General features: G+C 58.1%; 46 protein-coding genes and 1 pseudogene (1 of these 47 running past the window's edge). 16 read left to right on the top strand and 31 right to left on the bottom strand.

What is annotated here, in order from left to right:
• Both hslO and pckA read left to right on the top strand, forming a co-directional pair.
• Positions 1–9, top strand: partial view of an Hsp33 family molecular chaperone HslO gene (gene hslO / locus M2416_RS23540; protein ID WP_076946149.1) — the end only. The gene continues 870 nt to the left of window position 1, outside the view; 9 of the gene's 879 nt are visible here — the last part of the coding sequence; the start codon falls outside the window, past its left edge; it ends in the stop codon at positions 7–9.
• A gap of 359 nt (positions 10–368) precedes the next feature.
• Positions 369–1991, top strand: coding sequence for a phosphoenolpyruvate carboxykinase (ATP) (pckA, locus tag M2416_RS23535; RefSeq protein WP_041143013.1), 1623 nt, complete (start codon positions 369–371; stop codon positions 1989–1991).
• 107 nt (positions 1992–2098) lie between these two features.
• Here pckA and envZ read toward each other — a convergent pair whose 3' ends face one another.
• Positions 2099–3460, bottom strand: a complete 1362-nt coding sequence (gene envZ / locus M2416_RS23530) for a two-component system sensor histidine kinase EnvZ (protein ID WP_041143014.1) — start codon at positions 3458–3460, stop codon at positions 2099–2101.
• A complete protein-coding gene (gene ompR / locus M2416_RS23525) occupies positions 3457–4176 on the bottom strand; it encodes an osmolarity response regulator transcription factor OmpR (protein WP_001157751.1) in 720 nt (239 codons plus the stop codon). The genes envZ and ompR overlap by 4 nt, the downstream gene beginning before the upstream one ends.
• Positions 4177–4423: 247 nt before the next feature.
• On the opposite strand from ompR, the gene greB reads away from it, so the two are divergent.
• The 5 genes from greB (at position 4424) to feoC (ending at position 10602) form a co-directional block, all read left to right on the top strand.
• The gene (greB, locus tag M2416_RS23520) at positions 4424–4897 is read left to right on the top strand and encodes a transcription elongation factor GreB (RefSeq protein ID WP_259227158.1); all 474 of its coding nucleotides are present in this window, start codon (positions 4424–4426) and stop codon (positions 4895–4897) included.
• Positions 4898–5048: 151 nt separating this feature from the next.
• Positions 5049–7376 carry a Tex family protein gene (locus M2416_RS23515; RefSeq protein ID WP_076946150.1) on the top strand — a complete coding sequence of 776 codons (2328 nt, stop codon included), beginning with the start codon at positions 5049–5051 and terminating at the stop codon, positions 7374–7376.
• A 404-nt stretch (positions 7377–7780) separates the two neighbouring features.
• Positions 7781–8008, top strand: coding sequence for a ferrous iron transporter A (feoA, locus tag M2416_RS23510; protein WP_004868486.1), 228 nt, complete (start codon positions 7781–7783; stop codon positions 8006–8008).
• A 29-nt stretch (positions 8009–8037) separates the two neighbouring features.
• Positions 8038–10356 (top strand): Fe(2+) transporter permease subunit FeoB, encoded by a 2319-nt coding sequence (gene feoB / locus M2416_RS23505; RefSeq protein WP_259227154.1) that lies wholly within the window; start codon positions 8038–8040, stop codon positions 10354–10356.
• A gap of 9 nt (positions 10357–10365) precedes the next feature.
• On the top strand, positions 10366–10602 hold the full coding sequence (gene feoC, locus M2416_RS23500; RefSeq protein ID WP_259227153.1) for a [Fe-S]-dependent transcriptional repressor FeoC: 237 nt from the start codon (positions 10366–10368) through the stop codon (positions 10600–10602).
• Between the two features lie 54 nt (positions 10603–10656).
• Here the strand turns inward: feoC and M2416_RS23495 are convergent, their stop codons facing one another.
• Together M2416_RS23495 and bioH are read right to left on the bottom strand one after the other, a co-directional pair.
• Positions 10657–10926, bottom strand: a complete 270-nt coding sequence (locus tag M2416_RS23495; protein WP_041143019.1) for a YdgH/BhsA/McbA-like domain containing protein — start codon at positions 10924–10926, stop codon at positions 10657–10659.
• A gap of 110 nt (positions 10927–11036) precedes the next feature.
• Positions 11037–11819, bottom strand: a complete 783-nt coding sequence (gene bioH / locus M2416_RS23490) for a pimeloyl-ACP methyl ester esterase BioH (protein WP_076946152.1) — start codon at positions 11817–11819, stop codon at positions 11037–11039.
• A gap of 39 nt (positions 11820–11858) precedes the next feature.
• Here bioH and gntX point away from each other — a divergent pair, with 39 nt between their 5' ends.
• From gntX to gntT, 3 genes are all read left to right on the top strand, one after another.
• Positions 11859–12533, top strand: coding sequence for a DNA utilization protein GntX (gntX, locus tag M2416_RS23485; protein ID WP_259227149.1), 675 nt, complete (start codon positions 11859–11861; stop codon positions 12531–12533).
• 58 nt (positions 12534–12591) lie between these two features.
• A complete protein-coding gene (gene nfuA, locus M2416_RS23480; protein WP_045854024.1) occupies positions 12592–13167 on the top strand; it encodes a Fe-S biogenesis protein NfuA in 576 nt (191 codons plus the stop codon).
• 349 nt (positions 13168–13516) lie between these two features.
• The gene (gene gntT / locus M2416_RS23475) at positions 13517–14833 is read left to right on the top strand and encodes a gluconate transporter (protein ID WP_259227146.1); all 1317 of its coding nucleotides are present in this window, start codon (positions 13517–13519) and stop codon (positions 14831–14833) included.
• A 116-nt stretch (positions 14834–14949) separates the two neighbouring features.
• Here the strand turns inward: gntT and malQ are convergent, their stop codons facing one another.
• Positions 14950–17040: a 4-alpha-glucanotransferase gene (gene malQ, locus M2416_RS23470; RefSeq protein ID WP_259227145.1), complete on the bottom strand. Its 2091-nt coding sequence runs from the start codon at positions 17038–17040 to the stop codon at positions 14950–14952.
• Between the two features lie 10 nt (positions 17041–17050).
• On the bottom strand, positions 17051–19441 hold the full coding sequence (gene malP, locus M2416_RS23465; protein ID WP_259227143.1) for a maltodextrin phosphorylase: 2391 nt from the start codon (positions 19439–19441) through the stop codon (positions 17051–17053).
• Positions 19442–20063: 622 nt separating this feature from the next.
• Between malP and malT the strand changes: the two genes are divergently transcribed.
• A complete protein-coding gene (gene malT / locus M2416_RS23460; RefSeq protein ID WP_045854020.1) occupies positions 20064–22769 on the top strand; it encodes an HTH-type transcriptional regulator MalT in 2706 nt (901 codons plus the stop codon).
• 6 nt (positions 22770–22775) lie between these two features.
• Here the strand turns inward: malT and M2416_RS23455 are convergent, their stop codons facing one another.
• From M2416_RS23455 to glpE, 3 genes are all read right to left on the bottom strand, one after another.
• Positions 22776–23534 carry a DeoR/GlpR family transcriptional regulator gene (locus M2416_RS23455; RefSeq protein WP_041143027.1) on the bottom strand — a complete coding sequence of 253 codons (759 nt, stop codon included), beginning with the start codon at positions 23532–23534 and terminating at the stop codon, positions 22776–22778.
• A gap of 51 nt (positions 23535–23585) precedes the next feature.
• Positions 23586–24416 (bottom strand): rhomboid family intramembrane serine protease GlpG, encoded by an 831-nt coding sequence (glpG, locus tag M2416_RS23450; RefSeq protein WP_076946157.1) that lies wholly within the window; start codon positions 24414–24416, stop codon positions 23586–23588.
• Positions 24417–24555: 139 nt separating this feature from the next.
• On the bottom strand, positions 24556–24885 hold the full coding sequence (gene glpE / locus M2416_RS23445; RefSeq protein WP_041143029.1) for a thiosulfate sulfurtransferase GlpE: 330 nt from the start codon (positions 24883–24885) through the stop codon (positions 24556–24558).
• A 214-nt stretch (positions 24886–25099) separates the two neighbouring features.
• Here glpE and glpD point away from each other — a divergent pair, with 214 nt between their 5' ends.
• Entirely contained in the window at positions 25100–26608 is a 1509-nt protein-coding gene (gene glpD, locus M2416_RS23440) for a glycerol-3-phosphate dehydrogenase (RefSeq protein ID WP_259227138.1), read from the top strand.
• Between the two features lie 117 nt (positions 26609–26725).
• On the opposite strand, the gene glgP is transcribed toward glpD, so the two are convergent.
• The 11 genes from glgP to M2416_RS23385 form a co-directional block, all read right to left on the bottom strand.
• On the bottom strand, positions 26726–29173 hold the full coding sequence (gene glgP / locus M2416_RS23435) for a glycogen phosphorylase (protein WP_041143031.1): 2448 nt from the start codon (positions 29171–29173) through the stop codon (positions 26726–26728).
• A gap of 17 nt (positions 29174–29190) precedes the next feature.
• Positions 29191–30624, bottom strand: a complete 1434-nt coding sequence (gene glgA, locus M2416_RS23430) for a glycogen synthase GlgA (protein WP_041143032.1) — start codon at positions 30622–30624, stop codon at positions 29191–29193.
• Positions 30624–31919, bottom strand: coding sequence for a glucose-1-phosphate adenylyltransferase (gene glgC / locus M2416_RS23425; protein ID WP_041143033.1), 1296 nt, complete (start codon positions 31917–31919; stop codon positions 30624–30626). The genes glgA and glgC overlap by 1 nt, the downstream gene beginning before the upstream one ends.
• 80 nt (positions 31920–31999) lie before the next feature.
• Entirely contained in the window at positions 32000–33976 is a 1977-nt protein-coding gene (gene glgX / locus M2416_RS23420) for a glycogen debranching protein GlgX (protein ID WP_259227132.1), read from the bottom strand.
• The gene (glgB, locus tag M2416_RS23415) at positions 33973–36159 is read right to left on the bottom strand and encodes a 1,4-alpha-glucan branching enzyme (protein WP_259227130.1); all 2187 of its coding nucleotides are present in this window, start codon (positions 36157–36159) and stop codon (positions 33973–33975) included. Before glgB ends, glgX begins: the two co-directional genes overlap by 4 nt.
• Positions 36160–36400: 241 nt before the next feature.
• Positions 36401–37507 carry an aspartate-semialdehyde dehydrogenase gene (gene asd / locus M2416_RS23410; protein WP_041143036.1) on the bottom strand — a complete coding sequence of 369 codons (1107 nt, stop codon included), beginning with the start codon at positions 37505–37507 and terminating at the stop codon, positions 36401–36403.
• A gap of 471 nt (positions 37508–37978) precedes the next feature.
• Positions 37979–39319 carry a gluconate transporter gene (gene gntU, locus M2416_RS23405; protein ID WP_041143037.1) on the bottom strand — a complete coding sequence of 447 codons (1341 nt, stop codon included), beginning with the start codon at positions 39317–39319 and terminating at the stop codon, positions 37979–37981.
• Entirely contained in the window at positions 39319–39849 is a 531-nt protein-coding gene (gene gntK, locus M2416_RS23400) for a gluconokinase (protein ID WP_004868532.1), read from the bottom strand. The genes gntU and gntK overlap by 1 nt, the downstream gene beginning before the upstream one ends.
• A 186-nt stretch (positions 39850–40035) precedes the next feature.
• Entirely contained in the window at positions 40036–41031 is a 996-nt protein-coding gene (gntR, locus tag M2416_RS23395) for a gluconate operon transcriptional repressor GntR (RefSeq protein WP_041143038.1), read from the bottom strand.
• Between the two features lie 194 nt (positions 41032–41225).
• Positions 41226–41921, bottom strand: a complete 696-nt coding sequence (yhhW, locus tag M2416_RS23390) for a quercetin 2,3-dioxygenase (RefSeq protein ID WP_041143039.1) — start codon at positions 41919–41921, stop codon at positions 41226–41228.
• 121 nt (positions 41922–42042) lie between these two features.
• Positions 42043–43080 carry an oxidoreductase gene (locus M2416_RS23385; protein ID WP_259227118.1) on the bottom strand — a complete coding sequence of 346 codons (1038 nt, stop codon included), beginning with the start codon at positions 43078–43080 and terminating at the stop codon, positions 42043–42045.
• Positions 43081–43438: 358 nt separating this feature from the next.
• Between M2416_RS23385 and yhhY the strand changes: the two genes are divergently transcribed.
• The gene (gene yhhY / locus M2416_RS23380) at positions 43439–43918 is read left to right on the top strand and encodes an N-acetyltransferase (protein ID WP_259227269.1); all 480 of its coding nucleotides are present in this window, start codon (positions 43439–43441) and stop codon (positions 43916–43918) included.
• Positions 43919–43962: 44 nt separating this feature from the next.
• Here yhhY and ggt read toward each other — a convergent pair.
• Positions 43963–45494, bottom strand: a pseudogene (ggt, locus tag M2416_RS23375) (gamma-glutamyltransferase).
• Positions 45495–45762: 268 nt separating this feature from the next.
• Here ggt and M2416_RS23370 point away from each other — a divergent pair.
• Positions 45763–46086 (top strand): DUF2756 family protein, encoded by a 324-nt coding sequence (locus tag M2416_RS23370; RefSeq protein ID WP_259227117.1) that lies wholly within the window; start codon positions 45763–45765, stop codon positions 46084–46086.
• A gap of 18 nt (positions 46087–46104) precedes the next feature.
• Here the strand turns inward: M2416_RS23370 and ugpQ are convergent, their stop codons facing one another.
• The 4 genes from ugpQ to ugpA all read right to left on the bottom strand — a co-directional run bounded on the left by ugpQ (position 46105) and on the right by ugpA (position 49911).
• Positions 46105–46845, bottom strand: coding sequence for a glycerophosphodiester phosphodiesterase (gene ugpQ / locus M2416_RS23365; protein WP_076946164.1), 741 nt, complete (start codon positions 46843–46845; stop codon positions 46105–46107).
• Entirely contained in the window at positions 46842–47912 is a 1071-nt protein-coding gene (locus tag M2416_RS23360) for a sn-glycerol-3-phosphate import ATP-binding protein UgpC (RefSeq protein WP_076946165.1), read from the bottom strand. Before M2416_RS23360 ends, ugpQ begins: the two co-directional genes overlap by 4 nt.
• A 269-nt stretch (positions 47913–48181) precedes the next feature.
• The gene (gene ugpE / locus M2416_RS23355) at positions 48182–49027 is read right to left on the bottom strand and encodes a sn-glycerol-3-phosphate ABC transporter permease UgpE (protein ID WP_259227115.1); all 846 of its coding nucleotides are present in this window, start codon (positions 49025–49027) and stop codon (positions 48182–48184) included.
• The gene (gene ugpA, locus M2416_RS23350; protein WP_076946328.1) at positions 49024–49911 is read right to left on the bottom strand and encodes a sn-glycerol-3-phosphate ABC transporter permease UgpA; all 888 of its coding nucleotides are present in this window, start codon (positions 49909–49911) and stop codon (positions 49024–49026) included. Before ugpA ends, ugpE begins: the two co-directional genes overlap by 4 nt.
• Here ugpA and M2416_RS23345 point away from each other — a divergent pair.
• Positions 49910–50110 carry a hypothetical protein gene (locus M2416_RS23345; protein WP_259227113.1) on the top strand — a complete coding sequence of 67 codons (201 nt, stop codon included), beginning with the start codon at positions 49910–49912 and terminating at the stop codon, positions 50108–50110. The two genes, ugpA and M2416_RS23345, sit on opposite strands and share 2 nt — an antisense overlap.
• Here M2416_RS23345 and ugpB read toward each other — a convergent pair.
• The 6 genes from ugpB to livK form a co-directional block, all read right to left on the bottom strand.
• Positions 50051–51367: a sn-glycerol-3-phosphate ABC transporter substrate-binding protein UgpB gene (gene ugpB, locus M2416_RS23340; protein WP_041143047.1), complete on the bottom strand. Its 1317-nt coding sequence runs from the start codon at positions 51365–51367 to the stop codon at positions 50051–50053. The two genes, M2416_RS23345 and ugpB, sit on opposite strands and share 60 nt — an antisense overlap.
• Before the next feature lie 265 nt (positions 51368–51632).
• Positions 51633–52346, bottom strand: a complete 714-nt coding sequence (gene livF, locus M2416_RS23335; RefSeq protein ID WP_004868545.1) for a high-affinity branched-chain amino acid ABC transporter ATP-binding protein LivF — start codon at positions 52344–52346, stop codon at positions 51633–51635.
• Positions 52347–52348: 2 nt separating this feature from the next.
• Complete coding sequence (livG, locus tag M2416_RS23330) at positions 52349–53116, bottom strand: high-affinity branched-chain amino acid ABC transporter ATP-binding protein LivG (protein ID WP_045854001.1); 768 nt, start codon at positions 53114–53116, stop codon at positions 52349–52351.
• A complete protein-coding gene (gene livM / locus M2416_RS23325) occupies positions 53113–54390 on the bottom strand; it encodes a branched chain amino acid ABC transporter permease LivM (protein WP_076946166.1) in 1278 nt (425 codons plus the stop codon). The genes livG and livM overlap by 4 nt, the downstream gene beginning before the upstream one ends.
• Positions 54387–55313 carry a high-affinity branched-chain amino acid ABC transporter permease LivH gene (gene livH, locus M2416_RS23320; protein ID WP_041143050.1) on the bottom strand — a complete coding sequence of 309 codons (927 nt, stop codon included), beginning with the start codon at positions 55311–55313 and terminating at the stop codon, positions 54387–54389. Before livH ends, livM begins: the two co-directional genes overlap by 4 nt.
• A 154-nt stretch (positions 55314–55467) precedes the next feature.
• On the bottom strand, positions 55468–56577 hold the full coding sequence (gene livK / locus M2416_RS23315) for a high-affinity branched-chain amino acid ABC transporter substrate-binding protein LivK (RefSeq protein ID WP_259227105.1): 1110 nt from the start codon (positions 56575–56577) through the stop codon (positions 55468–55470).
• Positions 56578–56998: 421 nt separating this feature from the next.
• Between livK and panM the strand changes: the two genes are divergently transcribed.
• A complete protein-coding gene (gene panM, locus M2416_RS23310; RefSeq protein WP_076946167.1) occupies positions 56999–57382 on the top strand; it encodes an aspartate 1-decarboxylase autocleavage activator PanM in 384 nt (127 codons plus the stop codon).
• The last annotated feature ends 289 nt before the right edge of the window (positions 57383–57671 follow it).

The following is a 57671-nucleotide window of genomic DNA, read 5'->3' as shown; positions in this document are numbered from 1 at the left end:
CTTCACTAATCGTCCCCTCCGCCAGGCGCTTCGCCGGGGGTTTTCTCCCCCGCCGCTCCTGGCGTCAATTTTTTTACGCGCGAGATGAATCGATTCCCACTGAAAGGGTTACGTAATTTTCTTTCAGGAAAGCGATTACATTCACAGTTCGGCAGTTTTTTTAATTACTTTTTAACCATTAAGAAACATCTATCCCCACCAATAGCCAATTTCCTGAGATAATCCACCCGTTTCGTGACAGGAGTCACCGTGTTTTCCGTCAGCAAGGCGTTTGTCGAGATACGTAAATCTATGAGCCTGGTCGCGGTCTATACCCCTCAATAACCCCTACAATTTAAAGCAGTATATATTGGCTAAGGAGCAGTGACATGCGCGTTAATAATGGTTTAACCCCGCAGGATCTCAAGGCTTATGGTATCAACGACGTCCAGGATATCGTCCACAATCCCGACTACGACACATTGTATAAGGAGGAGCTCGACCCCAATCTGGAAGGGTATGAGCGTGGCGTATTAACCAATCTTGGTGCTATCGCTGTCGATACCGGTATTTTCACCGGCCGTTCGCCGAAAGATAAATATATCGTTCGTGACGATACGACCCGTGACACCGTCTGGTGGTCTGATAAGGGTAAGGGCAAGAATGACAACAAGCCGCTCTCACAGGAGACCTGGCAGCACCTGAAGGGACTGGTTACCCATCAACTCTCCGGCAAGCGTCTGTTTATCGTTGACGCCTTCTGCGGCGCCAATGCCGACACCCGCCTGAGCGTACGCTTTATTACCGAGGTGGCCTGGCAGGCGCACTTCGTCAAAAACATGTTTATCCGCCCGACGGATGAAGAGCTGGCGGTATTTGAGCCGGATTTCATCGTGATGAACGGCGCGAAATGCACCAACCCGCAGTGGCAGGAGCAGGGGCTGAACTCAGAGAACTTTGTCGCCTTCAACCTGACCGAGCGGATCCAGCTGATTGGCGGGACCTGGTACGGCGGCGAAATGAAAAAAGGGATGTTCTCGATCATGAACTACCTGCTGCCGCTGCAGGGCATCGCGTCTATGCACTGCTCGGCTAACGTCGGTGAGAAAGGCGATGTCGCCGTCTTCTTCGGCCTCTCCGGCACCGGTAAAACCACCCTTTCCACCGATCCAAAGCGTCGCCTGATTGGCGATGACGAACACGGCTGGGACGACGACGGGGTGTTTAACTTCGAAGGCGGCTGCTACGCGAAGACCATTAAGCTTTCCGAAGCCGCCGAGCCTGATATCTACCACGCCATTCGCCGCGACGCGCTGCTGGAAAACGTCGTCGTTCGCCCGGACGGCACCATTGATTTTGATGACGGCTCAAAGACCGAGAACACCCGCGTCTCCTACCCGATCAATCATATCGAAAATATTGTTAAGCCGGTCTCTAAAGCGGGCCATGCCACCAAGGTTATCTTCCTGACGGCCGATGCCTTTGGCGTACTGCCGCCGGTATCGCGCCTGACCGCCGATCAGACGCAGTACCACTTCCTCTCCGGCTTTACCGCCAAGCTCGCGGGCACCGAGCGCGGCGTGACGGAACCGACGCCGACCTTCTCCGCCTGCTTCGGTGCTGCCTTCCTGTCTCTGCACCCGACGCAGTACGCGGAGGTGCTGGTCAAGCGTATGCAGGCATCCGGCGCGCAGGCTTATCTGGTGAACACCGGCTGGAACGGCACCGGCAAGCGTATTTCGATTAAAGATACCCGCGCGATCATCGATGCGATCCTTAACGGCTCGCTGGATGACGCGGAAACCTTTACGCTGCCGATGTTCGACCTGCAGATCCCAACCGAGCTGCCGGGCGTGGATACCCATATCCTCGATCCGCGCAATACCTACGGTTCGCCGGAGCAGTGGCAGGAAAAGGCCGAGCAGCTGGCGAAGCTGTTTGTGGAAAACTTCGAGAAGTATACCGATACGCCGGCGGGCGCGGCGCTGGTTGCCGCAGGACCGAAGCGTTAAGCGTGAACGCGCGTTAAGAAAAAGCCGGGCTTTGCCCGGCTTTTTTATGCCTCACTTTATGCCTCGTTGCCCGGCTTCGCGGGCTGACAGCCAGGCGCAACGCGCTATCAGCTCTCTTTGTTCTGTCTCGCCGGCGCGAGGGCGCGATGGACGGGAATCGGCAGCCATGCCCGAATCAACAGCCCACCCCGCTCGCTGGAACCTATCTCCAGCCGACCGTTATGGTTATCGATAATACGCTGCACGATGGCCAGCCCCAGGCCGGTGCCGCTGGTACTGCGGGCGCTATCGCCGCGCACAAACGGTTGGAACAGGTGCTCGCGCTGCTCCGGCTTGATGCCAGGGCCATCGTCCTCGACCTGGAACCACGCGCTGCTTGCTTCACTGCCGCTGCTAACCTTAATCCAGCCGTTACCGTAGCGCGCGGCGTTCACCACCATATTGGCCAGCGCGCGCTTGATGGACAGAGGATGGATGCGCAGCGGGATCTCTCCGGCCTGCAGGTCGGTGGCAATTTCGCGCTCATAGCCGCTTTCCGCCGCGATAACCTCACCCAGCACCGAGTTCAGGTCCGCCAGCTCCATCGGCATCTCCTGACCTGTACGGAGATAGTCAATAAACTGCTCGATGATGGCGTTACACTCTTCGATATCTTTATTGATCGACTCGGCGAGGTAGCCGTCTTCTGCCGCCATCATCTCCGTCGCCAGGCGAATGCGCGTCAGCGGCGTGCGCAGATCGTGGCTCACGCCGGCCATCAGCAGCGTGCGGTCGTCAGCCAGCTGCTTCACGCCCGCGGCCATATGGTTGAATGCGCGGGTCACCGAGCGAACCTCGGACGCCCCGTACTCCCGCAGCGGCGGCGGAATAATGCCCCGCCCAACCTGCAGCGCCGCATGTTCAAGGTCAACCAGCGGTCGGTTCTGAATACGAATAAAGAGCCAGGCCCCGCCAATCGCCAGCAGCATAATCGCCAGGGTATAGCGGAACAGCGGCGAGAAATCACCCTGATGGATTTCCGTCAGCGGGACGCGCACCCAGATATTCGGAGAGAGCCAGGTTTTCAGCCACACCACCGGCGAGCTTTTGTTGACCTCAACCCGCACTTCGGTTGGCCCGCCGAGCTGGTGCGCCATCTGCTGGCTTAAAAACTCATAGTGCTGCGCCCAGCGCAGACCCGCATCTTCCGCCGCTTCGTTGGAGTAGAGCGAAATGCCCAGCTCCCGATAAATCTCACGACGAAAGGCCGGAGGCACCACCAGCTGGGTGCCATCCTCGAGCTGCAGCTTATCGGTCATCAGCATACGGACTTCGTAGGCCAGAACCTTATTAAACTGCTGCAGACTCGGCAGGATCGCGAAATTCAGCACCACCAGATAGGTCGTCACCAGGCTGACGAACAGCAGGGTGACGATCAGCAGCAGGGTGCGAGCAAACGAACTTCGCGGCGAAAAGCGCACGCGTTTCATGCCTTGGAGCCGTCCGGTACGAAGACGTAGCCAAGGCCCCACACGGTCTGGATATAGCGCGGATGCGCCGGGTCCTCTTCCACCATGCGGCGCAGGCGGGAGATCTGCACATCGATGGAGCGCTCCATCGCCGAGTATTCGCGGCCGCGGGCAAGGTTCATCAGCTTATCGCGGGAGAGCGGCTCGCGCGGGTGGCTCACCAGCGCCTTCAGCACCGCAAACTCACCGCTGGTCAGCGGCATAGGCTCATCTTCACGGAACATCTCGCGGGTCCCGAGGTTAAGCTTGAACTTACCAAACGCGATAACCGCCTCTTCCTGCGAAGGAGCGCCCGGCAGCTCATTCGCCTGACGGCGCAGCACCGCGCGGATACGCGCCAGCAGCTCGCGCGGGTTGAAGGGTTTGGGAATGTAGTCGTCAGCGCCGATCTCGAGGCCCACGATACGGTCAACTTCTTCCCCTTTCGCCGTCACCATAATGATCGGCATCGGGTTGCTCTGGCTACGCAGGCGACGGCAGATGGAGAGGCCATCTTCGCCAGGCAGCATTAAATCCAGCACCATCAGGTGGAAGGACTCGCGGGTCAACAGGCGATCCATCTGTTCAGCGTTGGCTACGCTTCGAACCTGGAAGCCCTGCTCGGTCAGATAACGCTCGAGCAGCGCGCGCAGGCGCATGTCGTCATCGACAACCAGAATCTTATAATTCTCTTGCATTGTTTATACTCCCAAAGGTTCACTGCAATTGTCAGTGCGTATTCTCAAAAAAGCCCGTGCCGGCCACCAGCTAAATCTGGTATATATTCCAGGCTAAATTGTTACAAAGCATATTTAACAGCAGCTTAAGTATACATTTAATCATAAGACACATTATTTATCCTGTCGGTATTATTACGCGCTACGAATTGTGCGCAGCCGCACAGAACCCTGCGCAATACCAGACAGTCAGAAGGTAGAACGATTAATGAAAACGCCGCTGATCACCCGTGAAGGGTATGAAAAACTTAAAAAAGAGATGGACTACCTGTGGCGCGAAGAGCGTCCTGAAGTCACTAAAAAAGTCACATGGGCGGCAAGCCTCGGCGACCGCAGTGAAAACGCCGACTATCAGTATAATAAAAAACGCCTGCGCGAAATTGACCGCCGGGTACGCTATTTGAGCAAATGTCTTGAGCATCTGAAGATCGTTGATTACTCCCCGCAGCAGGAGGGCAAGGTGTTCTTCGGCGCGTGGGTCGAGATTGAAAACGACAGCGGCGACCGCAAGCGCTTTCGCATCGTCGGCTACGATGAAATCTTCGGCCGCAAAGACTATATCTCGATCGACTCGCCCATGGCCCGCGCCCTGCTGAAAAAAGAGGTCGGCGACCTGGCTATCGTCCATACGCCCGCCGGCGAAGCGAGCTGGTACGTTAACGACATTGAATACGTCAAATAGGTCCTTGTGCCATCAGGCGATTCTATTTGCCGCTTTGCTCGCGGATCTCTGCCCGGAAGATTCCGAGAGACCTCCGCCGCGACTGGCATTTTGCGGTGCCAGTCCGTATAACTATCCCCTGATTTTTTGATCCAGTAGATGAAGCCAAGCCATGATGAATGATTCGCTCTGCCGCATTATTGCGGGTGAACTTCAGGCCAGGACTGAACAGGTAGAAGCTGCCGTTCGCCTGCTTGATGAAGGGAACACCGTGCCGTTTATTGCACGTTATCGTAAAGAAGTCACCGGCGGTCTGGATGACACGCAGCTGCGTAATCTGGAAACCCGCCTCGGCTATCTGCGCGAACTGGAAGACCGCCGCCAGTCGATCCTCAAATCGATCGGCGAGCAGGGTAAACTGACCGATGCGCTGGAAAAAGCCATCACCACCACCCTGAGCAAAACCGAGCTCGAAGATCTCTACCTGCCGTATAAGCCAAAGCGCCGTACCCGCGGGCAAATCGCGATCGAAGCCGGGCTCGAGCCGCTGGCGGATCTGCTGTGGAACGACCCGTCCCACGATCCGGAAGCCGAAGCCGCCAAATTTATCAATGCTGACGGCGGCGTAGCGGATACCAAGGCCGCCCTCGACGGCGCGCGCTATATCCTGATGGAGCGCTTCGCTGAAGATGCCGGACTGCTGGCAAAAGTGCGCGACTATCTGTGGAAGAACGCGCATCTGGTCGCGACCGTGGTCAGTGGGAAAGAAGAGGAAGGCGCGAAGTTCCGCGACTACTTCGATCATCATGAACCGATTTCAACCGTGCCTTCTCACCGCGCGCTGGCGATGTTCCGCGGCCGCAACGAAGGCATTCTGCAGCTGGCTCTGAATCCCGACCCGCAGTTCGACGAGCCGCCGAAAGAGAGCCACTGCGAGCAGATTATTATCAGCCATCTCGGCCTGCGCCTGAACGGCGCTCCGGCGGATAGCTGGCGTAAAGGGGTGGTGAGCTGGACCTGGCGCATCAAGGTCCTGATGCATCTCGAAACCGAGCTGATGGGCACCGTACGCGAACGTGCGGAAGATGAAGCCATTAACGTCTTTGCCCGCAACCTGCACGACCTGCTGATGGCGGCGCCTGCGGGTCTGCGCGCAACGATGGGCCTCGATCCGGGCCTGCGTACCGGCGTGAAGGTGGCGGTCGTTGACGGGACCGGCAAGCTGGTCGCCACCGACACCATTTATCCGCATACCGGCCAGGCGGCTAAAGCCGCGGTGGCGGTCGCCGGGCTGTGTCAAAAGCACAACGTTGAGCTGGTCGCTATCGGTAACGGCACCGCATCGCGCGAAACCGAACGCTTCTTCCTCGACGTGCAGCAGCAGTTCCCGAAGGTCACCGCGCAGAAGGTGATCGTCAGCGAAGCGGGGGCGTCGGTTTATTCGGCCTCCGAGCTGGCGGCGCTGGAGTTCCCGGACCTTGACGTTTCCCTGCGCGGCGCCGTCTCTATCGCCCGCCGCCTGCAGGATCCGCTGGCCGAGCTGGTGAAGATCGATCCAAAGTCTATCGGCGTCGGCCAGTACCAGCACGATGTCAGCCAGTCCCAGCTGGCGCGCAAGCTGGATGCGGTGGTTGAGGACTGCGTAAACGCCGTCGGCGTTGACCTGAATACCGCCTCCGTGCCGCTGCTCACCCGCGTCGCCGGGCTGACCCGCATGATGGCGCAGAATATCGTCGCCTGGCGCGATGAAAACGGTCAGTTCCAGAACCGCCAGCAGCTGCTGAAGGTGAGCCGCCTCGGTCCAAAAGCCTTTGAGCAGTGCGCGGGGTTCCTGCGCATCAACCACGGCGATAACCCGCTGGATGCCTCCACCGTTCACCCGGAAGCCTATCCGATCGTTGAGCGGATTCTGGCCGCCACTCAGCAGGCGCTACAAGAGCTGATGGGTAACAGCAGCGAGCTGCGCAACCTCAAGGCCAGCGAGTTCACCGATGAGAAATTCGGCGTGCCGACGGTGACCGACATCATCAAAGAGCTGGAAAAACCGGGCCGCGATCCGCGTCCGGAATTCAAAACCGCGAAGTTCGCTGATGGCGTAGAAACCATGAACGATCTGCTGCCGGGCATGGTGCTGGAAGGGGCGGTCACCAACGTCACCAACTTTGGCGCGTTTGTCGATATCGGCGTTCACCAGGATGGCCTGGTGCACATCTCATCGCTATCGAACAAGTTCGTGGAAGACCCGCATACCGTGGTCAAAGCGGGCGATATCGTCCAGGTTAAGGTGATGGAAGTTGACCTGCAGCGTAAGCGTATCGCCCTGACGATGCGCCTGGATGAGCAGCCAGGCGAGAGCAACTCGCGCCGCAGCGGCGGCGAGCGCCCGCAGGGCAATCGTCCGCCGGCAAAAGCGGCGAAGCCGCGCGGCCGTGAAGCCCAGTCGAACGGCAATAGCGCGATGATGGACGCGCTGGCAGCGGCAATGGGTAAAAAACGCTAGCCCCTCTTTGCCCCCCGCTTCGGGGGGCAATCTCCTGCCGATAAAGCAGCAATATTGCGCAAACGGCGCGCGATAAATTCCAGTAAGCTGTTAATAAATGCAGACAGAAATTCTATTTATTAAAGTTTCAATTCGTTAACTAATGAAACCTTAATTAAACATTAATTGAAATAAGTAATATTTAACTTATTTATTGCTACCGCACAGACCTTGAGTCATATCAAAAAAACAGCAAGTTTCCGCCAAAAGTCTATTATTTCGCCCGTTATGTATTGATGATAAAAACTATTCTCATTATCATTATTTGCAGTATCTATTCTTCTTCGTTGGCTATGCTCCCCGGTGCCGCCCAGCCGCTGCGCACGGTAAACTCTCGTTCAGTTAGCGATATACAAGTAGGCCCTATGCAATTCACTCCTGATAGCGCTTGGAAAATTACCGGTTTCTCTCGCGATATAAGCCCGGCTTATCGGCAGAAACTGTTATCCCTTGGCATGTTGCCTGGCTCATCTTTTAACGTGGTACGCGTGGCGCCGCTTGGCGATCCTGTGCATATCGAAACCCGGCGCGTAAGCCTGGTTTTACGTAAAAAAGATCTCGACCTAATAGAACTGGAAGCGGTTGCACAATAACGCCCGGCCCGGCAATAAGAGTCTGAAATATGAAAAAATTAACCATTGGTTTAATTGGTAATCCTAACTCCGGCAAGACCACGTTATTTAATCAGCTCACCGGCGCCCGCCAGCGCGTGGGGAACTGGGCTGGCGTTACCGTTGAGCGTAAAGAGGGAGCCTTTACCACGACGGATAATCAGGTCACCCTGGTTGATCTGCCCGGTACCTATTCGCTGACCACCATCTCCTCACAAACCTCGCTGGATGAGCAGATTGCCTGTCACTATATTCTCAGCGGCGACGCCGACCTGCTGATTAACGTCGTGGATGCATCAAACCTTGAGCGCAACCTCTACCTGACGCTCCAGCTGCTGGAGCTGGGGATCCCCTGCGTCGTTGCCCTGAACATGCTGGATATTGCCGAGAAGCAGAAAATCCGCATCGACGTCGACGCCCTCTCAGCGCGCCTTGGCTGCCCGGTTATCCCGCTGGTGTCGACCCGCGGCCGCGGTATCGAAGCCCTGAAGATGGCTATCGATCGTCATCAGGAAAACAGGGCGATTGAGCTGGTGCACTATCCGCAGCCGCTGCTGCGCGAGGCGGAAAAACTGGCGCAGGCCATGTCCAGAGAGATTCCGCAGCGCCAGCGCTGCTGGCTCGGCCTGCAGATGCTGGAAGGCGATATCTACAGCCGCGCCTATGCCGGCAACGCCGCCGATAGGCTCGATGCCGCCCTTGCGAACCTGGGCAAAGAGATTGACGATCCGGCGCTGCATATTGCCGATGCCCGCTATCAGAGCATTGCCGCCATCTGCGATGCCGTCAGCAACACGCTGACCGCCGAGCCGAGCCGATTCACCGCCGCAATGGATAAAATTATCCTCAACCGGGTGCTTGGCTTGCCCATTTTTCTGTTCGTCATGTATCTGATGTTTTTACTGGCCATCAACATCGGCGGCGCGCTGCAGCCAATATTCGATGCCGGATCGGTGGCCATCTTTATCCACGGCATTCAGTGGCTGGGCTATACCCTGCATCTCCCGGAGTGGCTGACCGTGTTCCTCGCCCAGGGGATCGGCGGCGGTATTAACACCGTGCTGCCGCTGGTGCCGCAGATCGGCATGATGTACCTGTTCCTCTCCTTCCTCGAAGACTCCGGCTATATGGCGCGCGCGGCGTTCGTGATGGACCGCCTGATGCAGGCGCTAGGCCTGCCGGGGAAATCCTTCGTGCCGCTGATTGTCGGCTTCGGCTGCAACGTGCCGTCGGTGATGGGCGCACGTACGCTGGATGCGCCGCGCGAGCGCCTGATGACTATCATGATGGCGCCGTTTATGTCCTGCGGCGCGCGGCTGGCTATCTTTGCCGTGTTCGCCGCGGCCTTCTTCGGGCAAAACGGCGCGCTGGCGGTCTTCTCGCTGTACCTGCTCGGCATCGTGATGGCAATCCTCACCGGCCTGATGCTCAAGCACACCATTATGCGCGGCGAAGCCTCGCCGTTTGTGATGGAGCTGCCGGTATATCACGTGCCGCATATCAAAAGCCTGGTCATCCAGACCTGGCAGCGCCTGAAAGGCTTCGTGCTGCGGGCGGGTAAAGTCATCGTGATCGTCAGCATCTTCCTCAGCGCGCTGAACAGCTTCTCGCTCAACGGCAAGCTGGTGGATAACATTAACGACTCGGCGCTGGCGTCGGTCAGCCGGGTCATCACCCCGCTGTTTAAGCCGATTGGCGTTCATGAAGACAACTGGCAGGCAACCGTCGGGCTGTTCACCGGTGCGATGGCCAAAGAGGTGGTGGTCGGCACGCTAAATACGCTCTATACCGCGGAAAACATTCAAAACGAAGCGTTTAATCCGCAGACCTTTAGCCTCGGCGATGAGCTGCTGGCGGCCGCGGATGAAACCTGGCAGAGCCTGAAAGACACCTTCAGCCTCAGCGTGCTGGCGAACCCGATTGAGGCCAGCAAGGGCGATGGCGAAATGGCCACCGGCGCCATGGGCGTGATGAGCAGCAAATTCGGCAATGCCGCCGCGGCGTACAGCTATCTGATTTTCGTCCTGCTCTATATTCCGTGTATTTCGGTGATGGGCGCCGTCGCCCGCGAATCGAGCCGCGGCTGGATGTCGTTCTCCATCCTGTGGGGGCTGAATATCGCATACTCGCTCTCCACGCTCTACTATCAAACCGTGAGCTTTAGCCAGCACCCGCGCTACAGCCTGGTGTGCATCCTTGCCGTCGTGCTGTTCAACGTCGTGCTCTTTGGCCTGCTCCGTCGCGCGCGCAGTCGGGTCGAGATCTCGCTGCTGGCGACGCGCAAAACGCCGTCGTCGTGCTGCCAGAGCCCGGCCGGCGATTGCCACTAAGGAGTGATGATGGCGTCGTTGATTGAAGTACGCGATATGCTGGCACTGCAGGGGCGAATGGAGGCCGCGCAGCTCAGCGCTCGCCTGCACGCGCCGCAGCCGCTGATTGACGCAATGTTGAGCCGGCTCGAAGCCATGGGTAAGGTTCAGCGGGTAGCCCAGGACCCTGAGGGCTGCCTCTCCGGCAGTTGCAAAAGCTGTCCGGAAGGAAAGGCCTGCTTATCGGACTGGTGGTCGCTGCGTTGATGGGTTGAGAAGCGGGCCGAAAGACCCGCTTAGCGAATGACTTGTCGACGCAGGTTATTTGTAGACGTCTGCGTTAGCGTGAACCGTTTTTTCGTTTTTGTTACCGGCAATCACCACGAAGTATTTACCGCCGAGCTCATCCGCCTTTTTCGACAGATCGCGCTTGGCATCCATCGGCGAGGTCGTTTTAGAGGTGGTGATGCTGCCGACCTTGGTCAGATTCATCGTCGCGACCTCGTCTTTCTGAATTTCTTTCGCTGCGAACGCGCCAAATGACAGACTTCCAATCACCAGAGATGTCAAAATACCCGTAATAAGTTTCATAGCCTCTATTCTCCATTAGGTTGTTTTTTTAGGCCGCCGAGATGAAATGAAATAATCATCTGCCGCAACAATCTAAGTATTGCTATGCCCCGGATTTTTACCACGTTCTGTTAAAAATAATTCCTCAGCCGGTTTTTCAACGCCAGCAGCGGCTGGCAGAAGTCGTGCGGATGCGAGATAAACGGCGCATGGGCCGCCTTGTCGAAGACGATGGATTCACTCTGTTCCCACATTGCATCAAGAAGAGGGACGATTTTGCGCGGCACCAGGCCGTCCAGGCGACCGTACAGCCGCAGGAACGGCATCGGCAGCGCCGCCAGCGGCTGGCGCAAATCGGCGGTTTTCAGGATTTCGAGCCCGCCGTTCAGAGCCGCTATCGACGGCATCGGGAGCGACAGAACGGTGCTTTTCAGCGCCCGGGCATCCTGGCGCGCGCTGTCGGTTCCCATCGTTTGCAGGGCCAGAAAACGCTCGACGGTGCGCTGAAAGTCATCGCTGAGCTGCTGCTGAAAACCGCTCAGCACTTCCGGCTTAATGCCCGGCCAGCCGTCGTGCGCGCTGAAGCTCGGAGAAGAGGCGACGGTAACCAGCGCCAGCACGCGCTGAGGATGCTGTAAGGCTATCTGGCTTGCCACCAGGCCCCCCAGGCTCCAGCCCAACCAGATGGCCTGCTCAGGGGCTTTTTTCAGCACCTGCTGCGCCATCTCCTCCAGCGACAGCGCGCCGAAACCGCTGCTGCGACCATAGCCCGGCAGGTCAACCACGTGCAGCGTGAAGTGCGAAGCCAGCTGCGGCGTAATGCAATCCCACACCCCGGCATTCAGCCCCCATCCGTGCAGCAGCACAAGATGACACTTCCCTTCGCCCACGGTTTGCCACCAGATGTCGTTCATCAGCTATTGTTCTCTTTTCACCAGATATCAGGGGGAAATATGCTAACAGCACACGGCTTATGCTGGCTATGCCAAATGCCGCTGGCCATTGCCAGCTGGGGATTCTGCTCCCACTGCAGCGCATCGCTGGCCACCCGTCAGCCCCGATGCCCACGCTGCGGCCTGCCCGCCGGCATCGGCAGCGTCCCCTGCGGTCGCTGCATCCAGGATCCCCCGCCGTGGCAGCGGCTGGTGGCCGTCAGCGACTACCTTCCGCCGCTCAGCGGCCTGATCCATCAGCTGAAATTTACCCGCCGCCCGGAGCTGGCCCCGGCGCTGGCTCGCCTGCTGCTGCTGCGTATCCGCCAGAGCGAAGGCCTGCCCCCGGCGGACAGGATTGTCGGCGTCCCGCTGTGGCAGCGGCGGCAATGGCGGCGAGGTTTTAACCAGAGCGATCTGCTATGTCGTCCTCTGGCCCGCTGGACGCGCGCCGCCTGGCGCAGCGACGCGCTGCGGCGCAGCCGCCCTACCGCAACTCAGCATCAGCTCACCGCGAGGTTACGCAAACGGAACCTGAAAAATGCGTTTCAGCTTGAATTGTCGGTTCGGGGTCACCATATCGCCATTGTGGATGATGTCGTCACAACCGGAAGCACCGTCGCCGAGATATCCCGCCTGCTTTTGCGAAACGGCGCCGCGACGGTTCAGGTATGGTGTATATGCCGTACCTTGTAGACCCCTGCTGATGGGCGTATAATAACCCAGTAAAATAGTCAACTATTAGGCCAACGCTATGATCCGTATTTCCGATGCTGCACAAGCGCACTTTGCCAAACTGCTGGTAAATCAGGAAGAAGGGACACAAATTCGCGTATTTGTGATTAATCCCGGCACCCCAAACGCTGAGTGCGGCGTATCCTACTGCCCACCGGATGCGGTGGAAGACACCGACACGACGCTGAAGTTTGAGCAGCTGACCGCGTACGTCGACGAACTCAGCGCGCCGTACCTGGAAGATGCCGAAATCGACTTCGTGACCGATCAGCTTGGCTCCCAGCTGACGCTGAAAGCGCCAAACGCCAAGATGCGTAAAGTCTCCGACGACGCGCCGCTGATGGAGCGCGTTGAATATATGCTGCAATCGCAGATCAACCCGCAGCTGGCCGGCCACGGTGGTCGCGTGACGCTGATGGAAATCACCGAAGACAACCTGGCGATCCTGCAGTTCGGCGGCGGCTGTAACGGCTGCTCGATGGTCGACGTGACCCTGAAAGAAGGGATCGAGAAGCAGCTGCTGAACGAATTCCCGGACCTGAAAGGCGTGCGCGATCTGACCGAGCACCAGCGCGGCGAGCACTCCTACTACTAAGCCGTCCGCTATACCGCACTCCCAGCCCGGCCGTATTTTGCTGCCGGGCCGCTCCCTCCTGACGCAACCCCTCCCGCCTTATCGTTAGTCGTACGTGCAAAAAACCCGGGAAAGAGTATGACTTAAGTCTCATATTTAAAATATTCACCGCCAGGGTGATTCTCAACCTTCATATGTTACCCGTATCATCTCTCTCAGGTTCCGCTGCTATAAAAATAGCCAGCTATCCTTTCTGATAAGAAGTGATAGTCGATTTTATGGCGCCATACAGTTTGTGTCCCCGCCCGGAGCAAACGGAACAAGATTGAAATTTTACGTTACCCATAACAAATGAAAGGCCAGGTAAATTATGCCATTAGTCATCGTTGCTATCGGGGTCGCCCTGTTATTACTGCTGATGATCCGCTTCAAAATGAACGGCTTCATTGCTTTGATTCTGGTGGCGCTCGCCGTCGGACTTATGCAGGGCATGCCTCTGGATAAAGTCATCGTATCCATCAAAAACGGCGTCGGGGGCACCCTCGGCAGCCTCGCGCTGATCATGGGCTTTGGCGCAATGCTCGGCAAGCTGCTGGCAGACTGCGGCGGCGCGCAGCGAATTGCCACCACGCTTATCGCTAAATTTGGCAAAAAGCACATTCAGTGGGCGGTCGTTCTGACCGGCTTCACCGTCGGCTTCGCGCTGTTCTATGAAGTGGGCTTCGTCCTTATGCTGCCGCTGGTGTTCACCATCGCCGCATCTGCCCGCATCCCGCTGCTGTACGTTGGCGTGCCGATGGCGGCCGCGCTCTCCGTGACCCACGGCTTCCTGCCACCGCACCCGGGCCCGACGGCGATCGCCACTATCTTCCACGCCGATATGGGTAAAACCCTGCTGTACGGTACGCTGCTGGCAATCCCGACCGTGATCCTTGCCGGTCCGGTCTTCGCCCGCTTCCTGAAAAACATCGATAAGCCGATTCCGGAAGGCCTGCACAACCCGAAGACCTTCACTGAAGAAGAGATGCCGGGCTTTGGCGTCAGCGTCTGGACCTCTCTGGTGCCGGTGGTGCTGATGGCGATGCGTGCCGTTGCCGAAATGCTGCTGCCGAAAGGCCACGCGTTCCTCAGATACGCCGAATTCTTTGGTGACCCGGTGATGGCAACGCTGATCGCCGTTCTGATTGCCCTGTTTACCTTTGGCCTCAACCGCGGCCGCTCGATGGAACAGATCAACGAAACGCTGACCTCGTCGATTAAAATCATCGCCATGATGCTGCTGATTATCGGCGGCGGCGGCGCCTTTAAGCAGGTTCTGGTTGATAGCGGCATGGATAAGTACATCGCCTCGATGATGCATGGTTCCAACATGTCTCCGCTGTTTATGGCGTGGTCCATTGCGGCGGTTCTGCGTATTGCGCTGGGTTCGGCGACCGTTGCGGCAATTACCGCGGGCGGTATTGCGGCTCCGCTGATCGCCACCACCGGCGTCAGCCCTGAGCTGATGGTTATCGCCGTCGGCTCCGGCAGCGTGATTTTCTCTCACGTCAACGACCCGGGATTCTGGCTGTTCAAGGAGTATTTCAACCTGACCATCGGTGAGACCATTAGATCGTGGTCGATGCTGGAAACGATTATCTCGGTCTGCGGCCTGGTAGGTTGTCTGCTGCTGGGAATGGTCGTGTAAGGGTCGATTAAGCATAAAAAAAGGCCGGGTATGCGTGATGCTACCCGGCCTTTTTATTTATCGTTTTGGCCGCCTCCCCGGCGACGAATGACCGCCGCCGGGGAAGCGCTAGCTCATTACGGTTTCTTCTTTGCTACCGCCCTGCGGCGCTTGTCTAAATCCTTGAGCAGCTTGTTGACCTGCGCATCGGCAAACATCTGCTCGAGCGAAGTCGACAGCTTACGCCGCCAGTTCGGATACTCGGTGCTGGTACCCGGAATGTTAACCGGCGCGGCCATCTCCAGCCAGTCCTCCGGCTGCAGGCCCAGCAGCGCGCTGTTGCTGTCGGCGATGTAGCGCTGCATTCCGCGATTGAGGGTTGAGGTCATCGTCATCAGCGACGCGTTATGCCCGGCGCGCTTAGGCAGACAGCCGTACTTATGCAGCGCATCCAGCAGCCCCTGCTTCGCCAGCTCCCGGTCCTGATATAGCCCGCGCAGCACCACTTCATCCGGATAGAGCCCGAGAGATTTGCCGAGCGTCAGGTCTCCGCTTTCCCAGTAGCCGCGCAGCGTTGGCAGGTCATGCGTTGTTGCCACAGCCATTGATTGTTCCGGATACGTCTGCGGCGCACGGAACGTTTTCTCATTGTCATTTTCAAAATAGAGCACTTTGTAGGAGTAGACGCCGCTCTTACGCAGCTTGCTGACAATTTCCACCGGCACGGTGCCCAGATCTTCACCGATCACCATGCAGCTATGGCGCTTACTCTCCAGCGCCAGAATAGAGAGCAGATCGTCTACCGGATACTGAACGTAGGCCCCGTGATCGGCGGTTTCGCCGTACGGGATCCACCACAGGCGCAGCACCGACATCACGTGGTCGATGCGCAGCGCGCCGCAGTTTTGCATATTGGCGCGCAGCAATTCGATAAACGGCTCATAGGCGCGGGCGACGATGATGTGCGGATCCATCGGCGGCAGGCCCCAGTTTTGCCCGAGCGGGCCCAGAATATCCGGCGGAGCCCCTACCGAGGCTTTCAGGCAGTAAAGCTCGCGATCGCACCAGGTCTCAGACCCGCCTTCCGCTACGCCAACCGCCAGATCGCGATAGAGGCCAATCGGCATCGCATCGCGCTGGCTGGTGTGCCAGCAGGTGGCAAACTGCGAACAGGCCAGCCACTGCAGCCAGAGGTAAAAATCCACCTCATCAGCGTGTTCAGAACAGAATGCTTTCACCTCCGGGCTGGAGATATCCTGGTACGCCTTTGGCCAGGCTGGCCAGCCCCAGCGCAGCGGATCCTGCTGGACCTGCCGCGCGTGCAGCGCATCAAACGCCGCCTGCCAGTAGAGGCTTTCCCCTTCGCGCTGAACGAACTGGCGAAACTCCGTCATCGCCTCATCGCTGCGGACAGAGAAGCCTTTCCAGGCCATGCGCAGCGCGGTCATTTTCAACGCCGTGACGGCGGTGTAGTCAACATCATCCGTCTGCCGCGCCGCCTGTAAGGCCTGCTGGGTCGCCGGCAGCTGCCACCACGCCTGCGCCTCTTTGCTCAAACGGAAATCTTCGACCGCGTTAACGTCGATATAGATAACGTTCAGCCAGCGGCGCGAAGAGGGGCTGTACGGGCTGGCGCTTTCCGGGTTGGCCGGATAGAGCGCATGAATCGGGTTGAGGCCAATAAACGCCCCGCCTCGCTGAGCGATTTCCGGCAGCATCGCGCGCAGGTCGCCGAAGTCGCCAATCCCCCAGTTTTTTTCCGAACGCAGCGTATACAGCTGCACGCAGGCGCCCCACAGCTTCTGCCCCTCTTTCAGGGCCTGCGGCTCGTAGCAGCGCACCGGGGCGACAATCGCCCGACAGTGCCAGCGGTCACCGTCCCGGGTGAGCGTCAGGGTGTGATAGCCTTCCGGCAGTTTGGTCGGCAGCGACAGCGTGTCGCCACCTTTTACCTGCCCCTGATACTGCTTCCCTTCTTCGGTGGTCAGGATCCAGTGAAACTCACCGTGCCCGGCCACCGGCAGCGACATTTTTTTGCCGTGGGTGAAAACCTGTACATTCGGCAGCGGATTAACCGCCGCCTTCGCGACGGTGGTCGTACGATGCATCGCATCAAGCAGACGCTGCTTGGTCACCGCGGCTATCGACTGCGGCTTGCCGTGCGCGTTGATGTAGCTCGGGCTGATCCCCGCCGCTAACGCGGCGTTATCAAGGCGTTTCGTCTCCATAGGCCTGTCCTTAGCGTTTTGCCTGCCAGATACGTTGCTGATAATCGCGAATTGAGCGATCGGAGCTGAACATGCCGCAGCGGGCGGTATTCAGGATCGTTGCCCGGGTCCAGGCCTCCTGGTCACGGTACAGCTCATCCACCTGCTTCTGCGCGGCCACATAGGTCGCGAAGTCAGCCAGCACCAGGTACGGGTCGCCGCCTTTGAGCAGGCTATGCAGCATCTGGTCAAACGCGTGCTTATCACCGTCGCTGTACTTACCGCTTTCCAGCTCTTTCAGCACCGCGTCCAGCAGCTTGTCTTTCTTACGCCATTTCAGCGGATCGTAGCCCTTGGCCTTCAGCGCCTTAACTTCTTCCACGGTATTACCGAAGATAAAGATGTTCTCCTCGCCCACCTGCTCGGCGATTTCAACGTTCGCACCGTCCAGCGTGCCGACGGTCAGCGCGCCGTTCAGCGCCAGCTTCATGTTGCCGGTACCGGAGGCTTCTTTACCCGCCGTCGAGATCTGTTCAGAGATATCCGCCGCCGGGATCAGCATCTCCGCGGCCGACACGCAGTAGTCCGGCAGGAAGACCACCTTCAGCTTATCGCCAACCAGCGGATCGTTGTTGACGGCCTGCGCCACCTTGTTGATAGCGAAAATGATATTCTTCGCCAGGTAGTAGCCCGGTGCCGCCTTCGCGCCGAACAGGAACACGCGCGGTACGCGGTCGGCCTGCGGGTTTTCGCGAATCTCTTTATACTGCGCCAGGATATTCAGCAGGTTGAGGTGCTGACGTTTGTACTCATGCAGGCGCTTAATCTGGATATCAAAAATCGCCTGCGGGTTAATTTCGATCCCGGTACGCGCCTTCACAAACTCGGCGAGGCGAACCTTGTTGGCCTGCTTAATCTCGCGATAGCTCTGGCGGAACGCCGCATCATCAGCGTACTTTTCCAGGTTAATCAGCTGGTCGAGATCGTTCGCCCACTCTTTTTTCAGCGATTTATCGAGCAGCGCGGCCAGGGCCGGGTTGCACTGTTTGATCCAGCGGCGCGGCGTGATGCCGTTGGTCACGTTGTGGAACTTGTTCGGCCACAGCTGGTGATATTCCGGGAACAGATCCTTCACCACCAGCTCGGAGTGCAGCGCGGCCACGCCGTTTACCGCAAAACCGCTGACCACACACATGTTCGCCATGCGAACCTGCTTGTCATGCACCACCGCCAGCCTGGCCCATACCTGCTCGTCGCCGGGCCAGGTTTTCTCCACCAGCGTCTTAAAGCGGGCGTTAATCTCTTTGATAATCTGCATATGGCGCGGCAGCAGCGCTTTGACCAGCTTCTCGTCCCAGCACTCCAGCGCTTCAGGCATCAGCGTGTGGTTGGTGTAGGCGAAAGTTTTACTGGTGATTGCCCACGCGTCGTCCCAGCTCAGCTGGTGCTCGTCGATCAGCACCCGCAGCAGTTCAGGGATCGCAATCGTCGGGTGGGTGTCGTTCAGCTGGATCACTTCATAATCCGCCAGCTCGGCCAGCTTACGGCCCGCCAGGTGATGGCGACGCAGAATATCGGCAACCGAGCAGGCGCACTGGAAGTACTGCTGCATCAGGCGCAGCTTTTTCCCGGCCTGGTGGTTGTCGTTCGGATAGAGCACCTTGGTCAGCTTTTCCGCGTCGATGCCCTGCTGCTCGGCGCGCAGGAAATCGCCGTCGTTAAATTTGGTCAGGTTGAACGGATGCGCGTGCTTAGCCTGCCACAGGCGCAGCGGCTGCGCGACGTTGTTGCGATAGCCCAGCACCGGCAGATCCCAGGCTTCACCGGTAATCACGAACGCCGGCTCCCAAAGTCCGTTTTTCGAGACCTTGCCGCCTAGCCCGACCTGCACGTCGAGCTGCTCGTTGTGGCGGAACCACGGATAGCTGCTGCGTCCCCAGTCATCCGGCGCTTCCGCCTGCTGGCCGTCGTCGAAAGACTGACGGAACAGGCCGTACTGATAGTTCAGGCCATAGCCGGTTGCCGACTGGCCAACGGTGGCCATCGAATCCAGGAAGCACGCCGCCAGGCGACCCAGACCGCCGTTACCCAGGCCCGGATCGATCTCCTCTTCCAGCAGGTCAGTCAGGTGAACGTCATGCGCCTTCAGCTCATCGCTCACCCCTTGATACCAGCCAAGGTTAAGCAGGTTGTTGCCGGTCAGACGGCCGATTAAAAACTCCATCGAAATGTAGTTAACGTGGCGCTGACCTTCCGCAGGCCTGGCCGCCGGTTGAGCAGCCAGCAGCTCGGCTAACGCGCCGCTCACGGCACGCCACCACTGACGCTGGGTCATCTCAGAAGCGGACTGTAGGCCAAAATGCTGCCACTGACGCGTCAGTGCAGCCTGAAACCGATCTTTGTTAAAAGAAGTCTGTGACATAAGAAATCCGGGTCCTTTACTAAAACGTTAGCGTTAGTGTGCCGACCTCCCGGGGTAACGTCCTCATCCCGGCAGGGATTAGGCAGGGAGGAGTAGCAGGGATGAGCGAAAAGTGTGATCGCGGCCACTATAACGTTAGCCTCCCACCAAAAAGATGCTGCAAAATTCACCGCTTCGAAACAATATATCGTTCAATTACCGCGCTAACAGATTTGTTACAGGCCAATACCGCACGGATGAATAAAAAAAGGCCCTGGTAATTATCTGTAAATAACAATTAGGCCTACAGCAAAATAAACATGTTTGATGATGTAAATACGTCAAAGAGATTACTTATCAGAATTAACTGACATTAACTTAATAAAAACAAACAACTACAAAAAATGGGAATACAAGTGATTTCCTGGCAGACGGAAGTGAGGCAAACCCAGACGTCATGCCCACTGGTACCGGTTTTAGGATGATGATGCTCTAATTGAGAATTTGTGACATAGAGCAAATTCAAGAGCATAAAATTCGGACATAACTTGCAATAACTTTCATTATCGCCGACCTTATTAGGTATTAATTACGAAGCGCAAAAAAAATCGCACCCCTCTCTTGCACAGCGAAATGTTGAACTATGTTGATTCCGTCTAAATTAAGTCGCCCAGTCCGCCTTGAACACACCGTGGTTCGCGAACGATTGCTGGCGAAACTTTCCGGCGCGAACAATTATCGTCTCGCGCTGGTCACCAGCCCCGCCGGGTACGGCAAGACCACGCTAATTTCTCAGTGGGCGGCAGGAAAAAATGAGCTCGGGTGGTTCTCGCTGGATGAAGGCGATAACCAGCAGGAGCGCTTTGCCAGCTATCTGATCGCCTCTATTCAACAGGCGACCGGGGGCCACTGCGTGGCCAGCGAAACGATGGTGCAAAAGCGCCAGTATGCCAGCCTGCCCTCGCTGTTTGCCCAGCTGTTCATCGAGCTTGCCGAGTGGCAGCGCCCGCTATTCCTGGTCATCGACGATTATCATCTGATTAATAACCCGGTGATCCACGACGCCATGCGCTTCTTCCTGCGCCATCAGCCGGAAAACCTGACGCTGGTCGTCCTGTCGCGTAACCTGCCGCAGCTGGGCATTGCCAACCTGCGCGTGCGCGATCAGCTGCTGGAGATTGGCAGCCAGCAGCTGGCCTTTACCCATCAGGAAGCAAAACAATTTTTCGACTGTCGCCTCGCCTCACCGATTGAGGCCGAAGATAGCAGCAGACTGTGTGACGATGTCGCCGGCTGGGCAACGGCCCTCCAGCTCATCGCCCTCTCCGCGCGCCAGAATAACTCCTCCGCCCAGCACTCCGCCCGCCGCCTCGCCGGCATTAACGCCAGCCACCTTTCCGACTACCTCGTCGATGAGGTGCTGGACAACGTCGACGCGCGCACCCGTAACGTGCTGCTAAAAAGCTCGCTGCTGCGCTCGATGAACGATGCGCTCATCGTTCGCGTTACCGGCGAAGAGAACGGCCAGATGCAGCTGGAAGAGATCGAACGCCAGGGGCTGTTCATGCAGCGCATGGACGATTCCGGCGAGTGGTTCCGCTACCATCCGCTGTTCGGCAACTTCCTGCGCCAGCGCTGTCAGTGGGAGCTGGCGACCGAGCTGCCTGAAATTCACCGCTGTGCGGCAGAAGGCTGGATGGCGCAAGGCTTCCCCAGCGAAGCGATTCACCATGCGCTGGCGGCTGGCGATGCCAAAATGCTGCGCGACATTTTACTGAATCACGCCTGGGGCATGTTCAACCACAGCGAGCTGGGGCTGCTCGAGCAGTCGCTAGCGGCGCTGCCGTGGTCAAACCTGCTGGAAAACCCGCGGCTGATCCTGCTGCAGGCCTGGCTGATGCAGAGCCAGCACCGCTATAGCGAAGTGAACACCCTGCTGGCCCGCGCCGAGCAGGAGATGGACGCGGAGATGGATATCGCCATGCACGGCGACTTTAACGCCCTGCGCGCGCAGGTCGCCATTAACGCCGGCGATCAGGAAGAAGCCGAACGCCTGGCGATGGTGGCCTTAGAAGAGCTGCCGTTGGCAAGCTACTACAGCCGCATCGTCGCCACCTCGGTGCACGGCGAAGTGCTGCACTGCAAGGGCCAGCTGAGCAAATCGCTGGCGGTGATGCAGCAGACCGAGCAGATGGCGCGTCGCCACGATATCTGGCACTACGCCCTGTGGAGCATGATCCAGCAAAGCGAGATCCTCTTTGCCCAGGGCTTCCTGCAGGCGGCGTGGGAAATTCAGGAGAAGGCCTTCCAGCTCATCCGCGACCAGCATCTCGAACAGCTGCCGATGCACGAATTCCTGCTGCGCATTCGCGCGCAGCTGCTGTGGGCCTGGGCGCGGCTGGATGAAGCCGAGGCCTCTGCGCGCGGCGGGATGGACGTCCTTTCAACCTATCAACCGCAGCAGCAGTTGCAGTGCCTGGCGCTAATGGTGCAGTGCTCGCTGGCGCGCGGCGATCTGGACAACGCCCGCAGCCACCTGAACCGGCTGGAAAACCTGCTCGGCAACGGCCACTATCACAGCGACTGGGTGTCAAATGCCGACAAGGTGCGGGTGATCTACTGGCAGATGATCGGCGATAAAGCCGCGGCGGCCAACTGGCTGCGCCAGACGCCGAAGCCCGAGTTTGCCAATAACCACTTCCTGCAGAGCCAGTGGCGCAACATCGCCAGAGCGCAAATCCTGCTCGGTGATTTCGATTCCGCCGAAATGGTGCTGGAAGAGCTCAATGAAAACGCGCGTTCGCTGCGCCTGATGAGCGATATTAACCGCAACCTGCTGCTGCTCAACCAGCTCTACTGGCAGGCGGGACGTAAGAGCGAGGCGCAGAAGGTCCTGCTGGAAGCGCTCACCCTCGCCAACCGTACCGGATTTATCAATCACTTTGTTATTGAAGGCGAGGCCATGGCCCAGCAGCTGCGTCAGCTTATTCAGCTCAATACGCTGCCGGAGCTGGAGCAGCATCGCGCTCAGCGCATTCTGCGCGATATCAACCAGCACCATCGCCACAAGTTTGCCCACTTCGATGAGGGCTTTGTCGAACGGCTGCTCAACCACCCGGAAGTGCCGGAGCTTATCCGCACCAGTCCGCTGACCCAGCGCGAATGGCAGGTGCTCGGCCTGATCTATTCCGGCTACAGCAACGAGCAGATCGCCGGCGAGCTTGACGTCGCGGCAACGACCATTAAAACGCACATTCGCAATCTGTATCAGAAGCTCGGAGTCGCGCACCGCCAGGATGCCGTTCAGCACGCCCAGCGGTTGCTTAAAATGATGGGATACGGCGTCTGACGCCGTTTAGCACAGCTCCAGCTGCAGGTTATTGTCCTTAATAACCTTCAGCACGCCCGCCGGCGGCATCACGTCGGTGTAAACCGCATCAACCATGCTGATGCTGCCCATGTTCACCATCGCGTTACGGCCGAATTTCGAATGGTCCACCACCAGCATCACGTGCCGCGAGTTTTCAATAATCGCGCGCTTGGTGCGGACCTCATGATAGTCAAACTCCAGCAGCGAGCCGTCGCTATCGACGCCGCTGATGCCGAGAATGCCAAAATCAAGGCGGAACTGGGAGATAAAATCCAGCGTCGCTTCGCCGATAATGCCGCCGTCGCGGCTGCGCAGCTCGCCGCCCGCCAGAATGATGCGGAAGTCATCCTTCACCATCAGCGTGTTCGCAACGTTGAGATTGTTGGTGACGATGCGCAGATCGTTGTGCTCCAGCAGCGCGTGCGCCACCGCTTCCGGCGTCGTACCGATATCAATAAACAGCGTCGCCCCGTCGGGGATCTGGCTGGCAACCTTGCGGGCAATACGCTCTTTTTCCTGGGTCTGGGTCGCCTTCCTGTCGTGCCAGGAGGTGTTAACCGAGCTGGAAGGCAGCGCGGCGCCGCCGTGGTGGCGCAGGATCATTTTTTGTTCGGCGAGATCGTTCAGGTCACGACGAATGGTCTGCGGGCTGACGGAAAATTGCTCGACCAGCTCCTCCGTACTGACATATCCCTGTTTTTTTACCAGCTCGATAATAGCGTCATGACGTTGTGTTTGTTTCATGCAATATCCCTGGGAAAATTTGACTCGCTTATCATGGATGACGGGGAGTCTCTATGTTCGTTTTCGCACATGCTGAGTATCTACAAACGCCATCGCCAGTCCGGTCACCAGGCCGGCTACGTGCGCGCCGTTCGCAATCGACATGCCAAAAACATCAAACCATCCAGCAATTAACCATACTAAGGAGAAGAGTATCAAGCCGCGCTGTAAATAAACGCCGCTCTGCGGATCGCGCTCTCCCCGCAGCCAGACGTAGCCCATCAGCGCATACACTACGCCGGATAAGCCACCAAACCAGGGGCCGCTAAACTGATGTTGAACAAACCCGCTCAGCAGCGCGCTAATGACGGTGATAACCACCAGCTTGCCGCTGCCAATCCGTTTCTCAACCGCACCGCCGAGGTACCACCACCATAGCAGGTTAAACAGGATGTGCATCAGCGAGAAGTGCATCAACGCATGGCTAAAGTAGCGCCAGACCTCAAACTTCAGCGAGGGGTCGTACGGCCAGGCCAGCAGCAGCATAACCGGCTGGTCGCCAAGGACATTTTGCAGCACAAAGACCAGCACGCAGAGCGTCAGAACCACCCACGTAACGGGCCCGGCGTTGTGGCGCAGGGTCGCGAAGAAGGGGAAGCGCTGGTAGTGCAGCCCGCTGTTAGTTTGCCCCGATTGCCAGCTTGCCGCGAGGTAGCGCGGGTCGGCGGGGTTTTCGAGAAAGCGAGTCAGTTCAGCCTGAACCCGCGCGGCCTGGCTCTCGTCCGCCAGCCAGACGTCGCTCTGGCTGTGCTGCTGAATAGTAAGGATAACGCCCTGGGTCGCCATATAGTCGACAAACGCCTGGGCCACGCGCGGGTTGGCAAAAGAGGTAATCATTAACATGCAGCGGATCGCTTATTCCACACAAAGGGGGACAGTATATACGCAAAATCATTCAAGGTGCGTGGCGACGGCAGCCGCGGGCGAGCACAGGCGCCCGGCACGGAGGCCGTTTGAACCCTAAAACGTATACGGTTACGGGTCAGAGCGTCCCGTGAGCCACTTCCGCCGGGAAGTGACGATGCCAGGCATCAAACCCGCCGTCCACGCTGTAGACCTTGTCATAGCCCTGCTGCAGCAGATACTGCGCGGCGCCCTTACTGCTATTGCCGTGGTAGCACATCACCATCACCGCCGTCTCAAAGTCGTTATCACGCATAAACGCGCCCAGCGTATCGTTGGTCAGATGAAACGCACCCGGAGTGTGGCCCATCGCATAGCTTTGCGGGTCGCGGATGTCCACCAGTACCGCCATGGCCTGCTGCAGCTTCTGATGCGCCTCTTCTACGTTGATACATTCAAAGTGATCCATGTGCTCTTGTCTCTTTATTGCGGGGTGATATAGCGGGCTGATTGCCGGCCATGATTCTACTGCCTAGTTTACCGTCAGACGGGAAATAAACGCCAATATGTTACATGCATCACTCTGAAATGTTTTTTTGATGTTACCAATAGCGCGTTTGTTTGCTATATTGAGCGATATCGAACATTTGTGAGCTTAAACGAAAGTGCAAGAGGTAGCGAACGTGGAAACCAAAGATCTGATTGTGATAGGCGGAGGCATCAACGGTGCCGGTATCGCGGCAGACGCCGCCGGGCGTGGTTTATCCGTACTGATGCTGGAAGCGCGCGATCTCGCCTGCGCCACCTCCAGCGCCAGCTCAAAGCTGATTCACGGCGGGCTGCGCTACCTTGAACACTACGAATTCCGTCTGGTCAGCGAAGCGCTGGCCGAACGTGAAGTACTGCTAAAAATGGCGCCGCATCTCGCATTCCCGATGCGCTTCCGCCTGCCGCACCGTCCGCATCTGCGCCCGGCGTGGATGATCCGTATTGGTCTGTTTATGTACGATCACCTGGGAAAACGCACCAGCTTACCCAGCTCAACCGGTTTGCGATTTGGCGCAGAGTCGGTACTTAAACCTGAAATCGTGCGCGGTTTCGAATATTCCGACTGCTGGGTAGACGATGCGCGGCTGGTGCTGGCGAACGCGCAGATGGTGGTGCGCAAAGGCGGCGAGGTTCGTACCCGCACCCGGGCCATCTCCGCCCGGCGTGAAAACGGTCTGTGGATTGTCGAGGCGGAAGATATCGACAGCGGCGAGAAGTTTACCTGGCAGGCGCGGGGCCTGGTGAACGCCACCGGCCCGTGGGTCAAACACTTCTTTGATGAAGGGATGCACCTGCGCTCCCCTTACGGCATCCGCCTGATTAAGGGCAGCCACATCGTGGTACCGCGCGTACATACCCAGAAGCAGGCCTATATTCTGCAAAACGAAGACAAGCGAATTGTGTTCGTGATCCCGTGGATGGACGAGTTCTCGATAATCGGCACCACCGACGTGGAGTACAACGGCGATCCGCAGAAAGTGGCGATCGATGAGAAAGAGATTAGCTACCTGCTCAACGCCTACAACGCGCACTTTAAAAAGACGCTGTCCCGCGACGATATCGTCTGGACCTATTCCGGCGTCCGCCCACTGTGCGACGATGAATCTGATTCACCGCAGGCGATTACCCGCGACTATACGCTCGATATTCATGACGAAAACGGCCAGGCGCCGCTGCTGTCGGTCTTTGGCGGCAAGCTCACGACCTACCGCAAGCTGGCAGAGCACGCGCTGGAAAAGCTGACGCCGTACTATAAAGGCATCGGCCCGGCGTGGACCAAAACCGCCGTTCTGCCCGGGGGCGAGATCGACGGCGATCGCGACGATTACGCCGCCAAACTGCGCCGCCGCTTCGCATTTATCAGCGAATCAATGGCGCGTCACTACGCCCGCACCTACGGCAGCAACAGCGAGTGGGTGCTCGGCGAGGCGACATCGCTTGCCGATCTGGGCGAAGATTTTGGCCACGAGTTCTATGAAGCCGAGCTGAAATACCTCGTGGAGCATGAGTGGGTTCGCAGACTCGATGACGCCATCTGGCGTCGTACCAAACAGGGCATGTGGCTCAGCGCCGGGCAGCAGGCGCGCATTAGCGAATGGCTGGCGCAGCACGTGGGAAAGTCTGAGCTCTCTCTGGCCTCGTAGGCGCCCCGGCGGGGTCTCTCGCCGGTCGCTAAGCGCACTGGAAGGCGCGGCCTGAGGGGTTCAAAAAAGACAAAAAAACGGGGCCTGATGGCCCCGTTTTTTACGGCATCGCGGCGGTTACAGCCGCACCGGATCGATATGCCAGATATGGTCGGCATACTCTTTAATCGTCCGGTCAGAAGAGAAGTAGCCCATATTGGCGATGTTGAGCATCGCTTTGTTGGCCCACTCTTCCGGGTGACGGTAGAGCTCGTCCACCTTATCCTGACAATCGACGTAGCTACGATAATCTGCCAGCACCTGATAGTGGTCGCCAAAGTTAATCAGCGAATCCAGCAGGTCGCGATAGCGGCCGGGCTCCGACGGACTGAACAGGCCGGTCCCGATCTGGGTCAGCGTCTGATGCAGCTCCGGGTCCTGCTCGTAGTAGTCGCGCGGTTTATAGCCGCTGCGGCGCAGCGCCTCAACCTCCTCCGCAGTATTACCGAAGATGAAAATATTCTCCTCGCCCACGTGCTCAAGCATTTCAACGTTAGCCCCGTCGAGGGTACCAATGGTCAGCGCGCCGTTAAGCGCAAACTTCATGTTACTGGTCCCGGATGCTTCCGTTCCCGCCAGCGAGATCTGCTCGGAGAGATCAGCCGCCGGAATAATCAGCTGGGCCAGGCTCACGCTGTAGTTAGGGATAAACACGATCTTCAGCTTATCGCCGATCTGCGGATCGTTATTGACCACCGCCGCCACGTCGTTAATGAGATGAATAATGTGCTTGGCCATGTAGTAGGCCGAAGCGGCTTTCCCGGCGAAGATATTGACCCGCGGCACCCACTCGGCGTCGGGATCGGCCTTGATGCGGTTATAGCGCGCAATCACGTGCAGCACGTTCATCAGCTGACGCTTGTACTCGTGGATGCGCTTGATCTGCACATCAAACAGCGCCTTCGGATTAACCACCACGTTAAGCTGCTGGCCGATATAGTTTGCCAGCCGCTGCTTGTTCTCCAGCTTCGCCTGGCGCACCGCCTGGTTCACCGTCGGATAATCAATATGCTGCTCCAGCTCCTTGAGCTGGCTGAGATCGGTGCGCCAGGTGCGGCCAATATTTTCATCCAGCACCTTCGACAGAGGCGGATTCGCCAGCGCCAGCCAGCGGCGCGGGGTCACGCCGTTGGTCACGTTGGTGAAGCGCATCGGGAAAATCCGCGCAAACTCGGCGAACAGCGACTCCACCATCAGCCTCGAGTGCAGCTCGGAAACGCCGTTCACCTTATGGCTAATGACCACCGCCAGCCAGGCCATCCGCACCCGGCGGCCATTGGACTCATCGATAATCGAGGTCCGGCTCAACAGCGCGGTATCGTTGGGATACTGCTCCTGCAGCGTCTTGAGGAAGTAGTCGTTAATCTCAAAGATAATCTGCAGATGGCGCGGCAGAATTTTACCCAGCATATCAACAGGCCAGGTCTCCAGCGCTTCGCTCATCAGGGTATGGTTGGTGTAGGAGAAGACCTGGCAGGTCACCTCGAACGCCTCATCCCAGCTAAACTTATGCTCGTCAATCAGCAGACGCATCAGCTCAGGGATCGACAGCACCGGGTGGGTGTCGTTGAGGTGGATAGCGATTTTGTCGGCCAGGTTGGCGTAGGTTTTATGCAGCTGATAGTGGCGGCTAAGGATATCCTGCACCGTCGCGGAGACGAGGAAATACTCCTGGCGCAGGCGCAGCTCGCGCCCGGAATAGGTGGAGTCATCCGGATAGAGCACGCGGGATACGTTTTCGGAGTGGTTTTTATCTTCTACCGCCGCGAAGTAGTCGCCCTGGTTGAATTTACCGAGGTTGATTTCGCTGCTGGCCTGAGCGCTCCACAGCCGCAGGGTATTGGTGGCATCGGTATCGAAGCCCGGGATAATCTGATCGTAGGCCTCCGCAAGGATCTCTTCGGTTTCCACCCAGCGGGAGTTTTTCCCCTCCTGCTGAATTCGGCCGCCAAAGCGCACTTTGTAGCGCGTGTTATGGCGCTCAAACTCCCACGGGTTGCCGTATTCCAGCCAGTAGTCCGGCGACTCCTTCTGCCGACCGTCGACGATATTCTGCTTAAACATCCCGTAGTCATAGCGGATGCCGTAGCCGCGACCCGGCAGGCCGAGGGCCGCCAGAGAGTCGAGGAAGCAGGCCGCCAGGCGTCCGAGCCCGCCATTGCCCAGCCCCGGGTCATTCTCCTCGTCGATCAGCTCTTCAAGGTTGAGCCCCATCTCTTCCAGCGCGTTGTTGACATCTTCATAGATACCCAGCGACAGCAGCGCGTTAGAGAGAGTGCGGCCAATCAGAAACTCCATCGACAGGTAGTAAACCTGACGAACTTCCTGCGAAAGCTGGGCGCGGTTAGAGCGCAGCCAGCGCTCCACCATTCGGTCACGCACGGCGAACAGCGTGGCGTTAAGCCATTCATGTTTGTTGGCGATCGCCGGATCTTTGCCGATGATGAACATCAGCTTATAGGCGATAGAGTGCTTCAGTGCCTCAACGCTCAGCGTGGGTGATGCGTAGCTAAAGGGTACATTCATCGCAATGACTCCTGTGGTTACATCAAGCGTTGATAAAGTTCGCGATAAGAGTTCGCTGCGACCTGCCAGCTAAAATCCATATTCATCGCCTGGCGCTGCACGTAACGCCAGAGCGAAGGGCGCGACCACAGAACGAATGCGCGCCGAATTGCTCGCAGAAGCGACAAGGCATTGCTGTCTTCAAAGACAAACCCGCTGGCCAGGCCATCGGCCAGGTTTTCCAGGGAGCTGTCGGTGACGGTATCCGCCAGGCCGCCGGTACGCCGTACCAGCGGCAGGGTGCCGTACTTGAGGCCATACAGCTGCGTCAGCCCGCACGGTTCAAAGCGGCTGGGAACCAGGATGACGTCGGCGCCGCCCATAATGCGGTGTGAGAAGGCTTCATGATAGCCAATCTGCACGCCCACTTTGCCGGGATGCTCGGCCGCTGCGGCCAGGAAGCCCTCCTGCAGCACCGGATCGCCGGCGCCCAGCAGCGCCAGCTGCCCGCCCTGCTCCAGCAGGCCCGGCAGCGCTTCAAGCACCAGGTCCAGCCCCTTCTGGCTGGTCAGGCGGCTGACCACGGCAAACAGCGGCGCCTTGTCGTCCACCTTCAGCCCCATCGCAATTTGCAGCTGGCGCTTGTTCTCCGCTTTATCTTCGAGACTATCGCGGTCGTAGCGCGCGGCCAGCAGCAGGTCGTTTTGCGGATTCCAGATGTTTGAATCCACGCCGTTAAGGATGCCCGACAGGCGCCCCTCGTGCTGCCGCTGGCGCAGCAGCCCCTCCATGCCGTAAGCAAACTGCGGTTCGGTTATCTCACGGGCGTAGGTTGGGCTGACCGCCGTAATATGGTCGGCATAATAGAGGCCCGCTTTCAGGAACGAGAGCTGGCCGTTGAACTCAAGGCCGTGCATGTTATAGAACGACCAAGGCAGCTCGATCTCGTTCATATGCCAGGAGTAGAACATCCCCTGATAGGCCAGGTTGTGCACCGTGAAAACCGATTTCGCCGGGTGGCCGCGCGCCGCCAGATAGGCCGGCGTCAGGCCCGCATGCCAGTCGTGGGCGTGCACAACGTCAGGGCGCCAGAAGGGATCCAGCCCACAGGCCATTTCGCTGCCTACCCAGCCAAGCAGCGCAAAGCGCAGCACGTTATCGGTGTAGGCATGCTGGTTGGTATCGTGGTAAGGGCTCCCCGGGCGATCGTAAAGATGTGGTGCATCAATCAGATAGATGCCCACGCCGTTAAAATGGCCAAACAGCAGCGTGATGCGGCCGGCAAAGGTGTCTCTGCGCGTCACCACCTGCGCATCGGTTATCCCGCGACGAATATCAGGAAACGCGGGCAGCAGCACGCGCGTATCGATACCTTCTGCAATTTGTGCCGCAGGCAGCGCGCCGATGACATCCGCCAGACCGCCGGTTTTTAACAGCGGGAACATCTCTGAACATACGTGTAAGACCTGCATTATCGCTCCTGTGAGTGCCCCAACTTCCGCAGCATATCCCGGGTGACCAGCACAATACCTTCCTCTGAGCGGTAGAACCGACGCGCATCTTCTTCCGCGTGTTCACCAATCACCATGCCTTCCGGAATCACGCAGGCGCGGTCGATCACGCAGCGGCGCAGGCGGCACGAGCGTCCGACCCAAACTTCTGGCAATAAGACTGCCGAATCAATGTTACAGAATGAGTTCACCCGCACGCGCGGGAACAGCACCGACTGCACCACCACCGAACCGGAGATAATGCAGCCGCCGGAGACCAGCGAGTTCAGCGTCATGCCGTGGCTACCGGAGCGATCCTGAACGAATTTAGCCGGCGGCAGCGACTCCATGTGGGTGCGAATCGGCCAGTTCTGATCGTACATATCCAGCTCCGGCGTCACCGATGCCAGGTCGAGGTTGGCTTTCCAGTAAGCCTCGAGCGTCCCCACGTCGCGCCAGTAGGGTTCGGCCTCGGGATCCGACTGAACGCAGGAGAGTGGGAAAGGATGTGCATAAGCCATGCCAGCTTCGGTTATCTTCGGAATGATATCTTTGCCGAAGTCGTGGCTGGAGTTTTCATCGTTATCATCTTCCGCCAGCAGCTCATAAAGATAATCGGCATCAAAGACATAGATACCCATGCTGGCCAGTGATTTGCTGGCATCGCTCGGCATGGCGGGCGGCACGGCAGGCTTTTCGACAAACTCAATGATCTTGTCGCTCTCATCAACCGCCATCACGCCGAAAGCGGATGCCTCTTCGATGGGCACCGGCATACAGGCCACGGTGCAGCGCGCCCCTTTTTCGACGTGATCGATAAGCATGCGCGAGTAGTCCTGCTTATAGATATGATCGCCGGCGAGGATCACCACGTACTCCGCCTTGTAGCGGCGAATAATATCGAGGTTCTGGGTCACCGCATCCGCGGTACCGCGATACCAGTTTTCACCATGCACGCGCTGCTGCGCCGGAAGCAAATCGACGAACTCGTTCATCTCTTCGCTAAAGAACGACCAGCCGCGCTGGATATGCTGTACCAGCGTGTGCGATTGATACTGGGTGATAACGCCAATGCGGCGAATACCTGAGTTAATGCAGTTAGATAATGCGAAATCGATAATGCGAAACTTACCGCCAAAATGGACGGCCGGTTTTGCGCGCTTAATCGTTAAATCTTTCAGTCGGGTACCGCGACCACCCGCAAGAATCAACGCAACGGTTTTGATGGGCAGCTGACGCGCCAGCATCAACGGATCGTTCTTTTCTAGCCTAACCATGATTAACTCCTTTTTACATCCCAGCCTTCCTGCCCTTCCCGCCGCGTTGCCGCCGCGAAACTTACCGGAAGCCTCAGGGCTTACGACCTTTGAAATACGCACACTCCGTGCGCGGGCCCATGCCAGACATCCATGATGACCGGATTGTTCTCTCCGGCGAACGGAAGAACGGCGTGCCATTCCCCCGCGGGTAATTCCATATTTGTGACTTCTGGGGTGGCGTTCAGCGTTATCAGCCAGCGTTCGGATAGCTGGATCTGCAAACGCATCACGCCGTGCTGCCACTCATCAGCGCTCAGCGGCTGAGCGTGTTGATTTAGCCAGCGAACGCTGCCGTCTCCCTCCTGCCACCAGCGGTTGCCGGTTAAGGCGGGGATACGGCGGCGTAGATGAATAAGCGCTGCGGTGAACGCGGTCAGCCCGCGATTCGCCTTGCCCCAGTCGAGCCAGGTCAGCGCGTTATCCTGACAGTACGCATTATTGTTGCCATGCTGGCTATGGCCGTGTTCATCACCCGCCAGCAGCATCGGCGTTCCCTGCGACAGCAGGAGCGTCACCAGCAGGGCGTGAACGCTGTCCCGGCGCCTTTCAATCACGTCGAGCGTAGCCTCTAAACCCTCTATACCATGATTGCTGCTGTAGTTATTGTTAGTCCCATCGCGATTCTCTTCACCGTTCGCCTCATTATGTTTCTGATTGAAACAGACGCAGTCGCGCAGGGTGAAGCCATCATGGGCGGTAATCAGATTTACCGCCGCCGCCGGCTGCCGCCCGCTGCGTTGAAAGAGATCGCTGGAAGCGGCAAAGCGCTGGGCGAACTCCCCCAACGAGGCGTTTTGCTGCAGCCAGAAACGGCGCGAAACATCGCGGAAGTGGTCGTTCCACTCGGCAAACAGCGGCGGGAAATTGCCCACCTGATAGCCGCCGGCGCCGATATCCCAGGGCTCAGCAATCAGCTTCACCTCCGCCAGCTGCGGATCGCGGCGGATCGCCTCAAACAGCGGCGCATCCTGACGAAACTCCGGCGTCCGTCCCATAACCGAGGCCAGATCGAAGCGGAAGCCGTCAACGTGACACTCATCCACCCAGAAACGCAGGCACTGGCGGGCGTACTCCATCACCCCAGGATGACTGAGGTTGATGGTGTTCCCGCAGCCGGTCCAGTTGTGGTAGTCGCCGTCTTCTCTTATCCAATAATAGCTACGGTTATCGATTCCGCGCAGGGAGAAGGTCGGCCCTTCAAGATCGATTTCAGCGCTGTGGTTCAGCACCACGTCGAGGATCACCTCGATACCTGCGGCGTGAAGCGCCTTCACCGCGTCGCGAAATTCGTCGAGCGCGCGCTCGGGCTCGCTGGCGTAGCGCGGGTCGAGGGCGAAAATCGCCAGCGGGTTGTAGCCCCAGTAGTTGCTCAACCCCATCCGCTGCAGGCGCGGTTCGCTGGCAAACTGCGCCACCGGCATCAGCTCCAGCGCGGTAATACCCAGCGTGTTGAAATAGTCGATCATCACCGGATGACCCAGCGCCCGGTAGGTGCCGCGAATCTCCTCCGGCAGTCCGGGATGCAGGTACGTCAGCCCTTTGACGTGGGCTTCATAAATGACCGTCTGACCCCAGGGCGTGCGCGGCGGCTTGTCGCCCAGCCAGTCGTAATGCAGGTCAACGACCCGCGACTTCGGCGCGATTGCCGCGCTATCGCGGTTATCGGGCTGCCGGTCGCCGCCGTGAAGACGCTCATCGTCAGGCAGCGCGCCATCCACCCGGTGGCAGCAGGGATCGAGCAGCAGCTTCGCCGGGTTAAAGCGATGCCCCTGCTCGGGCTCCCACGGGCCGTGGACGCGATAGCAGTAGCGCAAACCTGGGCCAACGCCGGCCAGCCAGCCGTGCCAGACGTCGCCGCTGCGCGCGGGTAGATCAACACGTCGTTCGTTCCCCTGCTCATCGAACAGGCATAGCTCTACCCGCTCGGCATGGGCGGAAAAGAGGGTAAAGTTCACCCCCTTTCCGTCATAGCTGGCGCCCAGCGGAGCGGGCTTTCCTGGCGAGAGCGTCGTCATTCCGCCTCCCGCACCAGCCAGACGGTTGCCAGCGGTGGCAGGGTAATCGACAGCGAGTTCTCGCGGCCGTGGCTGGCGATAGCCTCGCTTGCCACAATTCCGCAGTTACCGGTATTGCTGCCGTGGTAGTGCATCGAGTCGGTATTCAGCTCTTCGCGCCAGCGACCCGGCTGGTTAATCCCGAAGCGATAGCCGTGACGCGGTACCGGCGTGAAGTTGCTGGCAACGATGATCTCATTCCCCGCCTTATCGCGACGGACGAAGACAAACACCGAACGCTCGTGATCGTCCACGACCAGCCATTCGAAGCCGTAGCGGTCAAAATCAAGCTCGTGCAGCGCCTTGTGACGACGATAGGTATGGTTCAGGTCGCGAACCAGACGCTGGACGCCGTGGTGCCAGTTGTCGCCGCCTTCCAGCAGATGCCAGTCGAGGCTGGCGTCGTGGTTCCACTCCCGCCCCTGGGCAAACTCGTTGCCCATAAACAGCAGCTTTTTACCGGGGAAGGCAAACAGCCAGCCGTAGTAGGCGCGCAGGTTGGCAAACTTCTGCCACGCATCGCCGGGCATGCGGTCGAGAATCGACTTTTTGCCGTGGACCACTTCATCGTGGGAGAGCGGCAGAACGAAGTTCTCGGTGTAGTTGTAGAGCATGCCGAAGGTCATCTTGTCATGATGATGACGGCGGTGAACCGGATCGAGCTTCATGTAGTCGAGGGTGTCGTGCATCCAGCCGAGGTTCCATTTGAACCAGAAGCCGAGCCCGCCCGTCGAGGAGGGACGCGAAACGCCGGCAAAGTCGGTGGACTCTTCGGCCATGGTGACCGCGCCAGGGGTCTGTTCGCCGAGCACGCGGTTGGTATTACGCAGGAACTCAATCGCTTCCAGGTTTTCCCGTCCGCCGAACTCATTCGGCACCCATTCGCCCTCTTTACGGCTGTAGTCGCGGTAGATCATCGAGGCCACCGCATCGACGCGCAGGGCGTCAATGCCGAAACGCTCAATCCAGTACAGCGCGTTGCCCACGAGGAAGTTGCTGACCTCGCGGCGGCCGTAGTTGTAGATCAGGGTATTCCAGTCCTGGTGATAGCCTTCGCGCGGGTCGCTGTGTTCGTACAGCGAGGTCCCGTCAAACGCCGCGAGGGCAAAATCATCGGAGGGGAAATGCCCCGGCACCCAGTCGAGGATCACGTTGAGGCCCGCGGCGTGGGCGGCGTGAATGAAGTAGCGGAAGTCTTCGCGGGTACCAAAGCGTCGGGTCGGCGCGTACAGCCCGGTGGGCTGATAGCCCCAGCTGCCGTCAAACGGGTGCTCGTTAACCGGCAGCAGCTCCAGATGGGTAAAGCCCATCCATTTGGCATAAGGCACTAGCTGGTCCGCCAGCTCGCGATAGCTCAGCCAGAAGTTGTTATCGGTATGGCGACGCCAGGAGCCCAGGTGAACCTCATAAATCGAAATCGGCGCATCGAACTGGTTCGCCTGCTTGCGCTCCGGCGGCTGGGCAATTTTATCCGGCAGGCCGCAGATCAGCGAGGCGGTATCCGGGCGCATCTGCGCTTCAAAGGCGTAAGGGTCGGACTTCACCCGCAGGTGGCCGTGCGCGTCGATCATCTCAAATTTATACAGCTGGCCGTTCTGCGCGCCGGGGACAAACAGCTCCCAAATCCCCGACTCTTTACGCAGGCGCATCGGGTGGCGGCGGCCGTCCCAGTAGTTGAACTGGCCGACCACGGAAACCCGGCGGGCGTTTGGCGCCCACACCGAGAAGCGCGTGCCGGTAATGCCGTCCATCGTATCGGCATGGGCACCGAGCGTTTCATACGGCCGCAGATGGGTACCTTCGGAGAGCAGCCAGACGTCCAGATCCTGCAGCAGCGGGCCAAAGCGGTAAGGGTCATCAATCAGATTGAGCTGACCATGCCAGGTGACGGCCAGCTGATAGCGAAAAGCATTTTTTCGACGCGGCAGAGTGCCGCAAAAGAAACCGCGCGAGTCGAGGCACTCAAGCTTGCCGACTTTGCGTCCGGTTTTCGGTTCAATCACCCACACATCGGTGGCATCGGGTAACAACGCGCGTACTTCCAGCCCGGCATCGGTGGCGTGCATGCCCAGCACGGAAAAAGGGTCCGCAAAATGACCGGCAATTAGCGCGTTAATCACGTCTCTATCAATATGATTAGACATGGTTTCATCCTGTTGTAAGTGCCGCCCTTTCCTGTATCTGGCGACTTTTTTTGACCTGAACGGTGCAGCACACTGTGCATCCTTCTGCTCCGTCCCACCTTCAGGTAAGGAAACGTCGTTCCTTACTAAAGCATAGCCAAGGCTTTCTTACCCCCGTTGAGAAAAATCAAACATCCGCGTTTACTCCTTGTATTACGCAAAAAAAGGGGGTGTCAGACACCCCCTTTTATTCATCCTGTGATTACGCCAGCTGCCGCAGCATCCGGCGCAGCGGCTCGGCTGCGCCCCACAGCAGCTGGTCGCCGACGGTGAAGGCCGAGAGATACTCCGGCCCCATATTCAGCTTACGCAGGCGACCAACCGGCGTCGTCAGGGTGCCGGTGACGGCAGCCGGAGTCAGCTCGCGCATGGTAATATCACGATCGTTAGGGACCACTTTCGCCCACGGGTTGTGCGCCGCCAGCAGCTCCTCAACGGTCGGGATAGAAACGTCTTTTTTCAGCTTGATGGTGAACGCCTGGCTGTGGCAGCGCAGCGCGCCAACGCGCACGCACAGGCCGTCAACCGGAATGGCCGCTGAGGTGGCGAGAATTTTGTTGGTCTCCGCCTGGCCCTTCCACTCTTCACGGCTCTGGCCGTTATCCAGCTGCTTGTCGATCCACGGGATCAGGCTACCGGCCAGCGGTACGCCAAAGTTATCTACCGCCAGATCGCCGCTGCGGGTGAGCGAGGTGACCTTGCGCTCAATCTCCAGAATAGCGGAAGCCGGATTGGCCAGCTCCGTCGCAACGTGGCCGTGCAGCTGGCCCATCTGGGTCAGCAGTTCACGCATGTGGCGCGCGCCGCCGCCGGAGGCCGCCTGGTAAGTCGCGACGCTGACCCACTCGACTAAATCCTGTGCAAACAGGCCGCCGAGGGACATCAGCATCAGGCTGACGGTACAGTTGCCGCCAACGAAGGTCTTCACGCCATTATTCAGGCCGGCGGTAATCACGTCCTGGTTAACCGGGTCAAGAATAATGATGGCGTCGTCCTTCATGCGCAGCGAAGACGCGGCGTCAATCCAGTAACCCTGCCAGCCGCTTTCACGCAGCTTCGGATATACGTCGTTGGTATAATCGCCGCCCTGGCATGTCACAATGATATCCAGCGCCTTCAGTGCTTCCAGGTCAAACGCATCCTGAAGCGTACCGCCGGTGCTGCCACCGAATGATGGAGCAGGTTGCCCCAGCTGAGAGGTGGAGAAAAAAACAGGGCGAATGGCGTCGAAATCGCGCTCTTCAACCATGCGTTGCATGAGTACAGAGCCGACCATTCCGCGCCAGCCGATAAAACCAACATTTTTCATAACGTATTTCCTGGGAGATGTGTGCTGTTTGTGCCAAGCCAGTTTCCTACTGGATCATCCTTCACATTACAAAATGCTGCTAAAGTCGCAAGTGAAATTAATCAATGATTGCCCGGCAATCAGTAAAGCAACTTATCTTATGCAGCATCCGCAGCCATCGGCATTCAGGAAAACCTTAAAGATTATCGGGGAAAGCGTGGCGAAAAGGGAATAATTTCCGCCGCGTTTTTATTGATCTGGATTATGGATTTGCGCGGAAAATGGGCCACTAACCGCAGCGCAGCAAAACCCGACAAACCCTTGCGCCGCGGGGGCTGCTGAGACGTCAGGCTTTTGTCGTAGCGCTCATTATGGCGCGGAGTCAGGCGAAAAAGGGGGCATGGATGCGGGCAGGAAGCGAGGATAAAAACGGCGTCTGCCGTCAGGCGAAAAGAGCCCGGCAGCGCTGCGCCGGACTCGCTTATTTAACGTTTAGCTGAGCAGCGAAAACGCAATCATACCGACAATGGCGCCGGTAGTGCCGAGAATGGTTTCCATCATGGTCCAGGTCTTCAGCGTCTGGGCTTCCGTTGCGCCGGTAAACTTACCGAACAGCCAGAAGCCCGCGTCGTTGACGTGGCTCACGACGATTGAACCGCCGGCGATACAAATCGACAGGGCCGCCATTTGCGCGCCGCTGTAGTTCAGCTGCTCGATAACCGGCATCACCAGACCAACCGCCGTTAAGCAGGCGACCGTCGCAGAGCCCTGGATAATGCGCACTGCGGCCGCCAGCACGAAGCAGGTAATCGCAATTGGCAGACCCATACCGGTCAGCGCTTCACCGAGCGCCGGGCCGACGCCGGAATCCACCAGCACCTGCTTAAAGACGCCACCGGCACCGATGACCAGCAGGATAATCCCCGCAGGCTGCAGCGCGTGGCCGCAGATCTCCATCACCCGATCTTTCGCCATCCCCTGACGTACCGCCAGGCCATAAATCGCCACCAGGCACGCCACCAGAATCGCGGTGAACGGATGGCCGATAAATTCGAACCATTCATAGGTGCTCGAGCCAACCGGGACAAAGCGCGCGGCGACCGTTTTCAGCCCCACCAGCACCAGCGGCAGCAGGATCAGCGACAGGCTAAAGGCGAACGACGGCATCTTGCCTTCACCGAGGCTCGGCTCGCTGATGTCGTCAGGAATATGCAGTTCGACATAGCGGCTGATAAAGTTGCCCCACAGCGGTCCGGCGATCAGCATCCCCGGGATCGCGGCGCAGAGGCCAATCAGGATCATCCAGCCAAAATCGGCGTGCATTTGCGACGCCAGCAGCATAGGCGCAGGCCCCGGCAGCAGAAATGCCGCAGCGGCGGCAACGCCGGCAAACAGCGGAATGACCAGCTTCACCAGGTTGGTGCCGGTATGGCGCGCCATCGAGAAGGCAACGCTAATCAGCAACACGATAGCCACTTCGAAAAACAGCGGCAGCGCGCAGATAAGGCCGGCCAGGCCAATGGCGTAATGCGCCCGGCTGTGGCCGAAAGACTTCAGCATCTTAACGGCTATCTGGTCGACGGCGCCGGTTTCATGAAGGATCTTACCGAACATCGCCCCCAGCGCCACGACGATCGCCAGAAAGCCGAGCGTCCCACCCATCCCTTTTTCCATGGTTGCCGCAATTTTATCCAGCGGCATCCCGGAAAAGAGACCTGCACCAATAGAAACCACCATCAAAGCCACGAAGGCATGCATACGCGCCTTCATGACTAAAAACAGCAGCAGCAAAACGGAGCCGACTGCTGTTAAAACAAGCGTTAATGTACTCACTAGTTACTGCCTTTGTTGATCACCTCAATGGTGCTCGCGACCACGCCTTCCAGCGATTGATCAATATCGACGATTAACACATCGCCTTCGTCTGCGCCGGGCTCCTGCAGGGTTTCAAACTGCGTTACCAGCATCTGGGTTTTGAAGAAGTGGCCTTTGCGCGCCTTCAGACGACTTTCGATCAGGTCGAAATCACCTTTCAGGTAGACGAAGGAGAGGTTCGGGTTGCCTTTGCGTAGGATGTCGCGATAGCTTTTTTTCAGCGCCGAGCACACGATAAGCGACACTTTATTGGTCCGCTGCATGGCGAAGGCGGCGTCGTTCAGCGCCTGAAGCCACGGCGTGCGGTCGTCGTCATTCAGCGGCTCGCCGGAAGCCATCTTGTTGATATTGCTACGCGGATGCAGAAAGTCGCCGTCGAGAAACGCGGCATGCAGCTGATGCGCCACTTCGCTGGCGACAGCGGATTTTCCACTGCCGGAAACGCCCATCAGGACATAGACGTGGTGATCATGGTTAGTCGTGCTCAAAGCTTCCTCCCACTGGACACATACGCGTCGTCCTTCAGGTCGTTTGGATTCGACGTGAACGGCGCGCGCACAGGTTAATTGTTACGGGTAACTGTTATCGGTAACATTGTCATGCCGGACTTAGGGAGAAGCAATCACCATTCGTGCCAGAAGTGAATATGTGTGATCTACTTCAAACTTGTCAGTTTAAATAGATCCACCCGGTGACAATGTGAAACCTAAATCTAACATCTTAGGGGTAACCGTCTCACCACGAATACGCGCCAGCAGACGCTCGGCGCCGATGCGTCCCATCCGCTCACGCGGCGTCAGCACGCTGGCAAGGCGCGGCTCCATAACCTGGCCAATATCGTGGCCGTGGAAGCCGGCAATCGCCATATCATCCGGAATGCGTAATCCCAGACGCTGGCACTCAAAGGCCGCGCCGACCGCGAGGTCATCGTTGGTGCAGAAGATCCCGTCCAGCTGCGGATATTCGCGACGCGCCTGGCGCATCAGCTCAATCCCTGACGAGTAGGAAGAAGATTGTTCGACCATCACGCTGTACGGCGTCATGCCCGCGTCGTGCATCGCCTGCTCGTACCCCTTCTGCTTGATGATAGTACGTTCATCAAGACGTGCGCCAAGATAGGCCACGTGGCGATGGCCGCGGGCAATAATGGCGGCGGTCATCTGGCGCGCGGCGTCGAAGTTATCAAAACCGACGGCGATATCGAGGCACGGCGAGCGGCTGTCCATCAGCTCGACCACCGGGATCCCGGCGACTTCGATCATTTTCAGCGTGCGCGGCGTGTGGGTACGTTCAGTGAGGATCAGGCCGTCGATGTTCCACGAGAGCATCGACTCCAGGCGTTTTTCTTCCATTTCAGGCTTATAGCCGTAGTGCGCCAGCATGGTCTGGTAGCCAAAAGCATCGGTGACGCTTTCAATACCGCGCAGCACTTCAGAAAAGACCTGGTTGGTTAACGAGGGCAGGAGCACGCCGATGGCGCGGCTGGTCGCGTTGGAGAGAATATCAGGGGCACGATTGGGGATATAACCCAGTTCATCGAGAGCAACGGCAATCTTGCCACGCAGAGCCTCGGAAACCTGTTCCGGGTTACGTAAAAAGCGACTGACCGTCATTTTGGTCACGCCGACAAGATCGGCTACATCCTGAAGTACGGGTCTTTTCTTTTTCATCGTCCTGACTGTAATAAATGGGAGAGATTCTCTCAGTTTATCACGGACAAAGCGCAACCTTCCCGGAGAAACGCGCGCTAACGACTTTATTTAGCCTTAATGGCCGCAATCAGGCGAGCGGCGCCGCGGCCGCTGCGCCAAAAATCCCCGGCCGCGCTGGCGACCGGGTGAGCGACAAAAAGCAGGACCGAGTATTAGACCGGCGGCAGATCGAACAGCAGGATTTCGCTGTCGCTATCGGCGTGAACCGAGATAGCCTGCTCATCCCAAATCGCCAGGCCATCGCTGGTGGTCGCTTTGGTGCCGTTGATGGTGACTTCACCTTTGACGACCTGAATCCACACGCGACGTTCCGCGGCAATCTGATGGACCGACTGCTCATCTTTCAGCAGCGCCCAGCGGTACAGTTCCATATCCTGATGCACTTTCAGCGAGCCTTCGCGAGCGTCCGGCGACAGCACCAGCTGTTTGCCCTGCAGCGCATCAAACCGGCGCTGCTCATAGCGCGGAGCGATGCCGTTCTCTTCCGGCATAATCCAGATTTGATACAGGTGCAGACGTTCGGTGCTGCTCGGGTTGTATTCAGAGTGACGAACCCCGGTACCGGCGCTCATGATCTGGAATTCACCCGCAGGAACCTGCTCTTTGTTACCCATGCTGTCCTGGTGTTCAACCACCCCTTCCAGCACGTAGGTCAGAATTTCCATATCTTTATGCGGGTGGGTCCCGAAGCCCTGGCCGGCGTCAATCACGTCATCGTTAATCACGCGCAGAGCGGAAAAGCCCATAAAATTGGCGTCGTAATAGTTGGCGAAAGAGAAAGTATGCCAGGAATCGAGCCAGCCATGATTAGCGTGACCGCGTTCGTTAGCTTTGCGTAAGTAGATCATGTTGCACCCCCGTATGTTTTCGATGGAATAAGTGTGGACCCATTCCGCTAACGATCATAGAGGGTGAAAATTGACTCCTCTGTTCAAAAAATATGAATAAGAGCAGAGGAGCTCAGGAAGCTTATTTATCGAGGGTTATCGTGGCTGGCGATGGCTGCATGAAGCCGCGTTCGAGGATCTCCATATTGGTGAGAACGTCAGATTCCTTGACGTAATTCTCAGCCCCGTTTACCAAAGTCTCGTAGAGCGAATCATACACCCGTCCGTAGTCGCCGGGCTCCACCCGCAGCTCTTCGCGCACGCTCGCGCCGCTATCATCCACGTACTCCAGCAGGCCGATGCTCTCGTCTGCCGCAAAGCCCGGCTCGCCCGGCATGATATTCGCCTTCAGGCTGGTTTCCTGTTGGTCGATGCCGTATTTGATAAACGACCCTTTATGGCCGTGAACGATAAATTTCGGATACGCCAGCTTCACCAGATAGCTGGTTTTAACAATCGCCTTCAGGTCGCCGTAGAACAACTGGGCCTCGAAGGTATCATCCGGGTTGGCCTTATTACGCAGGCTGCGGATGTCGTACGCCACGCGATCCGGGCGGCCGAACAGGGAAATTATCTGATCCAGCGTATGCACGCCAAGGCCATAAAAGGTGCCATCCTGCGCGAGTCCGGGCTGCGTTTCCGCCGTCGGACGATAGAGGTCGAAGTGGCTTTCAATTTCAACGATCTCGCCCAGCTTACCGCTTTCAATCGCCTTCTTAGCGGTCAGGAAGCAGGAGTCAAAGCGGCGGTTCTGGTACGGCGTTACCGTCAGCCCCTTGCTTTTTGCCAGCGCAAACAGCGCTTTCGCTTCCGCCAGCGTCGGGGTGAAGGGTTTTTCCACCAGCACGTTCTTGCCCGCTTCCAGCGCGCGCTTCGCGTAGTCAAAGTGGCTGTCGGCGTGGGTGCAGACAATCACCAGCCTGACCTGAGGATCGTTAAGTACCTCATCGAGATCGCTGGTGAAGTGAATATGCGAGTACTGCGGGGCCTGCTCTTCCGGCTTCGCGCTACGGCGATAGATATACGCCACGTGCCAGCGGTCTTTGCGGTGCAGAACGTAAGGAAGATGGTAGCGGGTGGTGCTTTTACCGAATCCAATAAATGCGCAGTGCAGAGTCATAACGCAGTCCTTAGTTGAGGTTTCTGCTGCTAACCATAGCGCACCCCGGCGACGAACTTAACCCTTAACCCACTGGCGATGGCGGAAAATGACCGGTAAAAAAAGCAAAAAAAAAGCCAGCACCTGGCTGGCTAAAGTAATACTGGAAGCAATGTGAGCAATGTCGTGCTTTCAGGCTTTCCGCAAGGGTCCCCCTGAATGCAGGACAATAATAATCATTCTCATTCGCACTTGTCTACTTCTTTTTGCAAAAAATAGCCGTTGACGCCTTTTTTAAAGTCAGGGATGTTGAAAGGGACTCAACGAGCAGATAAAGCCTGATACGCAGGCACTAAGGAGAAGAGGAATGAGTGAGATAGTGATACGCCACGCCGAACCGCGCGATGCAGAACCGTTACGTCAGCTGACTGCACACCCGGAGGTCTATCACGACACGCTACAGCTACCTCATCCGGCAATGGAAATGTGGCAGGAGCGGCTACAGCCCCGGCCAAACAGCCACCACCTGGTCGCCAGCATCGATGAGCAGGTCGTCGGCCACCTGATGCTGAGCGTTGAATCCCGCCCGCGCCGTAGCCACGTCGCAACCTTCGGGATGAGCGTGGCGGCATCCTTCCACGGACGCGGCGTCGGCAGCGCCCTGATGCGCGAGATGATAAACCTGTGCGATAACTGGCTGCGCGTCGAACGCATTGAATTAACGGTCTTCGCTGATAACGCCTCCGCCGTTGCCGTCTATCGCAAATACGGCTTTAGCGTTGAGGGGACCGGCCGTAAGTTTGCGCTGCGCAACGGCGAATACGTCGATGCCCTCTTTATGGCCCGCCTGAAGGAGTAGCCCTTCCCCACCCTCTCCCGCTCGGGGAGAGGGTTGAAAATAGCCTAGTATCCGGCGGTTAAATCCCCCGGTGAACGCGGGTCAGACGCGCCGTACAGCGTGCCGTCCGGGCCGACCATAATACTTTGCGTGCTGCCCATCGCCTCTTTCACCGCTACTTTCTGCCCTCTTTCCGTCAGCAGCTTCAGGGTATCCGGGCTAAAGCCCTTCTCGACCCGCAGCTCATCGGGTAGCCACTGATGATGGAAGCGCGGTGCGTTGGTGGCTTCCGCTACGTTCATCCCAAAATCGATCGAGTTCACCACCATTTGCAGCACCGTCGTGATAATCCGGCTGCCGCCCGGGCTGCCGGTGACCAGCCAGGTTTTACCGTCCTTCACCACAATCGTCGGCGACATTGACGACAGCGGGCGTTTTTTCGGCCCGACGGCGTTGGCGTCACCGCCTACCAGCCCATAGACGTTAGGCACGCCGGGCTTCGCCGAGAAATCATCCATCTGGTTGTTCATTAAGATCCCGGAGTTCCCCGCCACAATGCCGGTACCAAAAACGGTGTTCAGCGTGTAGGTCACCGCCACCGCGTTGCCGTCCTTATCCACCACCGAGAAGTGGGTGGTCTGGTTGCTCTCGTAAGGCGCCAGCTTGCCCGGACGGATCTGGCTGGAGGGTTTCGCTTTGTTGATATCGATCTGCTCGGCTATCGATTTGGCGTAGGCCTTGCTGGTGAGCGCCTGCCACGGAACCTTAACGAAATCCGGGTCGCCGAGGTACTCGGAGCGATCGGCATAGGCGTGCTTCTCCGCTTCCGCCATCACCTGCATGGCGTCCGCGCTGCCGAAGCCGAACTTATGCATATCGAAGTTTTCAAGGATATTGAGGATCTGCACGATGTGGATCCCCCCGGAGGAAGGCGGCGGCATTGAGAACACCTGGTAGCCGCGATAGTCGCCGCTTATCGGCGTGCGCTCCACCGCCCGGTAGTTCGCCAGGTCTGCTTTGGTGATCAGGCCGCCGTTTTTTTGCATCTCATCGGCGATCTGGTCGGCAATCGCCCCTTTATAAAACGCGTCCGGGCCGTGCTCGGCGATCAGCTCCAGGCTTTTCCCCGGCTGTTGGCGTGATTCGGGATCACCTCGCTGCCGTAGGTTTTCAGGTCGTCCGCCAGCGCATCGTTGACCGTGAAGCCCTCTTCCGCCAGCTTGATGGCCGGGCGAATCACCTTGTTCAGCGGCATGGTGCCGTATTTTTCCAGCGCCAGCGAGAAGCCGGCCACGCTGCCCGGCGTGCCGGAGGCGAGATGCGAGGTCAGCGACTTCTTGCTGTCCGGGTTGCCCTGGTCATCGAGGAACATATCCCGGGTCGCCTGTTCCGGCGCCATTTCGCGGAAGTCGATGGCCGTCGTTTTACCGTCTTTGGTACGCAGCATCATAAAGCCGCCGCCGCCAATATTGCCCGCCTGCGGGTGCGTGACCGCCAGCGCATAGCCCACGGCCACCGCCGCATCGACGGCGTTTCCACCCTGGCGCAAAATATCCACGCCGACGCGGGTAGCCAGGGCATCAACCGACGCCACCATCCCCTGCTGGGCGCGAACCGGATGAAAGACGTCCTCTTCAACCCCGTAGGATACGGGAGGCGGGGCGGGGCTGGCGGCGACGGTAAAGCTCCCGCCCGCCAGCAGCAAAGCGATGACCGCCTGACGCCAGAATAGTGTTGTTATCATTGCCATACTCCTGAATCTGTTTTTTGTCCCTGCATAAGCCTGGTTGATAAGTCCTAAAAAATCATTGTTATGCCGGAAAGGAGGTACACTTAAGTGATCCCACGCACGGGAGGAGAGAACAATGAAGGCAATACTATTTCTGGCGGTGCTGATGCCGTTGACCGCCCTGGCACAGCCGCTTAATACCACCAACAATCCCAACCAGCCGGGGTACGTCGTCCCCAGCCAGCAGCGGATGCAAAACCAGATGCAGGTCCAGCAGCAGCAGCATCAGAGCATGCTGAAGCAGGATATGCAGAACCAGACGCGCGCTCAGCAGCAGCATCTTCAAACGCAGCTGAACAACAACCAGCAGCGCGCATTGCAGGGCGGGAAGGTGAATTCTCAGCAGCAGGTGCTGCCGAATAGTAACGGTGGCATGCTGCAGCGACAGACAACCCCGTAAAGGCCGCCTGTCGGCAGATTAGGGCTGGAAGTTGGGGCCGATGACGTCTATCGCATCGGTACAGATGCTGTCTACGCCCCAGCGCAGCAGCTCGGCGGCACGCTGGGGTTTATTGACGGTATATACCAGAATATGCAGACCTGCGGCCTTCAGGCTCGCCACCCGCGCCTCATCAAGCAGCTTATGGTTCAGGTGAATCGACACGCAGCCCAGCCGGGCGGTCAGCTCACGCCAGTCCTCACGCCACTCGTCCAGCAGCAGCCCGCGCGGCAGCTCGGGCGCCGCCTGCTGCGCCGCTTCCAGGGCGTCAATTTCAAACGATGACAGCAGCGGCGCGGTCATGCCCTGCCACAGCTCGCGGGCCGCTAAGGCCACCACCCTACCGGTCAGCGGCCCGCTGCCGGTGGTCGGCTTAATTTCGATATTGGCCATCATGTTCAGCTGCCGGCAGCGCTCCGCCACGGCGGAGAGCAGCGGCAGCGGCTCGCCTTTAAATTCGCGGCCGTACCAGCTTCCCGCATCGACGTTCAGCAGCTCATGCCACGCCAGCTCACCCGCCACGCCCCAGCCGTTGCTGGTGCGTTCGAGATTATCGTCATGCAGCAAAAAGATCTGCCCGTCTTTCGACAGCTTGGCGTCGAACTCGATCATGGTATGACCAAAGCGAGCGCCGGTATCAATAGCGGCGAGGGTATTCTCCGGCGCCAGCTTTCCGCCGCCGCGATGGGCGACGATATGGGGGTAAGGCCAGTAACTCATGCGCGTTGTCCTGTTTCACCATCAAAGAGGTGCAGATGATCCTGCGGCAGATGCAGCCACAGCGTGCTGCCCGCCGCCGGACGCTGCTGATGCGGCAGCCTGACGACCAGCTTCTGCGCGCCCCAGCGCCCGTGGGCGAGGTTATCGGCACCTAAAATTTCCAGCGTATCCATCACTAGCGGTACGCCGCCTTCCGTCTCGGGGCCTGCGGCAAAATGTTCCGGACGGATGCCGAGGGTCATCTTACGCCCGGCGTGGCGACGATGCTCGCTATTGATCGGCAGATGCAGGCCGCCCTCCAGTTCAAAACGGCTGCCGTCGTCGCTGATGCGCCCGTCGAGCAGGTTCATCGCCGGGCTGCCGATAAAGCTCGCCACAAAGCGGCTGGCCGGCTTTTCGTACACCTCCACCGGCGTGCCAATCTGCTCGGCAACGCCTTTATTCATCACCATCACCCGCTGAGCGAGGGTCATCGCCTCAACCTGGTCGTGGGTGACGTACAGCGAGGTGGTTTTCAGCCGCCGGTGCAGCTGCTGGAGCTCCAGGCGCATCTGCACGCGCAGCTTGGCGTCAAGGTTCGACAGCGGTTCATCAAACAGGAATACCGCCGGATCGCGAACGATGGCGCGGCCCATCGCCACGCGCTGGCGCTGGCCGCCGGAGAGCTCGCGCGGGCGGCGCTTGAGCAGGCCGTCGAGCTCCAGAATGCGCGCCGCTTCCTGCACCCGCTCGTCAATCAGGCTTTTACCCATCCCGCGAATTTTCAGCCCCCAGGCCATATTCTCCTCCACGCTCATATGCGGGTAGAGGGCGTAGTTCTGGAACACCATCGCAATGCCGCGATCCTTCGGCTCCATCTCGGTAACGCGCTGGCGGTTAATCCAGATATCGCCGCTGGTCACGCGCTCAAGCCCGGCTACCATCCGCAGCAGGGTCGATTTGCCGCAGCCGGAAGGCCCGACCATCACGATAAACTCCCCGTCCGCCACGTCGAGCGTCAGCGGCTGAATAATCTGGGTTTTGCCATCCCAGCTTTTGGTTACTGCCTGTAATTTAAGTCCTGCCATAAAAGGTTGTATCCCTTGATTGTTCATGAACGTCGCTGGCGGCTATTTTTGCTCGGGGCAAGGCGCAAGCGTCGCAGTTTGGTGGGCCCAAATAAGACGCGAGTAACGCGGTACCGGGCAAAAATGGCCCCAGCCCTTCGGGACGCGTGCCGAAACCGCGTACTCTGCGTTGTCGGATTTGGACATAGGCCCACTATGTCCATCATCCTCCGCCTTGATTACGCGGTTTCGGCTCAGCGTCGACGCCACGAACAATCAAGGGATACAACCTACTTCTCACTGTCCACTAAACCGCGCACAAACGCGCGCTGCATGGCTAAAACGATAACAACCGGCGGGATCAGCGTCAGCAGCATTGCCGCCATCACCTGATTCCACTGCGTGGTGCCCTCGCCGGTGGCGATCATGCCTTTAATACCGGCGACTGCGGTGCCAAGATTGACGTCCTGGACGATCAGCAGCGGCCATAAATACTGGTTCCAGCCGTAGATAAAGGTGATAACGAACAGCGCCGCGAGATTGGTTTTCGACAGCGGCAGCACGATGTCGCGGAAAAAGCGCATCGGCGAAGCGCCGTCGATGCGCGCCGCTTCAATCAGCTCATCCGGCAGGGTCATAAAGAACTGGCGGAACAGGAAGGTGGCGGTTGCCGAGGCCATCAGCGGCAGCGTCAGGCCGGCGTAGCTATCGAGCATCTTCAGGTTGGCAATCACCTCTACCGTCGGGAAAATTCGCACCTCAACCGGCAGCATCAGGGTGATAAAGATCATCCAGAAGAACAGGTTACGCAGCGGGAAGCGGAACCAGACGATGGCGAACGCCGACAGCATCGACACCGCGATTTTGCCCACCGTAATGCTGAACGCCATGATGAAACTGTTGAGCATCATCAGCCAGAACGGCGCGCTGTTGGCCCCCACGCCCTGTTTCCAGATGATGGCCATATTTTCCAAAAGGTGGCCGCCGGGGATCAGCGTCATCGGCGTCTCAAAGACCGCCTTGTTGTCCAGCGTGGCCGCGACAAAGGCGACGTACAGCGGAAACAGAATGACGGCAATTCCCACAATCAGCATGGTGTGGCTGAAAATCGTCAGCCCGGGACGGTTCTCAATCATTGGTAGCGCACCTTACGTTCAACATAGCGGAACTGAACCACCGTCAGCACAATCACCAGCATCATCAGCACCACCGACTGCGCGGCGGAAGCGGAGAGATCGAGCCCGGCAAAGCCTTCGCGATAGATCTTATAAATCAGCGTCGTCGTCGCCTGGACCGGGCCGCCGGCGGTGGCGGCATCGATAACCGGGAAGGTATCGAAGAAGGCGTAAACCAGGTTGACGACCAGCAGGAAGAAGCTCACCGGCGCAATCAGCGGCAGCGCCAGCTTGAAGAAGCGGCGGACCGGGCCGGCCCCGTCAATCGCCGCGGCCTCCACCAGCGAGCGCGGGATCGACTGCAGCGCGGCGAAGAAGAACAGGAAGTTGTAGCTAATCTGCTTCCATACCGAAGCAAACACCACGAGGAACATCGCCTGTCCGCTGTTCTGCGCGTGGTTCCAGTCATAGCCCATCTCGCCGAGGAAATGGGTTATCAGCCCGCGTCCTGGGTTAAAGAGGAAAATCCACAGCACCGCGGCGACCGCGGGCGCGACGGCGTAGGGCAGCAGCATCAGCGTTTGATAGAAGCGGCTACCGCGCACTACGTAGTCGACCAGCGCGGCGAAAAACAGCGAGACGATCAGGCCGCTGAACGTCACCATCGAACTGAACTTGATGGTGGTCCAGAATGAGTCCAGATAGTACGGGTCGTGGAACAGGGTAATGAAGTTATCCATGCCGACGAACTGGCTGGAGAGGCCAAACGGGTCGACGCTTTGCAGCGAATACCACAGCGCCTCGCCCGCGGGCCAGATAAAGAAAATAATGGTGATAATCAGCTGCGGCGCAACCAGCAGATAGGGCAGCCAGCGCGAGCGGAATACCGGACGGGTTGATGACATGAGGTTACTCTTTTGCTCGATGATGCCCAGTGATTCGCTGCTATCGGCGATCGCCAAAGGCGAATATCCCCCGGTAAGCAAGGCGCTACCGGGGGACGTCCGTTCGACCTACTGCCCTGAATCAATCGGCATCAATACGTTACGACTTAGTCGACTGCTCGAAGCGACGCAGCAGCTGGTTACCGCGCTCAACCGCTGAATCCAGCGCCTGCTGCGGGGTTTTCTTGCCGGTCCAAACGCTTTCCAGCTCCTCATCCACCACGGTGCGGATCTGCGGCATATTGCCCAGGCGCAGGCCTTTGGTGAACGGCAGCGGCGGCTTGTTCAGCATCTGACGAGTGGCGATATCGGCGCCGGGGTTCTTATCATAGAAGCCCTGCTGACGGGTCAGATCGTAGGCGGCGGTAGTGATCGGCAGATAGCCGGTTTTCTGGTGCCATTCCGCAGCGATTTCCGGTTTTGTGAGGAACTCGAGGAATTTCGCTACCCCGGTGTAGGTCTCTTTATCTTTACCCTGCATCACCCACAGGCTCGCCCCGCCGATAATGGCGTTCTGCGGCGCGCCCTTAACGTCGGCATCGTACGGCATCATCCCGACGCCATAGTTGAATTTGGCGTACTGGCGGATATCGGCAAGCGAACCGGAGGAGGCGGTAGTAATCGCGCAGTCACCGTTATAGAACTTCTCGGTGGACTCATCTTTACGCCCGAAGTAGCTGAAGTCGCCCTTCTTGTTCATCGCTTCCAGCATGGCAATATGCTTCACCTGCTCCGGCTTGTTGAACTCCAGAACCGCATCGGTGCCGTCGAAGCCGTTATTTTTGGTGGCGACCGGCAGGCCGTGCCAGGCGCTGAAGTTCTCAATCTGAATCCAGCCCTGCCAGCCGCTGGCGTAGCCGCACTTCATTCCGGCGGCCTTCAGCTTCGCGGTATAGGCGGCCAGATCCTGCCAGGTTTTCGGCGGCTGCTCCGGATCTAAGCCGGCTTTTTTGAAGGCGTCTTTGTTGTAGTACAGCACCGGGGTGGAGCTGTTAAAAGGCTGGGAGAGGAGGTGGCCGGTTTTAGAGTCGGTGTAGTAGCCGGAAACGGTCGGCACAAACTGCGATTCATCAAACTTAATGCCCGCATCGGTGAAGACCTGATACACCGGCTTGATGGCTTTTGACGCCATCATCGTCGCGGTGCCGACTTCATAAACCTGCAGCAGCGCCGGGGCGTTGCCGGTACGAAACGCGGCGATACCGGCGCTCAGGCTCTGCTCGTAGTTACCTTTGTAGACCGGCGTAATTTTGTAATCCGGATTGGCGGCGTTGAAACGCTGCGCCAGAGAATCAACTTCTTTACCCAGCTCCCCTTCCATTGAGTGCCAGAACGGGATGGTAGTTACTGCGAGGGCCTGGCCGGCAAATGCCAGGCTAAGCGCCAGTCCTAAAGCCGTATGTCGTAACGATATCATCGGTTATCTCTCTTGTTGTTCCAGATGCGCGATTTCACGCGTTTGATGTTCGCGGGGGTAACATGACATGCTCGAATTACAGAAAAATAACTCTTTTATTACAAAAAAAAGATAGTAAGACGTCAGGGAGATGGCAAGACGATGAAAGATCGGAGACAGGAAAGTGGGAGCTGCGACACGTCAAGGGGATGATTGCCGGCCGGCGGCGTTCTGGCTGAGGGATATCCCGGCCGGGTGGCCGGGAATAAGCGCGAAAGGCGTGGGATTACCCTCCCAGATAGGCGCTACGCACCGCTTCGTTAGCCAGCAGCGCGTCGCCGGTATCCTCAAGCACCACGTGGCCGTTCTCGAGCACGTAGCCGCGATCGGCAAGCTTCAGCGCCTGGTTGGCGTTCTGCTCCACAAGGAATATGGTCATCCCCTGCTCGCGCAGCTGTTCGATGGTGTTGAAAATCTGCTGGATGATAATCGGCGCCAGGCCCAGAGAAGGTTCATCCAGCAGCAGCAGGCGCGGCTGGCTCATCAGCGCGCGGCCAATCGCCAGCATCTGCTGTTCGCCGCCGGACATGGTGCCCGCGCGCTGAATACGACGCTCAAGCAGACGCGGGAACAGCTCGTACACCCACTTAATGCGAGTCTGGAACTGGTCACGGTCGGCAAAAAAGCCGCCCATCGCGAGGTTCTCTTCGACCGTCATCCGCGAGAAGACGCGACGCCCTTCCGGAACAATCGCCACCGCTTCGCGCATGATTTTCGCGGTCTGCCAGTCGGTAATATCCTTACCGTCAAACACCACCTTTCCGCTGCTGGCGCGCGGGTCGCCGCACAGGGTGCCGAGCAGCGTGGTTTTACCCGCGCCGTTGGCGCCAATCAGGGTCACAATCTCTCCCTGATTGATATGCAGGCTGACGTTATGCAGCGCCTGGATCTTGCCGTAGTGGGCGCTTACGTTGTCAAAAGATAACATCACTTTTTCCATGCTTATGCCTCACCAAGGTATGCGCGGATCACGTCCGGGTTATTGCGGATCTCTTCCGGCGTTCCGTTGGCCAGCGGCGTGCCCTGGTTTACCACGTAAATGCGATCGGAAATGCCCATCACCAGCTTCATATCATGCTCAATCAGCAGAATGGTGGTGTTGTGATGACTGCGCAGCTCGGCGATCAGCTCGTCGAGCTCCTTGGTCTCTTTGGGGTTCAGGCCCGCCGCCGGTTCGTCCAGCATCAGGATTTCCGGCTGCGTCACCATGCAGCGGGCGATCTCCAGCCGCCGCTGGTCGCCGTAGGCGAGGTTGCTGGCCTGGCGGTTAGCCTGCTCCAGCAGGCCGATACGCTCGAGCCAGGTGGCGGCGCGATCCAGCGCTTCGCTCTGCGCGCGACGGAAGGTCGGCGTTTTCAGCAGCCCGGAGAAGACGCCGGTTTTCAGCTGCTGATGCTGCGCTACCAGCAGGTTTTCAATCACCGTCATTTCACGGAACAGGCGCACGTGCTGGAAGGTACGCACGACGCCCATGCGGGCAATCTGCTGGCCCGGCAGCCCTTCCAGGTGCTGGTCACGCAGCATAATCGAACCGCCGGTCGGCTTATAGAAACCGGTGAGGCAGTTAAAGACCGTGGTCTTCCCGGCGCCGTTAGGGCCGATCAGCGAAACAATTTCCTGCGGGCGCAGCTCCAGCGACACGTTGTTGACCGCCAGCAGGCCGCCAAAGCGCATCATCAGGCCGCTTACGGATAATAATGGCTGACTCATGCCTGCTCTCCTTTAGCCTGACCTTTTTTCAGCTTCAGCTGCGGGCGCGTCATCGGCAGCAGACCCTGCGGACGCCAGATCATCATCAGTACCATCAGGCCACCCAGCATCAGCATGCTGTATTCGTTGAAATCACGCATCAGCTCGCGCGAGACCACCAGCAAAATAGCGGCCAGAATCACCGCAAACTGCGAACCCATCCCGCCCAGCACGACGATGGCCAGCACGAAGGCCGACTCGGCGAAGGTAAAGGACTCCGGGCTAACGAAGCCCTGGCGTGCGGCGAACAGCGTCCCGGCAAAGCCGGCAAACGCGGCGCTGATGGTAAAGGCGGTGAGCTTGATGCGCGTCGGATTGAGGCCCAGAGAACGACAGGCAATCTCATCTTCACGCAGCGCTTCCCACGCGCGGCCCAGCGGCATGCGCAGCAGGCGGTTAATCACGAACAGCGAGAAGACCACCAGCAGCAGCGCCACCAGGTAGAGGAAAATAACCCTATCGCTGGGATCGTACTTGACGCCAAAGAAGTTGCTGAAGGTATCCCATCCACCTTCGCGCGCGCTGCGGCTAAACTCGAGGCCAAACAGCGTCGGCTTAGGGATCTGGCTGATGCCGTTCGGGCCGCCGGTCACTTCGGTGTTATTGAGCAGTAAAATACGCACAATTTCGCCGAAGCCGAGGGTCACAATCGCCAGATAGTCACCGCGCAGGCGCAGCACCGGGAAGCCCAGCAGGAAGCCCGCAGCGGCCGAAACCAGCCCCGCCAGCGGCAGGCAGGTCCAGAAGCCGAGGCCGTAATAGTGGTTCAGCAGCGCGAAGGTGTAGGCGCCGATAGCGTAGAAGCCGCCGTAGCCCAGCACCAGCAGGCCGGACAGCCCCACCACCACGTTCAGCCCCAGGCCGAGAATGATGTAAATCATGGTCAGAGTGGCGATATCCACCGTGCCGCGCGACACCATAAACGGCCACGCGACGGCGATAACCAGCAGCGCCACCAGGAACAGCTTCTGCTTTACCGTCGACCCGTCGATGGCCGGCAGAATAAACTTCGGCCCGGAGACGTTTTTCAGGGCTTTCTGGAACAGCGGGCGCATCAGCTGGAAGAGGAAGACCACCGCCGTGCCGATGAAGATCCACTGCCAGCGGATATCCGCCGCGGTATCTACCACCAGTTTGGTGCCGTCCAGTTCCAGCTGCACGCCCATAAAGACGCCGGCCAGAATAAAGAACATCACCGCGGACAGCAGCGCCATTGCAATATGCATCGGTTTCATACTTTCTCAACCTCCGGGCGACCGAGGATACCGGTAGGCATCACTAACAGCACCAGAATCAGCAGCGCAAAGGAGACCACGTCTTTATATTCGGTGCTGAGATAGGCGGAGGAGAGCGCTTCGGCGATACCCAAAATCAGGCCGCCGATCATCGCGCCAGGAATACTGCCGATGCCGCCCAGGACCGCTGCGGTAAAGGCTTTCATCCCGGCCATAAAGCCAATATAGGGGTTGATAACGCCGTAGAACTGACCGAGCAGTACCCCGGCGACCGCTGCCATCGCGGCGCCGATAACAAAGGTCAGGGCAATAACGCGATCGGTGTTAATCCCCAGCAGGCTGGCCATTTTCAGGTCTTCCGCACAGGCGCGGCAGGCGCGACCCATGCGCGAATAGCGGATAAACAGCGTCAGCGCCAGCATCGCCACAAAAGTGACGATCCAAATAACCAGCTGCATGGTGGTGATCGTGGCGGAGAAGTTTTCGCTGCTGCCCACCGTCCACTGGCCGTTAAACAGGCTCGGCAGCGCCACGTCGCGCGACCCTTCCGTCAGGCTGACGTAGTTTTGCAGGAAGATTGACATCCCGATGGCGGAAATCAGCGCAATCAGGCGCTTGGAGCTGCGCACCGGCCGGTAGGCCACGCGTTCAATACTCCAGCCATAGGCGCTGGCAATAATGATAGCCCCGACGAATCCGGCGGCGACCAGCAGCCAGCTGGTATCGATGCCCATCATCATCAGCGCGGCAATGATCATGAAGGAGACGTAGCTCCCTATCATATACACCTCGCCGTGGGCGAAGTTAATCATGCCAATAATGCCGTATACCATCGTGTAACCGATGGCGATCAGCGCATAGGTACTGCCCAGCGTGACGCCGTTAAACATCTGCTGCAGAAAGTAGAGAAACTGCTCGGACATAAGGTAACCTTTCTAAACCCGGCAAGGCGGGATGTTGAATCCCACTCGCAACGATTCGAGCGGCGGACGGACGGCAAACTGTTCCCTTCCCGGAAGCCCCGGAGCGGAAACGTCGTCGACGCATCTGCGGCTCGAACCATGACGAGGGGTTGTCTTATTTTGCAGCCGAGGATGACCCATCCGCATGCCACTGGAAGACACCAAACTCAAATCCCTTCAAATCGCCTTTTTCGTCCCAATTCAGCGGCCCAATCACGGTTTTCGCACCGTGAGCTTTCAGATCTTTGATTAAGTCCAGCGGCTCCTGGCTGCTGCTTCTGTCCATCGCCTGCGCTAAGGACTGCACGGCGGCGTAGGTAATCCAGACATACGGCCCGCTCGGATCTTTTTTCTCTGCTTTCAGCGCGTCTACGATAGCGCTGTTTGCCGGATCCTGGTCATAGCGTTTCGGCATTGTCACCAGCATGCCTTCTGCCGCGGCGCCTGCGATATTGGACAGCGAAGCATTGCCCACGCCCTCAGGACCCATAAAGACGGTTTTCAGCCCGTTAGCCCGCGCCTGACGCAGCATCTGGCCCATTTCCGGGTAATAGCCACCGTAGTAAACGAAATCAATATTCTCTTTCTGCAGGCGAGAAAGCAGCGCCGAGAAGTCTTTCTCACCAGCGGTGATCCCGTCGAAGAAGACGATGTTGGCGTTACCTTTTTTCAGGCTCTCCTGGACCGAACGCGCCAGGCCTTCACCGTACTGCTGCTTGTCATGAATGATAGCAATACGCTGCGGTTTCACCGTTTCCAGAATATATTTTGCGGCGGTCGGCCCCTGCGAGGAGTCGAGGCCGGCGGTACGCATGATGTACTGGTAGCCGCGCTGGGTCAGCTCGGGGTTGGTGGCTCCCGGAGAGATCATCAGAATACCTTCATCTTCGTAGATATCGGAGGCCGGCTGGGTTGAGGAGGAGCAGAGGTGGCCGATAACGTATTTAATCCCTTCGTTAACGATTTTGTTCGCCACCGCGACGGCCTGTTTAGGGTCGCAGGCGTCGTCATACTCCACGCCGACCAGCTTATCGCCCTTAATTCCGCCCTGCGCGTTAATGTCTTTAATTGCCTGACGCGCGCCGTTGAACTCCATGTCGCCCCATTGCGCTACCGGACCAGACATCGCACCAACGACGGCGACTTTTATCTCTTTGGCGATTACCGCGTGCGACATGGTCAGTGCGACTACTCCCGCAATGATTGTTTTCGCGTTCCTTTTCATGCTCCAGAACCCCGTTCGTGATGTGGTGTAAATATTTTGTATTTTTATGGTTAAAAAGCATTCTGTGCTTTTATTAAACAACGCTACTTTTACCATGATCTTTAATGGTTTAGCGCAGTTTTTTGCCGGAAACCAGATTAAAATCTCTATTTTTCAGGCGATTAAGCAAAGATAATATTCTGTATTCACGCGAAGATAAACAAAAAAAGTCCCGTTTTCAGCATAAAATAACGATACTTATGGCGGAATAAAACGCTGCACTTTAGGTTAAAACTCTGCTTATTTTTCGATCCATAACGTATTGCGCTACCCTGCATTCACCAGGAAAACGAATCGCCTGATGAATGCGCAAAAAACAGCGCTCCGCCGGACAGTCATTTTAGGTACACTGACGCATCCGTTTTGACTGGACTTGCCGCGCATGAAACTGACCATTATTCGTTTAACGCACTTCAGCGATCAGGATCGCATCGATTTAGGGAAAATCTGGCCGTCACGCGATCTGGCCGGGATCTCCGTGGATGAAAGTCACGCTATTTACGCCGCCCGCTTTAACGAGCGCCTGCTGGCCGCCGTTTGCGTGACTTTAGACGGTGCAGAGGGCGAGCTGAGCGCGCTGTGCGTGCGAGAAGTCACCCGCCGTCGCGGCGTCGGGCAGTATCTGGTGGAAGAGGTGCTGCAAAGAAATCCAGAAATCGGTCGCTGGCGGATGGCGGATACCGGTATTGAAGACCAGCGCGTTATGTCAGCGTTTATGCGGGCTCTGGGCTTCAGCACCCAGGACGGCGGTTGGCAAAAGCATTAAAAACGAAGCGGGAAAACCCCGGATGACGGCGCATCGCGCCTTATCCGGGCTACGGTGACTTCAGTTTGTCCAGCATGACATTTATTTCGCCGGGAACGACCGCTTTCTCCGACCACAATCACGCCGTATTTAACCAATAATCCCCTGCTTTTCCCGGCCGCAAAGCGACCGTTTATTTAACCCATAATCTCTGTTTTTCCCGGCCTAAAAGGGGCCATTTATTTAACCGAGAACTTCTACTTTACCCGGCCAGAATCACGCCGTATTTAACCAATAACCCCCTCTTTTC

This window comes from Klebsiella sp. BIGb0132, from assembly GCF_024810075.1.
Classification (GTDB): domain Bacteria; phylum Pseudomonadota; class Gammaproteobacteria; order Enterobacterales; family Enterobacteriaceae; genus Klebsiella; species Klebsiella terrigena.
The sequence above is the reverse complement of the archived record's forward strand: the minus strand, read 5'-3'. Positions and strand labels throughout refer to the sequence as shown.

Bases quoted from the DNA above. Each gene is read 5' to 3' on its own strand.
- glpE (WP_041143029.1), bottom strand. From the start codon at position 24,885: ATGGATCACTTTGAATGTATCAACGTAGAAGAGGCGCATCAGAAGCTG.
- M2416_RS23455 (WP_041143027.1), bottom strand. From the start codon at position 23,534: ATGAAACAAACACAACGTCATGACGCTATTATCGAGCTGGTAAAAAAA.
- panM (WP_076946167.1), top strand. From the start codon at position 56,999: ATGAAACTGACCATTATTCGTTTAACGCACTTCAGCGATCAGGATCGC.
- livH (WP_041143050.1), bottom strand. From the start codon at position 55,313: ATGTCCGAGCAGTTTCTCTACTTTCTGCAGCAGATGTTTAACGGCGTC.
- gntX (WP_259227149.1), top strand. From the start codon at position 11,859: ATGCTAACAGCACACGGCTTATGCTGGCTATGCCAAATGCCGCTGGCC.
- asd (WP_041143036.1), bottom strand. From the start codon at position 37,507: ATGAAAAATGTTGGTTTTATCGGCTGGCGCGGAATGGTCGGCTCTGTA.
- glpG (WP_076946157.1), bottom strand. From the start codon at position 24,416: ATGTTAATGATTACCTCTTTTGCCAACCCGCGCGTGGCCCAGGCGTTT.
- envZ (WP_041143014.1), bottom strand. From the start codon at position 3,460: ATGAAACGCGTGCGCTTTTCGCCGCGAAGTTCGTTTGCTCGCACCCTG.
- glgX (WP_259227132.1), bottom strand. From the start codon at position 33,976: ATGACGACGCTCTCGCCAGGAAAGCCCGCTCCGCTGGGCGCCAGCTAT.
- malQ (WP_259227145.1), bottom strand. From the start codon at position 17,040: ATGGAGACGAAACGCCTTGATAACGCCGCGTTAGCGGCGGGGATCAGC.
- ugpA (WP_076946328.1), bottom strand. From the start codon at position 49,911: ATGTCATCAACCCGTCCGGTATTCCGCTCGCGCTGGCTGCCCTATCTG.
- malP (WP_259227143.1), bottom strand. From the start codon at position 19,441: ATGTCACAGACTTCTTTTAACAAAGATCGGTTTCAGGCTGCACTGACG.
- glgP (WP_041143031.1), bottom strand. From the start codon at position 29,173: ATGAATGTACCCTTTAGCTACGCATCACCCACGCTGAGCGTTGAGGCA.
- bioH (WP_076946152.1), bottom strand. From the start codon at position 11,819: ATGAACGACATCTGGTGGCAAACCGTGGGCGAAGGGAAGTGTCATCTT.
- M2416_RS23345 (WP_259227113.1), top strand. From the start codon at position 49,910: ATGAGGTTACTCTTTTGCTCGATGATGCCCAGTGATTCGCTGCTATCG.
- livM (WP_076946166.1), bottom strand. From the start codon at position 54,390: ATGAAACCGATGCATATTGCAATGGCGCTGCTGTCCGCGGTGATGTTC.
- glgC (WP_041143033.1), bottom strand. From the start codon at position 31,919: ATGGTTAGGCTAGAAAAGAACGATCCGTTGATGCTGGCGCGTCAGCTG.
- feoC (WP_259227153.1), top strand. From the start codon at position 10,366: ATGGCGTCGTTGATTGAAGTACGCGATATGCTGGCACTGCAGGGGCGA.
- M2416_RS23360 (WP_076946165.1), bottom strand. From the start codon at position 47,912: ATGGCAGGACTTAAATTACAGGCAGTAACCAAAAGCTGGGATGGCAAA.
- M2416_RS23385 (WP_259227118.1), bottom strand. From the start codon at position 43,080: ATGACTCTGCACTGCGCATTTATTGGATTCGGTAAAAGCACCACCCGC.
- yhhW (WP_041143039.1), bottom strand. From the start codon at position 41,921: ATGATCTACTTACGCAAAGCTAACGAACGCGGTCACGCTAATCATGGC.
- feoA (WP_004868486.1), top strand. From the start codon at position 7,781: ATGCAATTCACTCCTGATAGCGCTTGGAAAATTACCGGTTTCTCTCGC.
- malT (WP_045854020.1), top strand. From the start codon at position 20,064: ATGTTGATTCCGTCTAAATTAAGTCGCCCAGTCCGCCTTGAACACACC.
- ugpB (WP_041143047.1), bottom strand. From the start codon at position 51,367: ATGATATCGTTACGACATACGGCTTTAGGACTGGCGCTTAGCCTGGCA.
- feoB (WP_259227154.1), top strand. From the start codon at position 8,038: ATGAAAAAATTAACCATTGGTTTAATTGGTAATCCTAACTCCGGCAAG.
- gntR (WP_041143038.1), bottom strand. From the start codon at position 41,031: ATGAAAAAGAAAAGACCCGTACTTCAGGATGTAGCCGATCTTGTCGGC.
- greB (WP_259227158.1), top strand. From the start codon at position 4,424: ATGAAAACGCCGCTGATCACCCGTGAAGGGTATGAAAAACTTAAAAAA.
- M2416_RS23495 (WP_041143019.1), bottom strand. From the start codon at position 10,926: ATGAAACTTATTACGGGTATTTTGACATCTCTGGTGATTGGAAGTCTG.
- livK (WP_259227105.1), bottom strand. From the start codon at position 56,577: ATGAAAAGGAACGCGAAAACAATCATTGCGGGAGTAGTCGCACTGACC.
- ugpE (WP_259227115.1), bottom strand. From the start codon at position 49,027: ATGATTGAGAACCGTCCCGGGCTGACGATTTTCAGCCACACCATGCTG.
- glgA (WP_041143032.1), bottom strand. From the start codon at position 30,624: ATGCAGGTCTTACACGTATGTTCAGAGATGTTCCCGCTGTTAAAAACC.
- ugpQ (WP_076946164.1), bottom strand. From the start codon at position 46,845: ATGAGTTACTGGCCTTACCCCCATATCGTCGCCCATCGCGGCGGCGGA.
- pckA (WP_041143013.1), top strand. From the start codon at position 369: ATGCGCGTTAATAATGGTTTAACCCCGCAGGATCTCAAGGCTTATGGT.
- nfuA (WP_045854024.1), top strand. From the start codon at position 12,592: ATGATCCGTATTTCCGATGCTGCACAAGCGCACTTTGCCAAACTGCTG.
- glgB (WP_259227130.1), bottom strand. From the start codon at position 36,159: ATGTCTAATCATATTGATAGAGACGTGATTAACGCGCTAATTGCCGGT.
- M2416_RS23515 (WP_076946150.1), top strand. From the start codon at position 5,049: ATGATGAATGATTCGCTCTGCCGCATTATTGCGGGTGAACTTCAGGCC.
- gntT (WP_259227146.1), top strand. From the start codon at position 13,517: ATGCCATTAGTCATCGTTGCTATCGGGGTCGCCCTGTTATTACTGCTG.
- livF (WP_004868545.1), bottom strand. From the start codon at position 52,346: ATGGAAAAAGTGATGTTATCTTTTGACAACGTAAGCGCCCACTACGGC.
- livG (WP_045854001.1), bottom strand. From the start codon at position 53,116: ATGAGTCAGCCATTATTATCCGTAAGCGGCCTGATGATGCGCTTTGGC.
- ompR (WP_001157751.1), bottom strand. From the start codon at position 4,176: ATGCAAGAGAATTATAAGATTCTGGTTGTCGATGACGACATGCGCCTG.
- M2416_RS23370 (WP_259227117.1), top strand. From the start codon at position 45,763: ATGAAGGCAATACTATTTCTGGCGGTGCTGATGCCGTTGACCGCCCTG.